Source organism: Nocardioides sp. P5_E3 (genome assembly GCF_054049275.1).
Genome location: NZ_JBFUMR010000018.1, coordinates 1 through 55,184, shown reverse-complemented (window position 1 = coordinate 55,184; position 55,184 = coordinate 1). Strand labels below are relative to the sequence as shown.

The following is a 55,184-nucleotide window of genomic DNA, read 5'->3' as shown; positions in this document are numbered from 1 at the left end:
ACGCCGTCGACGCGCGGCATCCGCACGTCCATCAGCACGACGTCGGCGCTCGTGACCGCGAGCCGCTCGAGCGCCTCACCGCCGTCGCCGGCCTCCCCGACGACCTCCATGTCGTCCTGGCTGTCGACGAGCATCCGGAAGCCGGCGCGCACCATCTGCTGGTCGTCGACGAGGAAGACCCGGATCGGTCCGGCGTGGTCCCCGGCTGCGTCCGTCTCGCTCACAGCGGCAGCCTCGCAGACACCGCGAACCCGCCACCCGGCGCGGGTCCGGCCTCCAGGGTCCCGCCGTGGACGGCCGCGCGCTCCTGCATCCCGACCAGTCCGAGCCCGCGACCTTCGGTGCGGGCGGCCGCGCCCCGCCCGTCGTCGCGCACGTCGATGGCGACGCCCCGGTGGACGGCGACGCGCAGGTCCACCGTGGCGTCCGGCCCGGCGTGCTTGCGCACGTTGGTGAGGGCCTCCTGCACGATCCGGTAGGCCGCCAGCCCGACGCCGTCGGGCACGGCCGGTGCGGGATCCGGGAGGTCGGCCGCGACCCGCATGCCGGCGGCACGGGCCTCGTCGACGAGGTGGCGTACGTCGTCCAGGCCGGGCTGCGGGGCCACCCCGGTGTCGCCCTCGCGGAGCAGCCCCAGCAGTCGCCGCATCTCGGTCAGCGCCTCGCGGCCGGTGGCGGAGATCGTCTCGAGGGTGCCCACGGCGACGTCGGGGTCCTTGGCGGCGGCGTACCTCGCGCCGTCGGCCTGGACGACGATCACCGACAACCCGTGGGCGACCACGTCGTGCATCTCGCGGGCGATCCGCGAGCGCTCGTCACGCGCGGCCAGCTCCACCTCCCGCTCGGCCATCCGCTCGGCCTGCTCGGCGCGGGCGACCAGCGAGGCGACGTACCTCTCGCGGGACTGGGCCGCCCAGCCGAGCGCCCACGCGGCGGTGACGACCGCGCCGATCGTGACGGTGTAGGGCGCGAGGTTGCTCGCGGAGAGGTCGCCGGCACCGAAGCCGAAGAGCCAGCGGGTGGCGGCGACCAGCGCACCGGCGTACCCGATGAGCAGTGCCGTCACGCCCTGCCAGCGCGGCGACCAGCGGGCGACGGAGTAGACCGCGACCGGGAAGGCGAGCTGCCCGATGGTGGGTTGGTCGAAGGCCGCCGCCTGGAGGGCGGACGCCGCCGCTACCGCGAGGAAGACCGGCCACGGGTGGTGCCGACGCCACAGCAGGGGCAGCACCTCGGCGACGGTGAAGAGGGTCGCGACCGGCTGGTCGGCCAGGGCGTGGCCCAGGCCGCCCACGACGAGGACGAACGCGACGATGAGCCGGTCGAGCCAGCGTCGCCCGCGCGGCCCCAGGCGCCACGGGTGCTGGTCCCGTTGATCGCGCATGGTGCAGACGTTAGACGCCGCACCGCGCCGGCGGCGTCAGACCACGGGAGGACGCTGCGTCGCGCCGATCGGGCCCGAGTAGGGTGCGATCCATGACCCAGTGGGAATACCAGGTGGCGCCGATTCCGCTCCACAACGAGGCCCTGATGCTCAACAACTTCGGCCAGGACGGCTGGGAGCTGGTGGCCATCCACACCAACGCGCAGGGCGGCCTCGTGGCGTTCCTCAAGCGCTCGAAGGCGGCCTGACATGGGTGCCGAGGCTCGCCTCGCCGAGCTGGGCATCACCGTCCCCGACGTCGTCCCGCCGGTCGCGGCCTACCAGCCGGCCGCGCGCACCGGCAACCTCGTCTTCACCGCCGGCCAGCTGCCCGCCCGCGACGGCGAGATGCTCGCGATCGGCAAGCTCGGCGCCGACGTCAGCGACGAGCAGGGCTACGAGTGCGCGCGCCAGTGCGCCCTCAACGCGCTCGCCGCGGTCAAGGCCGAGATCGGCTCGCTCGACGACGTGAAGCGCGTGGTCAAGGTGGTCGTGTTCGTCGCCTCGACGCCCGACTTCACCGGCCAGCCCAAGGTCGCCAACGGTGCGTCCGAGCTGCTCGGCGAGGTCTTCGGCGACGCCGGCAAGCACGCCCGCTCGGCCGTCGGCGTCTCCGTGCTCCCGCTCGACGTGCCCGTCGAGGTCGAGATCATCGTCGAGGTCTGAGTGGAGCGGTTGCCGCTTCCCGAGGCGCTCGTCGCCCAGGCGCGGTCGTACGCCGAGGGCGGCGCGACGCCCGCCGAGCCGCGCGACGCCGCGACCGTGGTGCTGCTGCGCCCCGGCGCCGCGGGCCCCGACCTCTACCTGCTGCGCCGCCAGACGTCGATGGCCTTCGCCGGCGGCATGTGCGTCTTCCCGGGCGGCGGGGTCGATCCGCGCGACTTCGACGACGAGCTGGTCGACCGCGGGCTCTGGGCCGGCCCGTCGCCTGCCGAGTGGGCCTCGCGGCTGGGCTGCGAGGAGCCGAAGGCCCGCGCGCTGGTGTGTGCCGCCGTGCGGGAGACCTTCGAGGAGTCCGGCGTGCTGCTGGCCGGCGCTGGTCCCGACTCCGTCGTGGCCGACACCACCGGTGACGACTGGGAGGCCGACCGGGTCGCGCTGGAGTCGCGCGAGGTCTCGCTGACCGCCTTCCTGGAGAAGCGCTCGCTCGTGCTCCGCACCGACCTCCTCGGCGTCTGGTCGGGCTGGCTCACCCCGGTCTTCGAGCCGCGGCGCTACCGCACCTGGTTCTTCGTGGCCCGGCTGCCCGAGGGGCAGGTGACCCGCGACGTGTCGAGCGAGTCGTCGTCGGTCATGTGGGCCGGCGCCATGGACGCGGTCGAGCAGGTCGAGCGGCAGGAGATGCTGATGATGCCCCCGACGTGGCTCACGTGCCTCGACGTCGCGCAGCACGCCGATCCCGACGCCGTGCTGGCCGAGGCGCGGACCCGCCGGGTCGAGATGTACACGCCCGAGGTGGTCCCCGCCGGCGAGGGGTTCATCCTCTCCACCCCGCCCTTCTACGCGGCCCTGATGGCCTCGCGATGACCGACCCGGCGACCGGTCAGGGCTGGACCGGCGGGAGCTTCGGCGACACCGGCACCTGCGTGCTCGCCCCCAACGCCGACGTGATGACCCTCGACGGCACCAACACGTGGGTGCTCCGCGACCCCGACTCGTCGCGTTCGGTCGTCGTCGACCCCGGCCCGTCGATCGGCGCGCACCTCGACGCGATCGACGCGGCCGCCGGTGATGTCGCCGTGGTGCTGCTGACCCACCACCACGCCGACCACAGCGAGGCAGCCCGGGAGTACGCCGAGCGGCACGGGTGCGGCGTACGCGCCCTTGACCCGGCCTACCGGCTCGGCTCCGAGGGCCTCGGCGAGGGCGACGTGGTGGCCGTCGGCGGGCTGGAGGTGCACGTGGTCGCGACCCCCGGCCACACGTCGGACTCGCTGTCCTTCGTCGTGCCGCAGGACCGGGCCGTCCTGACCGGCGACACGGTGCTGGGTCGCGGCACGACCGTCGTCGCGCACCCCGACGGCCAGCTCGGGGCCTACCTCTCCTCGCTCCAGCGGCTCCACGCGCTCTGCGGGGAGCAGGGGATCACCACGGTGTGGCCCGGCCACGGCCCGGTCATCGACGACGCGCTCGGCGCCCTCGACTTCTACCTCGCCCACCGCCAGCAGCGGCTCGAGCAGGTGCGCTCCGCCCTGCGCGACCTGCACGCGGTCGAGCGGGAGGGCGGGACGTTCCCGCACGAGACCCTGCCCCGCGCGATCGTCGAGGTCGTCTACGCCGACGTCGACCCGGTGCTGTGGGGCGCTGCCGAGCTGTCGGTGCGCGCCCAGCTGGCGTACCTCACTGAGGACTGAAAGCCTCTTGCGCGCTCGCTCCGCGCGCGCTGAAGTGGTCGCATGGCAAACCCTCACCAGGCTGTCGTGGTCCTCTCCCGCGCGATCGACCAGGCCGGCGACGTGCTCGCCTCGATCCACCCCGACGAGTGGGACAGGCCGACCCCGTGCGGCGACTGGTCCGTGCGCCAGCTCGCCGCGCACCTCGCGGTCGCTCCCGAGCACTTCCTCCAGCAGGCTCGCGGCGAGGAGGTCGACTGGGTCTCCGAGCCGGAGGTGGCCGACGGCCTCTGGGCCGGCCACTTCCGCAGCCACGGGGACGACCTCCTGCACCACTGGCACGACCAGCCCGACGACCAGGCGGCGCAGGCCGACTGGCAGAGCGCCGAGCTCGGTGTGCACACGTGGGACCTCGTGCAGGCCCTGGGTCGTTCGCAGCGCCTCGACGACGAGGTCGCCGAGCGCGGGCTGGCCTTCATGCAGCAGGGGCTGACCGCCGACAACCGCGGCGAGGCCTTCGGGCCAGAGGTCGACGTCCCCGACGACGCCCCGGCCTACGACCGGCTGGCGGCGTTCGCCGGTCGCGACCCGCGCGCCTGACCCGTCGTACGGACCGAACGACGCCGTCCGTCGACGGTCCCCGCCTGCCGCCGCTCCGGCCACGTGCGTTGGGTCCGTACGACGTCTACAGCAGGCGCCGCCAGAGCCACCGGATCGCGAGCAGCACACCGATGGCCGCTGCCACCCCGAGGCCGATCATCCACGAGACGTCGCGCTCGGCCGGCGCCGGGAAGTCGTGGGTCAGCTCCTGCGACGAGGTGCCGTCGAGGTCGGGGACGAGGTCGACGGCGAGGCTGAGGGTGGTGGCGGGCCCGGCCTCCACCACCCCGACCGAGCGGCGCCAGGTGCTGGTGTCGTCCACCTCCGGCGTCGTCACCACCAGCTCGCCACTGTCGGCGCCGTCGCCGCCGCGGGCCTCCTGCACGAAGAGGACCTGCAGTCGCTCGTCCATCCAGCCGAGCGGCCGCACGACGGCGGAGTCGAAGGTCCCGTCCGGGAACGGGTGCGTGAGCACCGCGCCGTCGGAGAGGCGCAGGGTGGAGGAGGCGTCGGACGGGCCCGAGCGCAGGGCGACGAAGCGGGCGTCGGGGGAGTAGAGGCCAGGGCCGACGCCGGTCGCCCTGGTGATGAGCTCCGGCTCACCCACGGCCAACCGGTAGAGCCCTCCGTTCGCACGACCGAGGACGACGTCCGCGGCGTTGCCGATCGCCAGGCTCGTGACGTTGCCCTCGACGCGCTTCCTCAGGTCCAGGTCCGCCCCGGGCACCGGCAGGCGTCCGACGTAGGCGCCGCCGTCGGCGTCGCCCAGCCAGCCCAGCCACTCCGAGTCGGGCGACCACGTGAGCTCACGAAGGGCGAGGTCGCCCGCCGGGTGCACCTCGTCGCTCCGCTGCTTCCCAGTCGTCAGCTCCAGCACGCCGATGGTGGCGCCACCGTCGCCGGTCTGCTGCCACGCGAGGTTCATCCCGTCCGGCGAGAGGGCCAACGCCTGGCCGTCCTCGCTCCAGCCCGGGAGGTCGAGCCGGTGCGCCACCCCGTCGGCCGCCGTGACCACCACGGGGACCCGCTGCGAGGGCGAGATGAAGGCCGCCGCCCCGCGCCCGACCGCGAGGTCGGTCGTGGGCTCGAGGTCGGCCGGGATGTCCTCGATCCGGCTCGGGATCGCGCCGCCCTCGATCACCTCGCTCGACGCCGTACGTGCCTCGCGGTCCGGCTGGAGGGCGAGCGCACCGGCGCCTGCCGCGACGGCGACGACGGCGACCGCGGCCATCCCGGCGGCGACTCGCGCACGGCGACGGGCGCGCCGCCCGCGGTCCCACGCGGACGGGTCGGGGGAGAAGGTCTGGGTGCGGGCGAGGGCGTCGAGCTCCTCGCGCAGGTCGGTGCTCATAGGTCTGCTCCCACCAGGTCGGCGAGCTCGGGGGCCAGGACGCGCAGGCGTTGGAGGGCCTGGCGCGACATGGACTTGACCGCGCCGCTGGAGATGCCCAGCTCGGCGGCCGTCCGGACCTCGGTGAGGTCCTCGAAGTAGCGCAGCACCAGCACGGTCCGCTGGCGCGGGGTGAGCCGGCGCAGGGCCTGCTCGAGGGTGAGCCGTACGGTCGGGTCGGTCGCCGGCACCGGGGCGTCGTACGACTGCAGCGGCGTCTCGGAGAGCTTGCGGCGCCGCCACCAGGAGATGTTCTGGTGGTACATCGTGCGGCGCACGTAGGCCTCGGGCGAGGTCTCGATGCGTTCCCAGTGCCTGGCCGCCTGCACGAGCGCGGCCTGCACCAGGTCCTCGGCGAGGTGGTGGTCGCCCGTGAGGAGGTACGCCGTCCGCGCGAGGGCAGGGCCACGCGCGTGGACGAACTCGTCGAACCCGGATCGATCGGTCATCTGCCACCCCCTTCACGACGTCAGACGCACGGATGCGCCGCGGCGGGGGTCAGCCGACCGGGATCATTTCAGCGGGCGCGGCGGGAGAGGCGCTCGAGGTCCATGATCACCACGGAGCGGGGCTCCAGGCGTAGCCAGCCGCGCGAGGCGAAGTCGGCGAGCGCCTTGTTGACCGTCTCGCGGGAGGCGCCGACCAGCTGGGCGAGCTCCTCCTGGGTGAGGTCGTGGTGGACGTGGACGCCGTCGTCGGCGGTGCGGCCGAAGCGGTCGGCGAGGTCGAGCAGCGCCTTGGCGACGCGGCCGGGCACGTCGGAGAAGACGAGGTCGGCGACGACGTCGTTGGACTTGCGCAGCCGCGAGGCGAGCTGGGAGAGCAGACCGCGGGCGACCTGCGGGCGGCCGTCGAGCCAGCGGAGCAGGTCGTCGTGGGACAGCGAGCCGAAGGCGGCGTCGGTGACCGCGGTGACCGTCGCGGAGCGCGGGCCGGGGTCGAAGAGCGAGAGCTCGCCGAACATCTGGCCGGGGCCCATGATCGCGAGGAGGTTCTCGCGGCCGTCGGAGGACGACCGGCCGAGCTTCACCTTGCCCTCGGTGACGATGTAGAGCTTGTCGCCCGAGTCGCCCTCGTGGAAGAGGACGTCGCCACGACGGAGCTTGGTCTCGGCCATCGAACCGCCCAGCGCAGTCGCTGCCTCGTCGTCGAGCGAGCTGAACAGCGGTGCCTGCCGAAGCACGTCGTTGTCCACGTCAATCCTCCCGGTGGGGTGCGTCCCGACGGGTGCTGCTCGGGATCCGGGACGATCCTAGCCGTGGTCCGGCTCACAACGGACACTCCGTGGGGGTGAGCCGCCGTTTGCGCCGGCTTCGGTGGTGTCGGAGCCGGACCGTAGGCTGAGCGCGTGCCCGCCCCCGCCCGCAAGGTGACCCCGAAACCGAGCAAGCCCGCCAAGGCCGCCGCGGTCGAGGTCCCCAAGCCCGACACGTCGCTGGTGCGCCGGGCGCGCAAGATCGACCGGATCCTCGCGGACACCTACCCCGACGCCCGCGCCGAGCTCGACTTCACCAACGCGTTCGAGTGCCTGGTCGTCACCGTGATCTCCGCGCAGACCACCGACCGCCGGGTCAACGCCGCCAGCCCCGCGCTGTTCGCGGCCTACCCGACGCCCGAGGCGATGGCAGCGGCCCCGCGCGAGCACATGGAGCAGCTCCTCGGCCCGCTGGGCTTCTTCCGCCAGAAGACCGACGCGGTGCTCAAGCTCAGCCAGGCGCTCGTCGACACCTTCGGCGGCGAGGTGCCCTCGCGCCTCGAGGAGCTCGTCACCCTGCCCGGCGTCGGGCGCAAGACCGCCAACGTCGTGCTCGGCAACGCCTTCGACAAGCCCGGCATCACCGTCGACACCCACTTCGGCCGGCTCGCCCGGCGCTTCGGCTGGACCGAGGAGACCGACCCGGTCAAGGTCGAGCACGCCGTCGGCGCCCTCTTCCCCAAACGCGACTGGACGATGCTGTCGCACCACCTCATCTGGCACGGCCGCCGCCGCTGCCACGCCAAGAAGCCCGCGTGCGGGGCCTGCCCGGTCGCTCGGCTGTGCCCGTCGTTCGGCGCAGGCCCGACCGACCCGATCGAGGCGGAGAAGCTGGTCACGACGCAGGGACCTGCATGAGGAAGCTCCTCCTGGCGCTGGCGCTCGTCCTGTGCGTCGCCGCGGGCGCCTTCGCCTGGTCGTCGATGAGCGACGGCGGCCCCATCGCCGTACGCCCTCCCGACGTCGACGTCGACACCCCGGCGCTGCGCGAGACCAAGGCGCGCATCGGCATGGAGGACTGCACGCCCGGCACCGGTGAGCCGGTCGAGGGCGGGCTGCCCGACATGACCCTGCCCTGCCTCGGCGGCGGCCCCGACGTCGCGCTCTCCTCGCTCCGCGGTCCGATGCTGATCAACCTGTGGCAGGCGCGCTGCGAGCCCTGCCGGCTGGAGATGCCGGCGCTGGAGAAGTTCCACCAGCAGTACGGCGACCGGGTCCGGCTCGTCGGCATCGACTTCAACGACGTCCACCCCGACGGCGCGCTCGCGCTGGCCGAGGAGACCGGGGCGACCTACCCCTCGATCGCCGACCCCGGCGGAGACCTGATGGTCGAGGACGCCTTCGCGATCGCCCGCCGCGGGCTGCCGGCCTTCGTCTTCGTCGACGAGACGGGCAAGGTCGTCGGCCAGGACTCCGGCGGCGTGGAGTCGGTCGACGAGGTCCGCGAGCTGGTCGCCGAGCACCTCGGGATGGACCTGTGATCACCCCACGACGTTCTTCTCCGCCGCTGCGCTCCCCCGAACAACGCCGCGGGGACCCCGAGTGAACACCCCACTGCCGGGCTGGCTGACGCCCGTGGTCGAGGCCGCCGCCTCCATCACCGTCCACGAGCTGACCCGCTTCATGCCGCCCGAGGACAGCGACCCCCGACGCGGCGCCGTGCTCATGGTCTTCGCCGACCGCGACGCCGACCCGTCCGGCCCCGACGACCTCGCGCACCGCGGCGAGCTCCTGCTCACCGAGCGCAACCACTACATGCGATCCCACCCCGGCCAGGTGTCGTTCCCGGGCGGCTCGCTCGACGACGGGGAGACCCCGGTCGAGGCGGCGCTGCGCGAGGCCCACGAGGAGATCGGGCTCGTTCCGGCCGAGGTCGAGGTCTTCGGCGAGCTGCCCGAGCTGTGGCTGCCGCCCAGCAACTTCGCGGTGACGCCGATCCTGGGCTACTGGCGCGACCGGGGCGAGGTGCGCATCGAGAGCCCCGAGGAGGTCCACGAGATCCACCACGTCGCGATCGCCGACCTGCTCGACCCCGACAACCGCATCACCGTCCGCCACCCGAGCGGCTGGCTCGGTCCCGGCTTCCTCATCGGTCCCCGGCGCGACGTGATCCTGTGGGGCTTCACCGCCGGCATCATCGCCCGGTTGTTCAGCTATCTCGGATGGGCACAGGACTGGGACAGGGCGCGGGTGCGTGACCTGCCCGACCACATGCTGCAGGGTGTCCCCAGAGGCACCGACCTCGCCCCCAACACCCCCCAGAACACCCGGCTCGAGGAGTAGCTCGCGATGAACGTCCTCGACTGGTGCCTCCTGGCGCTCGTGGGGATCTATGCCCTCTCGGGCTACTGGCAGGGATTCATCACCGGCGCCAGCGCCACCGCCGGCCTCCTGCTCGGCGGCCTGGCCGGCATCTGGGTCGCGCCCCTCGCGCTGGGTGACGCCGCCCCGTCGCTGTGGGTCTCGCTCGGCGCGCTCTTCATCGTGATCATCTCCGCCTCGCTCGGGCAGGCGCTGTTCCAGTACGTCGGCGCACGGCTGCGTGACCGCATCACCTGGCAGCCGATCCGGGCCGTCGACGCCATCGGCGGCTCGGTCCTCAGCGCCGTCGCCGTCCTGCTCGTCGCGTGGGCGCTCGGCGTCGCGGTCTCCGGCACCCGCATCGGCGCGGTCACGCCCCTGGTCCGAGACTCGACGATCCTGGCCAAGGTCGACCAGACGCTGCCCGCCGACTCCGACAAGGTGCTGCAGACGTTCAACAACGTCGTCGGCACGACGTTCTTCCCGCGCTACCTCGAGCCGTTCGCGCCCGAGCGGATCGTCGCGGTCCGGCCCGGCGACCCGCGCATGCTGACCGATCCCGACGTGATCGCCGCCGAGGCCAGCGTGGTCAAGGTCCGCGGCACCAACGGCTGCGGCGGCGGCGTCGAGGGCACCGGCTTCTTCTACGCGCCCGGCCGCCTGATGACCAACGCCCACGTCGTCGCGGGCGTCACCCGGCCCGAGGTGGAGGTCGGCGGCACCTCGGTCACGGCGTCGGTCGTGCTCTACGACCCCGCCCTCGACATCGCCGTCCTGTCGCTGCCCGACACCGGATCGCTCCCGCTCGCCTTCGACACCGAGGTCCAGCCCCGCGACCCGGTCGCCGTGCTGGGCTACCCCGAGGACGGTCCCTACGACGTCGAGTCCGGCCGCGTCCGCTCCGAGCAGCGGCTTCGCTCACCCGACATCTACGGCGAGGGCACCGTCATCCGCCAGGTCTTCTCCCTGCGCGGACTGATCCGGCCGGGGAACTCCGGCGGCCCGATCGTGACGTCGGCCGGCGACGTGGCCGGCATGGTCTTCGCCGCGTCGGTCAGCGACCCCGACACCGGCTACGCGCTCACCGCGGACCAGGTGACCGAGTCGGCGGCCGACGGCGTCACCGCGACGTCCCCGGTCGACACCGGCACCTGCGTGCGCTGAGCGTCGTACGCCGCGGCACGGGCGTGGGTCAGGGACGACCCTTGAGCGCCTGCGGGATCTGCCGGCCCTGCTCGATCGCGCGCTCGGGAGCCTTGACCTTCTTGACCTGCCTGAGGCCGATGTACGCGAGCAGTGCGGCGATCAGGACGTAGACGAAGAAGACGACGAGGAACGCCCAGTGCAGGTCGAGGCCCTCGCCGTTCCAGTTGAGGAAGTAGGCGAACGCGACCGACAGCATGATGATCGCGAGCAGGGCAATGAACGCCGCGCCAGCGAAGAGGCCGATCCCGACACCACCGTGCTTGACGCTGACCTTGAGCTCGCTCTTGGCGAGCTGGATCTCCTTGGAGACGAGCGAGGAGATGTCGCGCTGCGCGTCCATGACGAGCTTGCCGAGCGTCGGATCGGTGTCCTTGACCGGTTCGTTTGCCATGTGGTGCTGTCCTTCGGTGTACGCCGGGGGCTGAGTGCTGCGACCCTACCAACGAGCCTGTCTACACTGGGGTCTCAGGTGAGCCGGGAAGTCTGGTCGGCCCGTGGCGAGTCTGTCCGCGGTGATGCTGCTTCGACCACCCCCGGAAGGACCACACCTCACGATGGCCACGCCTCCCGACCGCCCCCGCCTCGACGACCTCTGGAGGTCCGGGCCCGTCTACAGCGCCAGCGACAGGCCGCTGGCCCGGTTGGTCGCGCGGCCGGTGCGCGAGTTCCTGCGCGTCGAGGCGGCCGGCTCGATCCTCCTGCTGCTCGCGGCCGCTGCCGCCCTGATCTGGGCCAACAGCCCCTGGGCGTCGTCGTACGACGCGCTCTGGCACACCCACCTGACGCTCGACGTCGGTCCGCTGCACCTCGACGAGTCGCTCCAGCACTGGGTCAACGACGCCCTGATGGCGATCTTCTTCTTCGTCGTCGGCCTGGAGATCAAGTACGAGCTGGTCAACGGTGACCTGCGCGACCCGCGGACCGCGGCCCTGCCGATCGTCGCGGCGGTCGGCGGGATGGTGGTGCCGGCCGGCATCTACCTCGCGCTCAACCCGCCGGGCAGCGACGGCAGCGCCGGCTGGGGCATCCCGATGGCGACCGACATCGCCTTCGCGGTCGGGGTGCTGGGCGTGCTGGGGCGGCGGATCCCGTCGGCGGCGCGGCTGTTCCTGCTGACGCTCGCGATCGTCGACGACATCGGCGCGATCCTGGTGATCGCGGTGTTCTACACCAGCGACCTCTCGCTGACCTGGCTCGCGATCGCCGTCGGTCTCCTCGGCCTGATGGTCGTGGCCCGCATGCTGCGGATCTGGAGCCTCGTGGTCTACGCGGTCCTCGGCGTGGGTGTGTGGTTCGCCCTGCTCGAGTCCGGCGTGCACGCCACGCTCGCCGGCGTCGCGATCGGCCTGCTCGCCCCGGCGACCCCGCTGCTCAAGGAGGAGGTCGCGCGCGACTTCGCCGCGCGTGCCCTGGAGGACCGCAACCTCGACGCCGACGAGCTCGCTCGGTTGCGGTTCCTGCTCCAGGAGTCGGTGTCCGTGGTCGAACGGCTCATCAGCGCGCTGCACCCGGTGTCGGCGTACGTCGTGCTTCCGATCTTCGCGCTCGCCAACGCGGGCGTCGAGCTGGGCGCGATCGGCAAGGTCTTCACCGAACCGGTGGGCGTCGGCATCATCCTGGGGCTGGTCCTCGGCAAGCCGATCGGCATCTACGCCACGTCCTTCCTGGCCGTACGCCTCGGCATCGCGAAGCTGCCCGAGGGCACCTCCTGGCCGATGGTGCTCGGCCTCGGTGCGGTCGCCGGCATCGGCTTCACGGTCTCGATCTTCATCGCCGGGCTGTCGTTCCCCGGCGCCGACCTGCTGACGGAGGAGGCGAAGATCGCGATCCTGCTGGCCTCGCTCATCGCCGCGGTCGTCGGGGTCGCGTTGCTGCTCGCCGCGACGCGCGGCCGGGCGGCAGCCGACGTACCTGAGGACGCCCTGGACGGCTGAGGAGCCGGTACCCGTGCGCCACGTCCTCAGACATGGCCCGCTGCGCTGTACCTAGGGACGTCCTGGTAGGCCGGAAGGCCGAAACACCTACCAGAACGTCCCTAGATATCCGGGCGAAGGGGGAGGAGGGAGGACGTCAGTCCTCGGCGGGGGCGGAGGACTCCTTGGACTTGATCAGGTCCATCACGGTCGAGTCGGCGAGGGTGGTCACGTCGCCCACCTCGCGGTCCTCGGCGACGTCCTTGAGCAGGCGGCGCATGATCTTGCCGGAGCGGGTCTTGGGCAGCTCGGGCACGACCATGATCTGGCGCGGCTTGGCGATCGCCCCGATCTCCTTGGCGACGTGCTTGCGCAGCTCCTCGACGATGTCCTCGCCGCCGTCTCCGGCGGAGTCGCGCAGGATGACGAAGGCGCACACGGCCTGGCCGGTGGTCTCGTCCGCCGCCCCGACGACCGCCGCCTCGGCGACCTTCGGGTGCGACACGAGCGCCGATTCGATCTCGGTCGTCGACAGGCGGTGGCCCGACACGTTCATCACGTCGTCGACCCGGCCGAGGAGCCACACGTCGCCGTCCTCGTCGAGCTTGGCGCCGTCGCCGGCGAAGTAGAGCCCCGGCCAGCGCGACCAGTAGGTCTCCTTGAACCGCTCGTCGTCGCCCCAGAGCGTGCGGAGCATGGCCGGCCACGGCTCCTTGAGCACGAGGTAGCCGCCGTTGCCGTTGCCCACGGACGTGGCGTCGTCGTCGACCACGTCGGCCGAGATGCCGGGCAGCGCCTTCATCGCCGAGCCGGGCTTGCCGGCGGTGACGCCGGGCAGGGGGCTGATCATGATCTGGCCGGTCTCGGTCTGCCACCAGGTGTCGACGACGGGGCAGCGCTCGCCGCCGATGACCTCGCGGTACCAGACGTAGGCCTCCGGGTTGATCGGCTCACCGACGGACCCGAGCAGGCGCAGCGACGACATGTCGTAGCCGTCGGGGATCTCGCGGCCCTGCTTCATGAAGGTCCGGATCGCGGTCGGGGCGGTGTAGAAGATCGTCACCTTGTAGTCCTGCACGATCTGCCACCAGCGGCCCTTCTCGGGCGTGCCCTCGTACATCACCTGCGTCGCGCCGTTGGCGAGCGGTCCGTAGACCATGTAGGAGTGGCCGGTGACCCAGCCGACGTCGGCGGTGCACCAGTAGACGTCGGTCTCGGGCTTGAGGTCGAAGACCTCCCAGTGCGTGAACGACGTCCCGGTGAGGTAGCCGCCGGTGGTGTGCAGGATGCCCTTCGGCTTGCCGGTGGTGCCGGACGTGTACATGACGTAGAGCGGGTGCTCGGAGTCGTGCATCTCCGGCTCGTGGTCGGCCGACGCGTTGTCGACGGCCTCGTGCCACCACACGTCGCGCGAGTCGTCCCACGCGACGTCCTGGCCCGTCCGGCGTACGACGAGCACGCTGCGCACCAGGTCGCCGGTCTTCTCGACGGCCTCGTCGACGGCCGGCTTGAGCGCGCTCGCGGCTCCGCGGCGGTAGCCGCCGTCGGAGGTGATCACGACGTGGGCGTCGCAGTCGGTGATGCGCGAGGCGAGGGCGTCGGCGGAGAAGCCGCCGAACACGACGGTGTGCGGCGCGCCGAGGCGGGCGCAGGCGAGCATCGCGACGACGACCTCGGGGATCATCGGCATGTAGATCGCGACGCGGTCGCCCTTCTGCACGCCGAGCTCGGTCAGCGCGTTGGCGGCCCTGGACACCTCGTCCTTGAGCTGTGCGTAGGTGATGTCGCGGGTGTCGTCCTCCGGCTCGCCGACCCAGTGGAGCGCCACCTTGTCGCCGTTGCCGGCATCGACGTGGCGGTCGACGCAGTTGACGGAGGCGTTGATGGTGCCGCCGACGAACCACTTGGCGAAGGGCGGGTCGGTCCAGTCGAGGACCTGGTCCCACTTCCGGCCCCAGTCCAGCCGTTCGGCGGCGTCGGCCCAGAACGCCTCGCGGTCGGCGTCGGCGCGGGCGTACGCCTCCTCCTTGACGTTGGCGTCGGCGGCCATCTCGGCCGGGGGCTCGAAGCGCCGGTCCTCGTGCATCAGGTTCGACAGGGTCTGCTCGGACAAGGCTCTCTCCTCGGGCGGGGCAGGTGCTGGGCGGGTGCTGATCAGGGGGCGGGGAACGAAGGAGGTGACCCCCTCGCCGAACCTACTCCGGCTCGGCGAGGGGGTCACCGGTGCTGCTGGCCTCAGTGCTGGACGGCCTGTTCGGCGCCGGCGCCGGTGAGGGCGCGGACCTCGAGCTCGGTGTAGCGGTCCTCGGCGTCCGGCTCACGCTTGGAGATCGTGCCGATGTAGCCGAGCAGGAAGCCCAGCGGGATCGAGACGATGCCCGGGTTGTTGAGCGGGAAGACCGACCAGTCGGAGTCCGGGAACAGCGAGGTCGGGAGACCCGACACGACCGGCGAGAAGAACACCAGACCGACGGCCGACACGAGGCCGCCGTAGATGCTCCACACGGCGCCGCGGGTGTTGAAGCGTCGCCAGAACATGTTGAAGATGATCGCCGGCAGGTTGGCCGACGCCGCGACCGCGAACGCGAGCGCCACGAGGAACGCGATGTTGAGCCGCTGGGCCGGGATCGACAGCGCGATGGCGATCGCGCCGATGACGAACGCAGCGATCCGGGCGACCCGCACCTCGTCCTTCTCGGTGATGGGCTGGTCCTTCTTGATGACGCCCTTGTAGAGGTCGTGCGCCACCGAGGACGAGCTGGCCAGCGTGAGGCCGGCGACCACGGCGAGGATGGTCGCGAAGGCCACCGCCGCGATGAGCGCCAGCAGGACCGCGCCGCCCGTGGAGCCCTCGCCGCCGCCGACGGCTTCGGCAAGCAGCGGTGACGCGAGGTTCTGGTTGCCCCCCAGGAGCGGGTCCACCTGGTCGCGGTCGAGCAGGGCCGCGGCACCGAAGCCGAGGACGAGCGTCATCAGGTAGAAGGCGCCGATCAGGCCGATGGCCCACAGCACCGACTTCCGCGCGTCCTTCGCGGTCGGCACGGTGTAGAAGCGGATCAGGATGTGCGGCAGGCCGGCGGTGCCGAGCACCAGGGCGAGGCCGAGGGACAGGAAGTCGATCTTCGACGTCAGGCTCGCGCCGTACTGGAGACCGGGCTGCAGGAACGCCTCGCCCTTCCCGGAGTTCTCGGCGGCCGCGCCGAGGAGGGAGGAGAGGTTGAAGTTGAACTCGACCAGCACCAGCACCACGATCAGTGCGGAGCCGATCATCAGCAGCACGGCCTTGACGATCTGGACGTACGTCGTGCCCTTCATGCCGCCGACCACGACGTAGAAGATCATCAGCGCACCGACGCCGATGATGGTGATGTTCTGGACCGTCTGGCTGTCCACGCCGAGGAGCAGCGCGACGAGGGTGCCCGCGCCGACCATCTGGGCGAGCAGGTAGAAGATCGACACCACGACCGTCGAGACCGACGCCGCCGTGCGGACGGGGCGCTGGCTCATCCGGAACGCCAGCTGGTCGGCCATCGTGTAGCGACCCGCGTTGCGGAGCATCTCCGCCACGAGCAGCAGCGCGACGAGCCACGCGACGAGGAAGCCGATGGAGTAGAGGAAGCCGTCGTAGCCGTAGACCGCGATGGCGCCGGAGATGCCGAGGAACGACGCCGCCGACATGTAGTCGCCGCCGATGGCGAGACCGTTCTGGAAGCCGGAGAACGACCGTCCGCCGGAGTAGAAGTCGGCGGCCGTCTTGGTCTGGCGGCTCGCCCAGAAGGTGATGCCGATCGTCAGCGCGACGACCGACAGGAACAGGAACGTGGTCAGGACCTGGGTGTCCATCAGGCGTCGTCTCCCTTGCGGTACTCCGCGTCGAGCTGGCGGGCCAGCGGGTCGAGCTTGGCGTTGGAGAAGCGGGCGTACATCCAGGCGAGGCCGAACGTCGTCACGAACTGGAGGAGGCCGAAGATCAGCGCCACGTTGATGTGGCCCCAGACCTGAGTCGACATGAAGTCGCCCGCCCAGCTGGAGCAGACGACGTACAGCAGGTACCAGGCCAGGAACGCGACCGTCGCCGGGAACACGAAGCCGCGGTAGCGGCGCCGCAGCTCGGTGAACTCGGGTGTCGCATGCAGCCGGTCGTAGATGGGGTCGTGGCGCGCGGCTTGCTGTTGGTCGGTCACGGATCGGGTCCTTCCGAGCGCGGGGGGCGGCCACGGGTGTGACCGCCGTCACCGTGGCACCGGTCGCTCGGCCCGCGGGAGGGGTGCGCGTCGAGGCGTCGGTCGATGGGCGTCGTCCGTCGCCCAGCGGTCGGTGTCGTACGACGAGCGGTCGGCGCGTCGGTCGGGTCAGGCGCTGAGCTCGGCCCAGGCGACCTTGCCGCCGGCCGTGGAGTCACAGCCCGTGCGGCGCGAGAGGACCGAGACGATGGCCATGCCGCGGCCGTCCTGGTCGCCCGGCTGGGCGCGGTGGTAGCGGGGCCAGGCCCGGGATCCGTCCTCCACCGACACCCGCACGACGTCGCCGGTCCGCACCAGCGAGGTCCGGAACGGCGAGCTGGCGTGGGTGACGGCGTTGGTCGCGAGCTCGGACGTGATGAGGACGGCATCGCTGACGAGGTGGTCGAGCCCCCACCCGGCGAGCGCGTCACGCACGAAGCCGCGGACCGAGCCGACCGCCGCGGGGACGGGCAGGTACACGCTGGAACGGACGGCGTCCCCGTCCGCTGTGGTCCCGCCGGAGCCGGGGAGCAGCCCGGCCAGGCTGACGTGGTCGTGGAGCCCGCACATCAGGGCGACGTCGCCGAGCTCGGCCTCGGCGAGGACCGACCCGGGATAGGCGCACAGCAACCGGACCGGATGCCGGGCGATCACGCCGTTCCACAGCGACTCCAGCTCGAGGGCGGCCGCCACCTCGCCGCGCTCCCAGAGCATGGCGACCATCTCCCCGAACGCGCTCACCCCGGGTCCGCCGGTCGGCACCACGGAGGCGACGAAGGTGGCGAACAGGTCGGGGTCGGGGCGCCCGTCCACCAGGAAGCGAGCCATCGACTCGTCGGCGTCGAGCGTGGTCAGGGCGCCGTCCCGGCGCGCCCGATCGACGTCGACCGCGCGCGTGACGAGAAGGGCTTCCACCGCGTGGCGGTGCGCGGGGCGGCTGATGGTGACGACGGGGACGCCGTCGTCCAGCGACGTCGCCACGAAGTCGGCCACGCGTGCTACGAGCGAGGTCGCGTCCGCATAGGCCGCGACCTCGTGCTCTCGGTCGGTCATCGAGCAGAACCTCTCCCCAACACCGAGCCGAGCCCTCGGTCCCACGTCTGTACTTGTTCCCTCTGGGATTGTGCACCCTTCGACCGCGGGCGGGAAGGGACCAAAGGTCCTGTGCCCGACGTGCGTCGACCCGGGGGTGTGAGGTCGTGAGGAGAAGTTGACGACTCCGCCACCGGAGCAGCAGGCTGGGTGACACACCGGGAGCCGACGCTCGTCGGCATGAGCACCCCCACGCCCCGTCGCACGCGTCGCTGGATCGAGGACTGGCGCCCGGAGGACGCCGACTTCTGGGAGGGAGGCGGCCGCGCGGTCGCCCGCCGCAACCTGGTGTGGTCGATCTTCGCCGAGCACGTCGGCTTCTCGGTCTGGCTGATCTGGAGCGTCTCGTCGGCGTTCCTGCTCGCACAGGGCTTCGCGTTCACGCCTCAGCAGCTGTTCCTGCTCGTCGCGCTCCCCAACCTCGTCGGCTCGCTGCTGCGGCTGCCCTACACGTTCGCGGTGCCGAAGTTCGGCGGGCGCAACTGGACGATCGTCAGCGGCGCGATGCTGCTGGTGCCGACGCTGCTGTTCGCGTACGCCGTGCAGGACCCGACGACGCCCTACTGGGCGTTCTGCCTGATCGCCGCGACCGCGGGCGTCGGCGGCGGCAACTTCGCCTCGTCGATGGCCAACATCAACTTCTTCTACCCCTCCGATCGGAAGGGCGCGGCGCTCGGGCTCAACGCGGCCGGCGGCAACCTCGGGGTCTCGCTGATCCAGCTGCTGCTCCCCGTCATGGTCGGCGGTGCCGGCATCTTCGGTCTCGTGCAGGCGTCCGGTGGCGGCATCCACCTCGAGCGGGCGGCGTACGCCTATGCGGGCCTGGCACTGCTCGCGACGGCCGCCGCGTGGCTCTGGATGGACAACCTCGCCACCGTGACGTCGTCGCCGCGGGAGCAGATGCAGGTCGTGAAGCAGCGTCGGACGTGGCAGCTGTCGCTGCTCTACATCGGCACGTTCGGCTCGTTCATCGGCTACTCGGCTGCGATGCCGCTGCTGATCAGGCTCAACTTCTGGGTGCCGGAGCCCGCCCCGCTCGGCACCGGCATCTACTTCGCGTTCTACGCCTTCCTCGGCGCCGGTGTCGGCTCGCTCACCCGACCGCTCGGCGGGTGGCTGGCCGACCGGTGGGGCGGTGCACGGGTGACCCTGGCGTCGTTCGTCGCGATGGTCGTCTTCACCCTCGGCGTGCTGTGGACGGTCAACCAGCTCACCCCCAACCCGGGCGCCGACCCGGCCGTGGCGAGCGCCAACGCCGCCTGGTTCCCGCTGTTCCTCGGCTTCTTCCTCTGCATCTTCGCCGCCACCGGCGTCGGCAACGGCTCGGTCTACAAGATGATCCCCGCCCTGTGGAAGGCCTCGGCGGAGCGCCAGACCGCGCCGGGCACGCCGGATCGGGAGGCCGCCCTGACCTCGGCCACCCGGCAGTCGTCCTCCGCGCTCGGCGTAATCGGTGCAGTCGGTGCCGTGGGCGGCTTCCTCGTCCCGCTCGCCTTCGCCGCCCCCTGGGTCGGCGACCCGCTGACCGCGACGCGTGCCGCCTTCACGGTCTTCACCGCCTACTACCTCGGCTGCGCCGCACTCACCTGGGCGCTCTACCTGCGCCGACCGGTGCGGGCCCACGGGCTCGCGGCCGCGGAGATCTGATGACCCAGACACAGACCCACTGCCCCTACTGCTCCCTGCAGTGCGGGATGAAGCTGGCCGGCCGTCGCACGCCCGAGGTGTCGGCGTGGGAGGGGTTCCCCGTCAACCGCGGGGCGCTGTGCCGCAAGGGGTGGGCCGCGGCCGGGCTGTACGGCGGTCGCGAGCGGCTCACGTCGCCGCTGGTGCGCGACCGGGAGACCGGCGAGTGGTCGGCCGTCTCGTGGGACGACGCCCTGGACCGGGTCGCCGCCGGGATCCGCGCCGCCCAGGCGGCGGGCGGGCCGGACAAGGTCGCCGTCTTCGGCGGCGGCGGGCTCACCAACGAGAAGGCCTACTCCCTCGGCAAGTTCGCGCGGGTCGCGCTCGGCACCTCGCAGATCGACTACAACGGGCGCTGGTGCATGAGCTCGGCCGCCTCATCGGGGATCCGCGCGTTCGGCCTCGACCGCGGGCTGCCGTTCCCGCTCGCCGACGTCGAGGAGACCGACGTGCTGGTGCTCGTCGGCTCCAACCTCGTCGAGACGATGCCGCCGGCCGCCCGCCACCTCGACCGGCTGCGCGAGCGGGGCGGCAAGGTCGTCGTCATCGACCCGCGGCGTACGCCGACCGCGGACCGCGCCGACCTCCACCTCCAGCCGGTGCCGGGCACCGACCTCGCGCTCGCGCTGGGGGTGCTGCACCTGCTCGTCGCCGCCGGCGCGGTCGACCCGTCCTACCTCGCCGAGCGCACCACCGGGTGGGAGGACGTGCGCGATTCGGTCGCCTCCTGGTGGCCCGAGCGCGTCGAACGGGTCACCGGGATCGACGCCCACGAGGTGCGGGCGCTGGCGGCCATGCTGGTGCGCCCTCGCGTCATGGTGCTCACCGCGCGCGGGGCGGAGCAGCACTCGACCGGCTCGGACACCGTGCTCGCTTGGATCAACGTCGCCCTCGCGTTGGGCATGGTCGGCCGGCGCGGTGCGGGCTACGGCTGCCTGACCGGCCAGGGCAACGGCCAGGGCGGGCGTGAGCACGGGCAGAAGGCCGACCAGCTGCCCGGCTACCGCCGCATCGACGACCCGGCGGCCCGCGCGCACGTCGCCGGGGTGTGGGGCGTCGACCCCGACGCGCTGCCCGGCCCCGGGCGGTCGGCGTACGAGCTCCTCGACGCCCTCGGCACGCCCGACGGGCCGTCTGCGCTGCTGGTCCTCGGGTCGAACATCGTCGTCAGCGCGCCGCGAGCGACCCACGTGACCTCGCGGCTGGAGGCGCTGGACCTGCTCGTGGTGTGCGACGTCGTGATGTCGGAGACGGCGGCGCTGGCCGACGTCGTGCTTCCGGTGACGCAGTGGGCCGAGGAGACCGGGACGATGACCAACCTCGAGGGTCGGGTGGTCCTGCGGCAGCGCGCGATCACGCCGCCGTCGGGCGTGCGCTCGGACCTGGAGGTGCTCGCCGGGCTGGCCGAGCGGCTCAGCTCGCAGGCGTCGTTCCCGACCGACCCGGAGGAGGTCTTCGCCGAGCTCGGCCGTGCGTCGGCGGGCGGCCCGGCCGACTACTCGGCGATCACCTACGACCGGATCCGGGACGAGCAGGGCGTCTTCTGGGGCGGCGAGCGGCTCTTCGCCGAGTCCTTCGCGCACGCCGACGGCCTGGCCCGGATGTACGCCGTCGAGCACCGCGGAGCGGCCGAGCAGCCGTGCGCGGACTACCCGATCCACCTCACCACCGGCCGCGTGCTCGCGCAGTACCAGTCCGGCGCCCAGACCCGCCGCGTCCGCTCGCTGCCGGATGACGGGCCGTTCGTCGAGATGCACCCACTGCTCGCCGGACGCCTCGGCGTCGGGCAGGGCGACGCGGTGCGCGTCGCGACCCGGCGCGGCGAGATGACCGCCCCCGCGAAGGTGGTGCCGACGATCCGGCCCGACACCGTCTTCGTGCCGTTCCACTGGGTGGGGGCCAACCGGCTCACCAACGACGCCCTCGACCCGGCGTCCCGGATGCCGGAGTTCAAGGTGTGCGCCGCCCGCGTCTCGCCGGTCGCCGCCCATGCCTGAGCGGCCCCAGCGGATCGTCGTCGTCGGCGGTGGGATGGCCGCCGTCCGGCTGAGCGAGCACCTCGCCGAGGACGAGCGGTTCGCCGTCACGGTCCTCGCCGACGAGGCCAGCCCGCCGTACAACCGCATCCTGCTGTCGTCGGTGCTCGAGGGGACCCACGCGGCCGACGCGCTGACCCTGCGGTCCGCGGAGTGGTACGCCGACCACGGGATCGACCTGCGCCTCGGAGCCCGCGTGCTCGAGGTCGACCGGGAGGCCCGCGACGTCGTGCTCGTCGACGGGCAGCGGGTCGGCTTCGACCGGCTCGTCCTGGCCTGCGGCTCGATCCCCACCCTGCCGCCGATCCGCGGGCTGGTCCGCCGCGACGGCACCCTCGATCCGCGCGTCCACGCGTTCCGCACCCTCGACGACTGCCGCCGGCTGGACGAGGCCACCCGCACGCTGGTCGCCCCGCTGGTCGAGAGGCCGCCCGCGCCCAGGGCAGTCGTCGTCGGCGGCGGGCTGCTCGGCCTGCAGGTCGCGCGGGCACTGGCGGTGCGCGGGCTGCTCACCGAGGTCGTCGAGGGCGCCGACCACCTCCTCGCGAGCCAGGTCGGCTCCGGTGCGGGGGCCGTCCTCGCCCGGGACCTGCGACGGCTCGGGACCGAGGTCTACACCGGCGCCCGCGCCGTCCGGCTCACCGGCGACGGGCTGCAGCTCGACAACGGCCACGTCCTGCCCAGCGACCTCGTCGTCCTCACCGCCGGCGGCCGGCCGTCGACGGCGCTCGCCCGCCGCGCCGGCCTTATGGTCCGCCGCGGGGTGGTCGTCGACCACACCCTCACCAGCGTCACCGACGACCGGGTGCACGCCATCGGCGACTGCGCCGAGCACCGTCGTCGTACGACCGGCTTCGTCCCGCCCGCGTGGGAGCAGGCCGAGGTGCTCGCCCGGGTGCTGCGCGGCGAGGAGGCGACGTACGACGGCAGCCGGAGCGTCGCGCGCCTGCGCGCCACCGGCCTCGACGTCGCCGTGCTCGGCGACCCCGAGCGCGCGGAGGGCGAGGTCGTGGAGGTGACCAACCCGATCGCCGGCTCGCACCGCCGCCTCGTCGTGCACGGTGGGCGGATCGTCGCCGCGGCGCTCGTCGGCGACCTGTCCCGCGTCGGGCTCATCACCCAGCTCTACGACCGCGGGACCCTGCTCGGCCCCGACGAGCCCGGCCAGCTGCTCCTGCCCGAGGCGACGGACTCCCCGGCGCCGCTGCCCGACGAGGCGGAGGTCTGCGCGTGCGCCGGCGTGACGGCGGGCGAGGTCCGGGCCTGCGGGTCCGTCGGTGAGTGCGTCGACCGGACCCGGGCCACGACCGGCTGCGGCGGGTGCGCGGACGTCGTACGCCGCCTCGTCGAGGACAGCCCGACGCCGGTCGCGGTCGGCTGACAACTTCCCCGCACGTCGCTGCGTCCCACGGGGGTACCGGAGGAGGGTGCAGGTGAGCAGACGGGTCCTGGCTGGCGCGGCCGCGCTCGTCGTCGGCTTCCTCGGCGGCATGCAGCTGCACCAGGTCGTGGCGTCGGGCGACGAGCCGCGGCCGATGGTCCGCGCGATCGACCCGAGCGCGCACCGCGACGACGAGGTGGACGTCGAGGACTGTCCCCAGGCCGCGACGGCACCGCCCTACCCGGTCAACGAGAACGGCATGTCCTACGGCTCCGGCGCCGCCATCGACGCGGACGACCCGGGGCCGGACCTGATCGCCGCCTACGGCACCAACGGGAGGTGCGGTTTCGTCCGCGCCTCCGACCGGCAGCAGGACCTGCCGCCCAGCCCGGAGGAGGCACTGGCGTACATGGCCGACCTCGACCCGGACGGCCGGGACATCCCGCTCTACGCCCAGGACGGCGTCACCGTCATCGGCCGCTTCCACATCGGCCCGGGCAGGGGCTTGACCTCAGGTGCACCCGAGGCCCCACGATCGACCTCATGACCGATGCGATCGCCGTCCAGGAGCTCCGGATCACCCTGACCGTCGACGACTTCGACGCTGCCGTGCGCCTCTACCGCGACGCGCTCGGCCTGCCCGAGGTGGCCGACTGGAGCAGTGACCAGGGGCGGGTGCTGCTGCTCGACGCCGGGCGCGCGACCCTCGAGCTCTTCGACGAGGCGCAGGCCGCGATGGTCGACGACCTCGAGGTGGGGGAGCGGGTCTCGGGCAAGGTCCGCCTGGCCCTCCGGGTGCCGGCCGCCGACGCCGCTGCCTCGACCCTCGTGGCCGCCGGTGCCACGGCCGTCGCCCCCGCCGTGGACACCCCCTGGGGCGACCGCAACGCCCGCGTCGCCGCCCCCGACGGCATGCAGCTGACGCTGTTCACGCTGTCGGAGGAGTCCTGATCATCCAGAGGCCCGGGTCGGGCACGGGCTCGAAGCCGTGGCCCGCGTAGACCTCGTGGGCGTCCCTCGTCTTGAGCAGCGTGCGGCCGACGCCGAGCTCGTCGACACGCTGGGCGACCACGGCCACCAGCCGCTTACCCAGCCCGCGACCGCGGTGGTCGCGGTCGACGTACACGTCACAGAGCCAGGCGAAGGTGGCGTGGTCGGTGACGACCCGGGCGTACGCCACCTGCCGGCCGTCGTCGGTGAAGGCGCCGACGTTCAGCGAGTGCTCCGCTGCCGTGGCGACGGCCTCGCGGCTGCGCCCCAGGGACCAGTACGCGTCGGTGCTGAGCCAGTCGTGGACGAGGTCGAGGTCCATGGCGGCCAGGTCGGTGCGGATCGCGTAGTCGGTCACGCCCGCATCTTCGTCGATCGGGCTGGACCGGGCTTGAGCGGCGGTCGGCGCGGGCCGATCATGGTGAGATGGGCGACGTCGAGTTCGAGATCGAGCGCACGGTTGCGGCGCCGATCGACGACGTCTTCGCCCGCCTCGCCGACATCGAGGGACACAACGCGTGGGTGCCCGGGCGGGGCAGCATCCTGCGCGGGACGCGGCAGACGTCGCCCGGTCCGGTGACCGCCGGCACGACCTACGAGGACCGCACCCGGATGGGGACGATGCCGGGCGAGATCGCCGAGCTCGACGCCCCGAACCGGATCGTCTACCACTGGTGGGACCGCGGCTCGTCCGGGAAGACCAGGATGGAGGGCTGGCCCGGCTACACCCTCGAGGCCGTCGGCGAGCGGGAGACGCGCGTGCGCCACGACGTGCGGCTGCGGGCCAACGGCATCCGCGCGCTCGGAACGCCGGTGCTGCGGATCATCGCCCACCGTGAGCGGACGGCGACCATGGACGCGCTCGTACGCTCCTTCGCCTAGCGCCTCGTCGGGTGCGGTCGCCGCAGGGAGTCGGGCAGCAGCCCGGCGCCCGCACCGCGCTCGCCCTGGACGTCGTCGGGGTTGGAGAAGGCACAGGACCGCAGGCTCAGGCAGCCGCAGCCGATGCAGCCGTCGAGGCCGCTCTTGAGGCGCTGCAACGCCGCGATCTGCTCGTCGAGCCGACGGCCCCAGTGCCGGGAGATGCGCTGCCAGTCGGCCTTCGTGGGGGTGCGGTTGCCGGGCAGCCGGCCCAGCTCCTCGCGGATCTCCTCGATGGTGAGGCCGACGTTGGACGCCGCGCGGATGAAGGCCAGTCGCCGCAGCACGTTCCGCTCGAACCGTCGCTGGCCGCCGCCGGACCGGTGTGCCTCGATGAGCCCCTCGGCCTCGTAGTAGCGGATCGCCGACGCGGCGAAGCCGCTGCGCCGCGAGATCTCTCCCATCGGGAGCAGGTCCCGACCATCCATCTGTCACACACCCCTTGAACTCAAGTTCACTTCAACTTGAACCATGGTGTCATGACGACGAAGACGACGGTACGGGTGGCACTGGTCACCGGGGGATCGACTGGGCTGGGCCTGGCACTGAGCGCCGAGCTGGCGCGGCAGGGCTGGCAGGTGATCACGGACGGGCGCAGCGAGGAGAAGTTCAAGGGCGCAGCGCTGCCCGAGGCGGTGACGGTGGTCGTCGGCGACCTCACCGACGCGGACCACCGCGACCGCCTCCGGGCGGAGGTGGAGCGTCACGGCCGGCTCGACCTCCTGGTCCACAACGCGAGCACCCTCGGCCCGTTGCCGATGCGCGCGCTGGCCGAGGTCGACATCCCCGACCTGATGCAGGTCTGGCGGACCAACATCGGCGGCCCGTTGGTCCTCACGTCGGCCCTCCTTCCGTGGTTGCGCGAGGCGAACGGCGTGCTGTTGTCGATCAGCTCGGACGCGGCGGTCCAGCACTACGAGACGTGGGGGCTCTACGGCGCCAGCAAGGCGGCGCTCGACCACGTGACCCTGACCTACGGCGTGGAGACCGGGCTGCGGGCGTACGCCGTCGACCCCGGCGACATGCGGACGGCGATGCACCAGGACGCCTTCCCGGGCGAGGACATCTCGGACCGGCCGCTGCCGGAGACCGTCGTGCCGCACGTCCTGGCGCTGGTGGACGCGCGGCCGGAGTCGGGTCGGTACGTCGCTGCCGACCTCGGAGGTGTCCTCGGATGACCCTCCTGCACGAGACACCGCACACCCGCTTCACCGCGTCGTCCTTCGCGCCGCAGCCGGCAGAGGACCGCGGCCTCGCGCGTGACGAGGTGCGACTCCTGGTGGCCACACCGGACGGCCTGTCGCACGGACGCTTCCGCGACCTGCCCGACCACCTGCGCGCTGGCGACGTGCTGGTCGTCAACACGTCGGCCACGGTCGCCGCCGAGGTCGACGCCGACCTCGACGGGCGCCCGGTGGTGGTCCACGTTGCGCACCGCCTCGACGACGGTGACGCCGTCGTCGAGCTGCGGACCGCGCCCGACGCGGCCCGGGCGCTGCTGACGGCGAGCACCGGCGAGGTGGTGCGGATCGGCGACGTACGCCTGGTCCTCCGCGAGCCGTGGCCCGGCGGGGCCTCGTCCCCGACGGGCACCGGCAACCGGCTGTGGCGCGCGTCGGTGCGCGGCGACCTCGACCGCCAGCTCGACTGGAACGGCCGCCCCATCGCCTACGGCTACCTCGACCGTCGCTACCCGCTCGATGACTACCAGACCGTCTTCGGGACGCGGCCCGGGAGCGCGGAGATGGCCTCGGCTGCGCGCCCGTTCACCCACGAGCTCGTCACCCGGCTGGTCACCGCGGGCGTCCAGCTCGCGCCCGTCACGCTGCACACCGGGGTGTCGTCGCAGGAGGCTGGGGAGGCGCCCGGGCCGGAGTGGTTCGAGGTGACTCCCACGACCGCGAGGGTGCTCAACCAGGCGCGAGCCAACGGCGGGCGCGTCGTCGCCGTCGGGACCACGGCGACCCGTGCGGTCGAGTCCACCGTGCGCGGGTCGAGCGTCGTCGCGGGCCGCGGGTGGACGGACCGGGTCGTCACGCCCGCCACCCCGCCCCGGGTCGTGGACGGCCTCGTCACGGGCTGGCACGACCCGATGGCGTCGCACCTCCTGCTCGTCGAGGCGGTCGCCGGCGCGCGCCTCACGCAGGCGGCGTACGACGCTGCAGTCGCGGAGGGCTACCTCTGGCACGAGTTCGGCGACTCGGCACTGCTGCTGCGCAGGTGAGTCCCCGCGGCCTCCGAAATTCAGGCGAAACTGTGGGTCCCGCACCGGTGCATCGTCCTAGATTGGACAGATGATTCTCGGGTCGCACCGCGCGTCTGCCGACCTCGGCACGCTCGAGCCGGGGACGCACCTGTGCGCGCTCGAGCCCGACGCGGCCATGCTCGACCGGGTCGCGGCGACCTTCGTCGGCCAGGGCCTCGCCGCTGGCGACCAGCTCCTCTACATCGCGTCCGAGGACCAGGTCGACGGGCTCGTCCGGAGCCTGTCGCGGCACCTCGACGCAGGGCAGGCCCTCGCCACCGGGCAGCTCCTGTCCAGCTCGTTCGAGGGGGCCTACGGCCCATCGGGTCCCGTCGACCTCGACGTCGTCGCCGACGGGTTCCGGCTCGCGGCGCACCAGGCGCAGAAGTGCGGGTTCCCCGGCCTCCGGGTGGCCGCGCGGATGGACGACCTGGCCGGGCTGCTCGGCTCCATGGACGAGGTGCTGGCCTGGGAGCGGAAGGCCACCGACCTGCAGCGCGACCTCCAGGTCAGCTCGGTCTGCCTCTACGACACCCACCGGCTCGAGGCGGGGCAGGGCGCCACGCTGGCTCGCGAGCACGACGGGATGGCGCCCGACATCGACGTCGCCCCGATCGCCACCTTCCTTGCGGTCGACGATCCCTGGGGCGTGCAGGTGCGGGGCGAGGTCGACGTGTCCAACCGGCACCTCCTGCACCGCCTGGTGCTCTCGCGGGCCGCCGTGATGCCTCGGCTCCGTCTGGACCTCGAGGGCGTGACGTTCGCCGACGCGGGCACGGTCGCCCGTCTCCATTCCATCGCCGCCGCGCTCCCTGAGGGAGGCCATCTCGTGCTGGCGCGCGTACCGTCCGTCGTACGCCGTGTCCTGGACGCCACCGGACTTGGGCACGAAAGATTGAGGCTCGAGCCATGACCCTGCCAGCCACGCACACGAGCCTCCTCTACGAGAGCGACCGTCACTACGCGTCGGAGGCCGGGAGCTTCGTGCGGGACGGCCTCGAGCAGGGGCACCGCGCCCTGGTCATGGCGCCGCCGTCGCGCTTGGAGCTGCTGCACACCGAGCTCGGTGGCGATGCGGCCGAGGTCACGTTCGTCGAGGACGACGTCGCCTACGCGCCGCAGTGGAAGGCCTACCGCGTCCTTCTCGACTTCGCGGCCGCTGCGCCGGAGGTCCGCTCCTGCGTGATCGCCGAGCAGACCCTCGCGAGACGCTCATCTGCCGAGCTCGTCGACTACCGCCGGCTCGAGGCCGCGATCAACGTGGTGTTCGCCGAGCAGGCGGTCGACCTCCTGTGCCCCTACGACGCGGGTCGGCTGCCGTCGGACCTCCTCGACATCGCACGGCACTCCCACAACGGCCTGCGGGTCGGGGGAAGCGTGTCCCCGAACCCCGCCTTCGCGGATCCGATGGGCGTCCTGGCCGGCCTGTCCTACGTGGCGCCGCCGCCCGTGGGCGCCACCACCCTCGAGTGCTCCCGCCACTCCGACGTCGCGGTGACCCGGCGGACGGTCCGCGCGCATCACGCCGAGATCGGGCTCGACCCTGACCTGGCCGCCGACGTCGAGCTCGCGGTCTCCGAGGTCCTGACCAACGCCCTCCTGCACGGCTCGCCGCCCACTCGCGTCCACCTCTACGAGGAGGCCGACATGTGGGTGTGCCACGTCCAGGACGGCGGCGGCCTGCCGGTCGACCTCCTCGCGGGCGTCCTACCACCCACCGAGCCGTCCGACCACGGCTACGGGCTGTGGCTCGCGCGCCAGCTCGTCGCGGCCGTCGACGTCGGCAGCGACCTCACCGGCACGCACGTGCGGCTGCACGTGCGCATGCCCGGCTGACCCGGCCTGAGTCGCCTTCAGCCAGTCGGAGCGCGTCGGGGCAGGCGCACCGCCACGACCGTGTGCCCCGGCTCCGAACGGACGTCGATGGCCCCGCCGTGCCGCTCGACGACGATCCGCCGGGAGATGTCGAGGCCGAGGCCCGTCCCCTTCCCGACCTCCTTGGTCGTGAAGAACGGCTCGAAGGCGTGGGCGGCGACCTCGTCGGTCATGCCCGCCCCGGTGTCGCAGACCTCGACCACGACGTGGTGCTCGTCCGCGTAGGTGCGCAGGGTGAGGGTGCCGGATCCGTCCATCGCGTCGACGGCGTTGTCCACGAGGTTGGTCCACACCTGGTTGAGCTCACCGGGGTTGGCCGTGACGGCCGGCACGGAGTCGTCGTAGTCGCGCACGACCGTGACACCGCCACGCAGCTTGTGACCGAGCATGACCAGGGTGCTCTCCAGGCCGTCGACGACGCGGACGTCCTGGACGGCGGCGCGGTCGAGCTGGGAGTAGGACTTCACGGCCGACACGAGGTCGGAGATGCGCCGGGTGGCGTCCTGCGCCTCCGCGATGAGCACGGCGGTCGTCACGGAGCTCGCCACCCACTCGAGGCCGGCCTGGAGGGCGGTGCCCGGCAGGGCGGATGCCGCGCGGTCGAGCCACGCCGGCGAGACGCCCGCCGCGGCCAACGCCGGGGCGATCACCCAGTCGCGGTCGACGGCGTGGTCGCCGAGCCAGTCGAGGAGCGACTCCTCGAGGTCGGCGAGGGCGACCCCTGTGGGCGCGGACGGGACGTCGATCGAGCGGCGCAGCTCGTCGAGGGCGACGAACTGGGACGCCGAGATCCCCTCGCCCGCGAGCTGCTGGAGGGAGGCGAACACGTCGTCGCTCGACTGCTGGAGCGCGCCGACGGAACGGACCGCCGCCGAGGCTGGGTTGTTGATCTCGTGGGCGAGACCGGCCGCAAGGGTGCCCAGCGCGACGAGCGCCTCGCGCTGGCGGGCGTTGTGCTCGATGCGTCGGGCCGTGCCGATCAGGCCGCGCAGCAGGTGGACGGCGAAGGGGAACCAGTCCTCGCCGATACGGGCCAGCTCGGGCGCCGTCAGCCGGAAGACGCGCGACGCCTCGAGCACGCGCGCCGACCCCATGTAGATGCCGTGCTCGTCCCACGCGCGGAAGCCCCCGGCCCACTGCCCGGCGGTCTCCATGGTCGCCATCACCGCCTCGTCGTGGCCGATGCGGCGCACGAGGTCGATGCGACCGGACAGGAGCACCCACCAGTCGTCGGCCGGGCGGCCCTCGTCGAAGAGGTGCGCCCCCGGCTCGTACGTCTCCTCGGTGCCCGCCGCTGCCAGCTCCGCCACCTGCGCGTCGGTGAAGCCCGCGAGGATCGAGACCGCACGCAGCTCGTCGGCCAGCGTCATGTCGTCGCCAGGTAGCGGTGGACGAGGTAGACCGACATCGCTCCCTCGCCGACGGCCGACGCGACCCGCTTCATCGAGTCACGGCGTACGTCACCGGCGGCGAACACGCCGGGCACGCTGGTCTCCAGCGCGAAGGGGCCGCGCTCCAGCGGCCAGCCGTCGTCGGCCGGGAGATCGGGGCCGGTCAGCACGAAGCCCCGGTCGTCGCGGGAGACGACCTCGCCCAGCCAGTCGGTGCGCGGAGCCGCCCCGATGAAGACGAACACCCAGCCGGTCTCGACCTCCTCGACGCGCCCTGCGGCGCGGTCGCACAGCGTGATCGCCTCGAGGTGCCCGTCGCCGCGGGCACTGACGACCTCGGTCTGCAGCCGCACCTCGATCGTGGGCGCGGCCAGGATCCGGCCGATGAGGTACTGCGACATGGATGCCTCGAGGGAGTCGCCGCGCACCACCAGCACGACGCGCGCCGCGTAGCGGGCGAAGTTGAGCGCCGCCTGCCCGGCGGAGTTGGCCGCACCCACGACGTAGACGTCCTCGCCGGCCGTCTGCACCGCCTCGCTCGCGCTGGCGCCGTAGTAGAGCCCGCGCCCGACGACCTCGTCCAGCCCGGGAGCGCCCAGCCGCCGGTAGGACACGCCACTGGCGACCAGCACCGCGCGGGCCTCGATGTCCGCCGAACCGTCCAGGAGCACCGCGCGCACCGGGCCGCGCGTCTCGAACCCGAGGACGTCGCGCGCCAGCACCATCTCGGCGCCGAAGCGCCTCGCCTGGGCGACCGCCCGGTGGGTGAGGTCCGCCCCGGACAGCCCCTTGGGGAAGCCGAGGTAGTTCTCGATGGACGCGCTCTGCCCGGCCTGGCCGCCGGGTGCGTCGCGCTCGACGACCACGGTCGCGAGCCCCTCGCTGGCGGCGTACACCGCTGCGGCGAGGCCGGCGGGTCCGGCGCCGACGATGCAGAGGTCGTAGAGGGGCCGCTCCGCACGCGTGCGCAGCCCGAGCGCACCGGCGAGCTCGACCATCGTGGGGGAGCGCAGCGCCACACCGTCGGGCAGCGCGACGACGGGGAGGTCGTCGGCACCCGCCTGCGCGAGCTCGAGCAGCCGGGTCGCCTCGTCCGCGGACCCCGCGTCACCGACCTCGAGCCAGCGGTAGGGCACGTGGTTGTGGGTGAGGAAGGTCTTCACGTCCACGGTCCGCTCGGACCACCGGTGCCCGACGACACGCACCTCGGAGTCGCGGTCGGGGTGGTCGTTGGCCCAGTCGCGGAGCAGCTCGTCGAGCACGGGGTAGAGCCGGTCCTCGGGCGGGTCCCACGGCTTCATCAGGTAGTAGTCGAGCGCGATGTCGTTGATCGCGCGGATCGCGACGTCGGTGTCGGCGTACGCCGTCAGGAGCAGCAGCTTGGAGTCGGGGGACTGCTGCCGCACCTCCCGCAGCACCTCGATGCCCGTCATCCCCGGCATCCGCTGGTCGGACACGACCGCGGCGACCGGACGGTCCTTCAACAGCTGGTCGGCGAGGATCTCGAGCGCCTCCTGCCCCGACGTGGCCCGCAGGACCCGGTAGTCCTGGCCGTAGCGCTGGCGGAGGTCGCGCACGACGGCGGCGACCACGGCCGCGTCGTCGTCGACCGCGAGGATGGCGGGCTTCGCCATCGGCACCTCCCCGTTCGTTGCCGTCCCCGGACGCTACTGCCGTCCGCGCGGCGCACACAGGTGGTCAAGACCAGCTCACGTCGTCGCCGAGTCCCACCTTCGGCGCAAGTCCCGGTAGGCTAGGTGGTGTTGAAGGGACGGCTCCACGTCGCCCAGGCCGCGCACCACGCGCGACCCGTATCTTGTTTCCCTGGTTTTCGGTTCGCTGGACATCAGCACGGATGGATGTCTTCAGCAGCTCGGCGGCAGGTCGCCGCCGACAGAGAACAAAGGAACAGATCATGGCTCAGGGCACCGTCAAGTGGTTCAACGCTGACAAGGGCTTCGGCTTCATCGCGCAGGACGGCGGCGGCGAGGACGTCTTCGTGCACTTCTCCGCGATCCAGTCCGGCGGCTTCAAGTCCCTCGACGAGAACCAGAAGGTCGAGTTCGACGTGACGCAGGGCCCCAAGGGCCCGCAGGCCGAGAACGTCAAGGTCGTCTGACGCACCCCGAGGAGCCCCGACCGCCCTGCGGTCGGGGCTCCTCGCGCGTCCGGCCCCGGCTCGTCCCTGGGGGTGGACGACGTCGCCCCCGATCTGGGGCAGGCTCTGCAGCGTGAGCTCGTCGACGGAGCGGCGCGAAGCCGCTCGCACCCTGTCCCTCGTCTGGGTCGTCCTCGTCCTCGGCGTCCTGGCCACCGGCTGGCTGCTGACCGGACCGCTGGCCTCGGTGGTCGACCCCTGGGACGACGGCGTCGTGCGCTGGCTCGAGGACCACCGCACGCCCGGCCTCGACACGGCAGCCGCCGCAGGCAGCGCGATCGCGGACACGATCGTGGGTGTCTCCCTCGCCGCGGTGGTGGGTCTGGCCGGCTCGTGGTGGCAACGCTCGTGGCGTCCACTCGTCTACTTCACGGTGCTCGTCGGGGGCTACCTCGCCCTCTACGTCATCGTCACGCATCTCGTCCCGCGCGACCGCCCGCCGGTGGAGATCCTCGACCCCGGGCTGGTGCCGGACCACAGCTACCCGTCCGGGCACATGGCGACCTCCATCCTCGTCTACGGCGGCATCGTGCTGTGGGTGTCCGCGGTCGCGCCCCGCTGGCGCCGGTGGACCTGGCCGCTGCTCCTTGCCCCTCTGGTCGTCGCCCCGTCGCGGCTCTACCAGGGTGCCCACCACCCGACCGACGTGATGGTCAGCCTGGTCGCCGCGACCGTCTGGCTCCTGGTGGTGGCGCGCGTGCTCCTCCCGGGGGAGGCGCGCGAGGAGCGTCAGGACCGCGCTGTCATGGTGGAGACATGACCTCTCCGATCGTCGTCGTGACCGGTGCCAACGGACTCGTGGGCAGCCACGTCGTGTCCGCGTTGGGTGAGCGCGGGGCGACCGTCCGCGCCGTCGTACGCCGAGTGGGCACCGCGCCGCAGCACCCCGCCGTCGAGGAGCACGTCGGCGACTTCGCCGACCCGGTCTTCGCGGCGACCGTGGTGGCCGGCGCCGACGCCCTCGTCACCACCGTCCACCCGCTCGGCAGCGGACGCGACGACCAGCGCCGGGTCGGGCTCGACGGCACCCTGGCCATCGCCGAGGCTGCGGTCGACGCCGGCGTGCCCCTGCTCGTGCACGTCTCGACCGCCGGCGTCTACGACCGCAGCCCGGAGGTTGGCGACGTCGACGAGTCCGCGGCTCTCGTGCCCGACGGCTCGTCGGCCTACGGCGTGGTGAAGCGCGACGTCGACGCCGCGCTGGCGCGGACGGAGGGCACGACCCGGGTGCTGCTGCGACCGCCGGCCATCCTCGGCCCGGGCGCCACCTCGGTGTGGAACACCGTCCGCCCCGCGCAGATGAGGGACGACGAGGGCGAGCGGCACGCCAACCCCGACCAGACCTTCGCGTGGGTGCACGTCGACGACCTGGCGAGCATCGCCGCCGACCTCGCCACCGGCGCCATCGCGACGGCCGCCGACCCGGAAGCGGGTCCGGTCGCGGGCGGCTGCACGCCGGTCAACGTCGCCAGCGGGCCGGCCACGCAGCGCGACTACCTGGGCGCCGTCACCGAGGCGCTCGGTGTCGAGCCGACCTGGGACGAGGGGCCGGCGTGGAGCGGGCAGATCCTCGCCGAGCGTGCACAACGCTGGGGCTGGACGCCGGGCGTCGACCTCGCCACGGCGCTCGAGGAGCTGAAGGCCGGCCTGCGGGGCTGAACGCCGCGGCGTAGCCCGCCGCCCGCCTGCTCGTTGGTGTCTGTGACCCCCGTCGCAGGAGAGATGCCATGCCCACGCTGCTGCACCGACCCACCGCCCGACTCCTCGCCGCCGCCGTCGCCGGCCTGCTCACGGCCGCGACCGCACCGCTCGTCGGCACGCCGGCAGCTGCGGCAGGCGCGGTCACCACGACCGACGGCTGCCTGCAGAGCGTCCCGGACCCGGACACCACGGCGCCGGTCGACATCTGCTTCACGCTCTTCCGGCCGGCGGGCGCCACGAAGGACCGTCCGGTGCCGATGGTGCTGCACAGCCACGGCTGGGGCGGGAGTCGTACGACGGATCCCGGAGCGTTCGCCTACCTGACGGACGCCGGGTTCGGCGTGCTGAGCTTCGACCAGCGCGGCTTCGGCGAGAGCGGCGGCAAGGCGCACATCGAGAACCCCGACGTGGAGGGCAAGGACGTCCAGGCGGTCGTCGACCTCGTCGCCGCCCAGCCGTGGGTGCAGAAGCAGCGGCCGGGCGACCCGGTGCTCGGCGCGATCGGCGGGTCCTACGGCGGCGGCTACCAGTTCGTCGGGGCGCTCAGCGAGGTCCGCGACCGCGGGGCGACCCGCTTCGACGCGCTGGTCCCCGAGATCACCTGGTTCAGCCTGACCGAGAGCCTGTTCCCGCAGGGCGTGCCGCGCACGGAGTGGGCGGCGGCGCTGACCGCGGCCGCGCTGCCGACCGATGCCCTCCCGCCGAAGGTGGTGCAGGGCTTCGTCGAGGCAGCCGCGACCGGCAACGTGCCGACGTACCTCCACGACTTCCTCGACCGCAACGGCCCCGAGTGGCACCTGCGGCAGGGCCGGCGGCTCGACGTGCCGGTGCTGTTCGGCCAGGGCGCGACCGACAACCTCTTCCCCCTCGACCAGGGGCTGAAGAACTTCGGCCGGGTCCTCACCGAGAAGGCGCGCTCGCGGAGCATCTTCGTCGGCTACAACGGCGGGCACACCCTGCCGGCCGTGCTGCCGGCCGGGACCAACCTCGACATCCCGCTGGCGACCGCCGACGCGTGCTCCACGACCTTGGGCAGCCCGGACTTCGCCGACCTCGGCCTCCGGTTCCTGCAGCAGAACCTCCAGGGCAGGCGCACCGGGCTCACCGGCTTCGGCCGCTACCACCTGACCACCGCGGCCGGCGACCGCTGCGTCAGCGTCCCCGCGGTCGCGCCCACCACCTCCGTCGAGCTCGGCGAGGTCGTCACCACGGTCGGCGCCGGTGCCCCGCTCGCCTACCCGATCGCGCAGGGCCCGCTCACGATCGCCGGGTCGCCCACCCTCGACGCCCGGCTCACCGCCCTCGGCGTCGACAACCGCGCCTTCCTCGGGCTGTCCGTCGGGACCAGCCCCCTCGACGCACGGGTCGTGCAGAACAACATGCTGCCGATCCGTGAGAACGGCATCGCGATCGACAAGCCCCGGCGGGGTGTCGAGCTCCCGTCGGTCGCCGTCGACGTGCCCGCCGGGCAGACCCTCTTCCTGACCGTCGCGCCCGTCTCCGACATGTCGGTCGGCTTCGGCAGCCGGGTGGTCGGCGCGATGCGGATGAAGGACGTGGTCGTCCACCTGCCGGTCACGAGCCGCTGAGGGTTCCTCAGAAGTCCGTGGTCCCGCGCAGCCGCCGCGGCCGGCCGTCGGGGTCGTAGGCGTAGCGGTAGGCCGGCCGGGCCCACAGCGTCGTGCGACGTGGGACCGGGGGTGGCTCGTGCACCTGGACCCGGCTCCCGGGAGCGCCGACGCGCGAGGCCCACAGGTCGACCGGGTCGTCGAGGTCGGCGAGCCGCGGGTCGTCGTCGGGCAGGCCGAGGTGCTCGGCCCACAGGGAGGTGCGCAGCTCGCGCGGCAGCTCGCCGTCCGGGTCGACCACCGCGCAGGTGAGCTCGGAGTCGTGCGTCCACGAGCGGAGGTTGAGGTTGTCCGAGCCGATCGTCATCCACTCGTCGTCGACGATGCAGACCTTGGCGTGCACGTAGATCGGCGTGCCCTCTGCGTTGTGGAGGTCGAACATCGTGAAGCGGTCGCCGCCGGCCTCCTTGAGCCGCTCCCACGCGACGCGCTGGCCGTGATTTATCGGTGGGCCGCCGACGCGGGTGTCCTCCTCCGGGTGGCGCGGCACGACCGCGATCACCTGCAGCCCCGGCTCGCGGCGCAGCGCGTCGGCGAGCGTGGTGGCCACGAGGTCGGACCAGAAGTACTGGTCCTCGACGTAGACCAGCCTGCTCGCCCTGCTGAAGGCGCGTGAGTAGGCGCGCGCGATCGACCGCTCGCCGTCGGGTGCGAACGGGTAGCGGGGTCGCTTGAAGGGGTAGGTCCGCAGGATCTGGACCTGGTGCCGACCGGCCTCCGGCGGCGGGTCCCAGCGCTCGGGAAGCCGCTCGGGGCGGCGCGGCATCCGCGCGACGCGGTGCGCGACGGCGCGGTAGGGGTTGCGGTGGTCGAGCGGGGTCGCGTCGTCCCACCGCTCGGTGAAGGTGTCGAGCACGTGCGCCACCGCCGGTCCGCGGATCTCGGCCATCGCGTCGTGCCAGGGTGGGGAGTCGCCGTACCTGTCGTCGAGCGGCGGTGCCTGCGGGTCACCCGCGTGGTCGGCGTCGTCGCGCCGGCCGTGGCACAGGTCGATGCCGCCGACGAACGCCACGTCCTCCTCGGGGCGGCCCTTGCGGCGCACGACGAGGAGCTTCTGGTGGTGCGAGCCGCCCTTGCGCACGCGCTCGTCGAGCAGCGCCTCGCCGCCGCACTCGTTGATGATCCGGCCGAGGTGGCTGTTCTCCTCCCCGTTGAGCCGGCCCGGGTGCGAGCGCCACATCAGCGCCCGCACCTCGACGTCGCGCGCGGCCGCGCCACGGAGCAGCTCGGCAACGGTCGGTCCGTCCTCGGTGAGCCGCTCGTCGGAGTCGCCGCGCCAGTCGGTGAAGTAGATGCGGTCGCCGGCCGTGGTCGCCCCGACCAGCTCGACGAGGCGGGCGAAGTAGGTGGCGCCGTGCACACGGGGGACCACCAGGTTGCCGGAGGTCCAGGGACGCTCCGTCTCCGGCAGGAACCACTCGCTCATCCCCTCAGGTTCCCAGCCCGTGGCGTTCCAGTCACCGTCTCGGTCACCGTGCGAGGCTCGGGGCGTGCCCGACCGTGCCCTCTCGACCGACACCCTCGGTGCCTGGCTGGTCAAGGCCACCGGCGCGACGCCCTCGACCCGGGAGCACCTGCGCGCCGGCTTCGCGGGCGTGGAGACCTGGTGCGTGCGGCCGACCTACCGCACCGACCTCGTCGCCCCTGGGCAGCCGGTGCTGCTCTGGGTGAGCGGCTCCGAGCCCGGCCTCCCCGCCGGCATCCACGCCCACGGCCGGACCACCGGCCCGGCCCGCGACGGCGTGATGCCGGTCGTCCTGGTCCCGCTCGACCAGCCGCTCCTGCGCTCGGAGCTCGTCGGCCACCCGGACCTCGCCGCGCTGGAGGTGCTGCGGATGCCGGCCGGCAGCAATCCGTCGTACGTCACCCCCGGGCAGCTCGAGGTGCTCGTCGGCATGTGCGAGGAGCTCGCCCGGCCTTTGTGAGGTCGCAGGCGTCGCGATCTCCGCCGGCCACGTGGTCGAGCCCGACGCAGGCGCGACCCGCCTGACCTTGACCGTCACCATCGCCGGGCCGATTGGCCGGGTCGGGTGGCTCATGACGAAGGAGCTGACGAAGCGCTATGTCGAGACAGAGGCCGCCTCGGTCAAGCGGGCGGCGGAGGAGGAGGGCCCAGGCTAGGTCGATGTTGGGGGAACTGAATTGACGTCAATTCAGTCCGCCCGGGGGTCCCGCGCGCGGACCGGTCCGCGTGAGGTCGTGCCGCCCAGTTTTCACAGCCGAAACATTCCGCGCAGCCCCCGACAACATCGCCTTCCTACCGTCCTCGGCATGACCAAGCGCCAGCGGATCGTCGTCGTCGGGCACGGCATGGTGGGCCACCGGTTCGCCCAGGCCGCCGTCGAGCGCGGCCTCACCGAGACCCACGACGTCCTCGTCCTCGGCGAGGAGCCGCGCGCGGCCTACGACCGGGTCGCCCTCACGAGCTGGTTCGGCTCCGGCTCCGACGCCCTGTCGCTGCTGCCGGGCGGGGAGTACGACGACCCGCGCGTGCGGCTGGCGCTCGACAGCGTCGTGACCGAGATCGACCGCGTGGCGCGGACGGTCACCGTCGTGTCGCCGCCGTCGGCTGCGGACGACCTCCTGGCGAACCCGGGCGCCGTGACCGTCCACGAGTACGACGTGCTGGTGCTCGCCACGGGTGCGGCGCCGTTCGTCCCGCCGGTCGAGGGCCGCGGCAAGGACGGCTGCTTCGTCTACCGCACCATCGAGGACCTCGAGGCGATCCGGGCAGCCAGTGCCACGGCGACCAGCGGTGTGGTGATCGGCGGCGGGCTGCTCGGCCTGGAGGCGGCCAACGCGCTCGTCCAGCTCGGCCTCGACACCCACGTCGTCGAGATGGCACCGCGGCTGATGCCGGTGCAGCTGGACGGCGCCGCGGGCGCCACGCTCGTGCGGCACATCGAGCGCCTCGGCGTCTCCGTGCACACCGGGGTGGTGACCGAGGCCATCCTCGGACAGCACAGCGAGGGCGGGTCGTCCGTCACCGGGCTCCGGCTGCGGCAGGCCGGCACGGAGGAGGGCGCGCCCACCGAGGTCGTCGACGCCCAGGTCGTGGTCTTCTCCGCCGGCATCCGGCCGCGCGACGCCCTGGCCCGCGAGTGCGACCTCGACGTGGCCCCGCGCGGCGGCGTGCTGGTCGACGAGCAGTGCCGCACCGCCGACCCGCACGTCTTCGCGATCGGCGAGTGCGCGGCGCCCGGCGGCACGATGTACGGCCTGGTCGCCCCGGGCTACGCGATGGCGGAGGTGGTCGTCGACGCGCTCCTCGACGGCCCCGGCGCCTTCACCGGCGCCGACATGTCGACCAAGCTCAAGCTCCTCGGCATCGACGTGGCGAGCTTCGGTGACGCGTTCGCGACGACCGACGGCGCGCTCGAGCTGACCTACGCCGACGCGGTCGCCGGCGTCTACAAGAAGCTCGTCGTGAGCGACGACGGTCGGCGGCTGCTCGGCGGGATCCTCGTGGGCGACGCGTCGGCGTACGGCGTGCTGCGGCCGATGGTCAGCAGCGGGCTCGCGCTGCCCGACAACCCCGAGCAGCTGATCCTGCCCGCCAGCAGCGGCGTGCAGCTCGGCATGCCGGACGAGGCGCAGGTCTGCTCGTGCAACGACGTGACGAAGGCCGACATCCTCCACGCGGTCACCGAGCAGGACTGCGAGACCGTGGCGGACGTCAAGCAGTGCACGCGGGCGGGCTCGACCTGCGGCTCGTGCGTGGCGACGGTGAAGAACGTCATCGAGGACCACTTCGCGAGCGTCGGCAAGGTCGTCGACAAGGGCCTGTGCGAGCACTTCCGGCTCACCCGGCAGGAGCTCTTCGACGTCGTCGCGGTGCACGGCTACCGGCGCTTCGACGACATCGTCGCCGCCCACGGCACCGGCCGCGGCTGCGACGTCTGCAAGCCCGCGATCGCCAGCATCCTGGCCAGCCAGACCAGCACCCACATCCTCGAGCCGGCGACCGCCGAGCTGCAGGACACCAACGACGCCTATCTCGCGAACATCCAGCGCAACGGCACCTACTCCGTCGTCCCGCGCATCCCCGGCGGCGAGATCACCCCCGACAAGCTCATCGTGATCGGCGAGGTGGCGCGCGACTACGGGCTCTACACGAAGATCACCGGCGGACAGCGCATCGACCTCTTCGGCGCCCGGATGGAGCAGCTGCCCGAGATCTGGCGGCGGCTGGTCGAGGCGGGCTTCGAGTCGGGGCACGCCTACGGCAAGTCGCTGCGCACGGTGAAGTCGTGCGTCGGGTCGACCTGGTGCCGCTTCGGCGTGCAGGACTCGGTGGGGCTCGCGATCGCGCTGGAGCTGCGCTACCGCGGCCTCCGCAGCCCCCACAAGCTCAAGGGCGGCGTCAGCGGCTGCGCCCGGGAGTGCGCCGAGGCGCGCGGCAAGGACTTCGGCGTGATCGCGACGGAGAAGGGGTGGAACCTCTACGTCGGCGGCAACGGAGGTGCGACGCCGGCCCACGCCAAGCTGCTCGCGGGCGACCTGTCGACCGAGACGCTGGTCTCCTACCTCGACCGCTTCCTCATGTACTACGTCCGCACTGCCGACCGGCTCCAGCGCACCTCGACCTGGATCGACCAGCTCGACGGCGGCCTCGACCGGGTGCGGTCCGTCGTCGTCGACGACTCGCTCGGCCTCGGCGCGGAGCTGGAGGCGGAGATGGCGCGCCACGTCGGCGGCTACGAGGACGAGTGGCGCGCCACCCTCGAGGACCCGAGCAAGCTCGCCCGGTTCGTGACGTTCGTCAACGCGCCGGACACCCCCGACCCGTCCATCGCCTTCACGACCGAGCGCGACCAGATCCAGCCGATCGCCCCGGCCCTCATCCCCGTGGGAGCACCCGCATGAGCGCCGTCGCCGTCTCACTGACCCCGGTGTGCGCGGTCGACGCGATCCCGCTCGAGGGCGGTGTCGCCGCCCTGGTCGACGGCTCGGCCGTGGCGGTCTTCCGCTCCTTCGACGGGGAGGTGTTCGCGCTCTCCAACGTCGACCCCTTCAGCGGGGCGTCGGTGCTCTCCCGCGGCATCGTCGGCACCCGCGGCGACGCAGCGGTGGTGAGCTCGCCGATGTACAAGCAGGCCTTCGACCTCCGCACCGGCGCCTGCCTCGACGACGCGGCGGTGCGGGTGACGGCGTACGACATCGCGGTGGTCGACGGCGTCGCGCACGTCGGGCCTGCCCGGGAGGTCGTGTGAGCCTTCCTCTCTCGGGGTTCCGGATCGGGGTCACGGCTGCCCGCAAGGCCGAGGAGCAGGTGACCCTGCTGCAGCGCCGCGGCGCCACGGTCGAGTGGGCGGCGGCGCTGTCGCTCGAGCCCAACCACGTCGACCTCGGCGAGCTGCTGGCCGCGACCAAGGAGGTCATCCTCGGTCCGGTCGACCTGTTCCTCGCGACCACCGGCATCGGCATGAAGACCTGGCTCTCGGCGGCCACCGACGCCGGGTTGTACGACGACCTGGTCGCTGCGCTCGGCTCGGCGGAGATCCTGGCCCGCGGCCCGAAGAGCGTCGGCGTGCTGCGGGCCAACGGCCTGCGCGAGCTGTGGGCGCCGGAGTCGGAGTGCTTCGAGGACGTGCTCGCCCACCTCCGCGGCCGCGACCTGACCGGCAAGCGGATCGTCGTGCAGGAGCACGGCCAGTCGCTGTCGATGGCGGCCCACGCTCTCCGTCGGCAGGGGGCGTCGGTGGTGACGGTGCCGATCTACCGGGTGGCGTCGGCGGACGACCCGTCGCCGATGTTCCACCTGATCGACCTGATCGCCGACCGCGAGCTCGACGCGGTCACCTTCACCTCGGCGCCCGCGGTCGCCGCGCTGATGGAGGCCGCGTTCTCGGTCGGCCGCCGCGACGACGTGATCAGCGCCTTCCAGTCCGACGTCGTCGCGTCCTGCGTCGGCCCGGTCACCGCGGCCGCGTTCGAGATGTGGGGCGTCCCGACGATCGTCCCCGACCGCTCCCGCCTGGCCGGGATGGTCAAGCAGCTGGAGACCGAGCTCCCGACGCGGCGGGACGGGATCGACGTACGTCTTGCGGACGGGCGGACCCTCATCGTCCACACCGACTCGCTGCTGCTGGACGGGGTGCCGGTCGAGCTGTCACCCGCGCCGCTGTCGGTGCTCCTGTCGCTCCTCGTGAACCCCGGCCACGTGGTGTCGCGCCGGGCCCTGCTGGCCGCGCTGCCGTCCGGCCAGGCCGGGTCCGAGCATGCCGTCGAGATGGCGGTCGCCCGACTGCGCGCGGCGATCGGGACGAAGGCCGTGCTCACGGTGGTCAAGCGGGGTTACCGGCTCGCGGTGGGGTGACCGTGCGGGTGGTCCCCCCGGTAGTGAGCCGACGCCGATCGTGCGTGTTCCGTCCTACTGCTGGGATGCCATCTGGTCGGCCGTGAGGCCGAGCTGAGCCATCATGGATCCGGTGTCGAAGTACGTCTTCTGACTCTGGACCTTGCCGTTCTTGAACTCCATGACGTCACAGAGCTGCAGGGTCATCGACCGCCCGGTGGCGGGGATGTCGCCCATGCTCGTCGCCAGGGTCCCCGTGTGGGTGCCCCGTCCGGTGAACTCGACGACCACGTAGTCGCCCGACGCGATCACCCGGTCCACCGTCACCTTGCCGTCCGGGAAGCCGTCGGCCCACATCGTGTTGTACGCGTGTGAACCCTCGATGCCCTCGAACGTGTCTCCCGAGCCGACGATGGTGATCGTCGCGTCCGGGGCCGTCGCCTCGGCCATCTCGTCGAAGTTCCGCTCGTTCCATGCTTCGTGCAACCTGCGTGCGAGGTCTGCGTTGTCTGCCATCTGAGCCTCCGCTCCGGCGCCAGCTCACTCGACCTCACGCTAGACCCGACACCACGCGATTCTCCCGGTGTCTAGACCGATCCGTGGTTACTGTCGATGGGAATGAGGTGAGCGTGATGTTCAGGTCCCGGTACATGCCGTGCGACGAGTGCGGCGCGTCGGTCGACCGGACGGTGCTCCGGGAGCACGAGTGTTCGTCCGAGCGCCGGACCGACTTCGAGATGTTCGGGTTGCGGGGCGAGGTCGCGCAGCTGGAGTCGGGCGTCCGCCACTACCTCGCCACGACTGCCGGGCGGTTCGAGACCTGGCTCGCCGCACGGCACGTGCGCGGGTGGTCCTGACCGGGTCTTGCGGCGCCCTCGCGCGCGGCTGACGATGGTCGGGAGTCCGCACACGGGAGGTGCGTGGTGGCCGGTGACCGGGTCGTGGCAGCCAGTGCGGAGGACGTGCTCGCCCTGAAGGGCAGATCGGTCGGCCCCTCCGACTGGCTGGTCGTCGAGCAGGACCGCGTGGACGCGTTCGCCCGCTCGGTCGACGACTGGCACTGGGCGCACAACGACGTCGAGGTCGCGTCGCGCGGACCGTTCGGCGGACCCATCGGGCACGCACACATGACGTTGGGCCTGGTCCCGCACCTCTTTGCGTCCCTCGTCGTCTTCGCAGAGGGCGAGGACGCGATGTTCTACGGCTACAACCGGGTGCGGTTCCCCACCGCCCTGCCCGTCGGCTCCGCCATCCGGATGTACGCCGACCTCGTCGACGTGGTCGACATCGGCGGTGGTGAGCAGCTGACCGCGGACCTCACCGTCGAGATCGACGGCGTCGAGCGTCCGGCGTGCGTGGCCCAGGCGCTCTTCCGGCACTACCCGGTGCGGGCTCCGGACTGAGGACACCCGCCGCGGCCTAGGCTGGGACCGTGAGCGACGTGCTGGACGACGGGCCGTTCTTCCACGGCACCAAGGCCGACCTGCAGCCGGGGGACCTGCTGACCGCGGGCTTCCGGTCGAACTACCGGCCCGAGGTGGTGATGAACCACATCTACTTCACCGCCCTGCACGACGGCGCGGGCCTCGCCGCCGAGCTCGCGGCAGGCCACGGCGAACCGCGCGTGTACGAGGTCGAGCCGACCGGCGCCTTCGAGGACGACCCCAACGTCACCGACAAGAAGTTCCCCGGCAACCCGACGCGGTCCTACCGCAGCACCGAGCCGATCCGCGTCGTCGGCGAGGTGGAGGACTGGCCGCGGCTGGCGCCGGAGGCCCTGCAGGCATGGCGCGACCGGCTGCGGGTGATCCTCGAGGAGGAGCGCGGCGAGATCATCAACTGACCTAGGGTGCCCAGATGGTCGTACGACTCCACGCGCTGGCCGTCCTCGCCTCGGATCCCGAGGCCCTCGCCTCGTTCTGGGGCGACCTGCTCGGCTGGGAGCGGGTGGGGCTCGAGCTGCTGCCGGACGCCGACGCGCCGATGCGGCTGTCGTTCGAGGCTGCGGACCTGCCGCGGGCCCGGCTGAACCAGGTCCACCTCCACCTGACCAGCTACACCGCGTCGCAGGAGGCGAACGTCGCTCGCGTGCTCGAGCTGGGCGGGGCGCACCTCGACGTCGGGCAGCTGCCCGAGGAGGACCACGTCGTGCTCGCCGACCCGGAGGGCAACGAGTTCTGCGTCATCGAGGAGACCAACAACTGGCTCGCCGGCATGGGGTTCCTCGGCGAGCTGGCGGCGGACGGCACGCGGGAGGTCGGCGTCTTCTGGGCCGCGGCGCTCGACTGGCCGCTGGTCCACGACGAGGACGGGGAGACCGCGATCCAGCCGCCGGAGGGCGGGATGAAGATCGCCTGGGGAGGCCCGCCGCTCAACGAACGCGCCGACCGGAACCGGATGCACCTCGTCCTGGTCGCCGACGACCTCGACGCCGAGGTCGAGCGGCTGGTGTCCCTCGGCGCCTCCGTCGTGGCGCGGGGCGACGACGTCGAGATGGCCGACCCGGACGGGAACGAGTTCCGCCTCCGCCAGGGCTGAGCACCATGCAGGCAGTTCGCGCTGCGCGCCGGTTGGCTGAGCGTGAGGTGGGAGACCTGACGCCTGAACTGCCTTCATGGTGCTTGTGTGGCGCCCTCCTCGACCGGCGGAGGAGAGCTCAGCGCTGGAGCTCGACGGCCTCGGGAGTGTGGAGGCGGACCATGAAGCGGCCGGCGTGGGCTGGCACGGAGTCCCGGGTCAGGCGGGAGACCACGACCATCGTGAGGAAGGACGCCGGAACCGACCAGGCAGCGGGTTGACCCAGCATGGCCGAGGCCCAGCCGGAGGAGGGGGACGTCGCGAGCGTCCAGGCCACGGCGAAGCCCGACCCGAGCCCGCCGACCAGCAGCCCGGCGACCGCGCCGACGGGCGTCAGCCCGCGCCACCAGATCCCGAGCATCAGCAGCGGCGCAAAGGTCGATGCGGTCACCGCGAACGCCAGGCCGACGGTGCGCGCGACGGCGACGTCCTGTGCGGGCAGCGACAGCAGGAGGGGTACGACGACCGCGATCGCGGCCGCGACCCGGAAGGCTGCCACGCCGCCGAGCCGGTACGGGCCCCACCGCCGGCCGGTCACGTCCTGCGACAGCACTCCGGCCACCGCGATCGTGAGGCCCGAGCTGGTGGAGAGGAAGGCGGCGAAGGCGCCGGCGGTGACGAGGCCGGTCAGCACCGCGCCCACCGCGCCGCCCACCATCAGCGACGGCAGCTCGAGCACGAGCACGTCCGACCTGCCGTCGATGAGCGACGGGGCGTAGATGCGGCCGAGGGCGGCGTACACCGGCGGCAGGATGTAGAAGATGCCCAGCAGCCCGAGCACCGCGAGCGTCGTACGACGAGCCGCGCGGCCGTCGGGGTTGGTGTAGAACCGTACGACCACGTGCGGCAGGCCCATGGTGCCGAGGAACGTCGCGACGATGAGGGAGTACGTCGTGTAGAGCCCGATGCCGCCGCCGGGCGAGGCCAGCGGGATCGACCACGAGCGCGGGGCGGCTGCGGAGGGGTCGGCCGCGCCGTCGGCCATCCACACCGCCAGGAGGACGAAGGCGGGCACCAGCAGGGCCGTCAGCTTGAGCCAGTACTGGAAGGCCTGGACGAAGGTGATCGACCGCATCCCGCCCGGGCTCACCGAGGCGAGCACCACGATCGCGACGACCAGCGAGCCCGCCCACGGCGGCGCGCCGATGGTGGAGCGCAGCGTCACGCCCGCGCCCTGGAACTGCGGCAGCAGGTAGAGCCAGCCGATCGCGACGACCAGGACCGAGCAGAGCTTGCGCACGCCCCGCGACCCCAGCCGCGCCTCGGCGAAGTCGGGCAGCGTGTAGGCGCCCGAGCGACGCAGGGGAGCGGCGACGAGCACCAGCAGGACGAGGTAGCCCGCGGTCCAGCCGATCGGGTACCAGAGCATCTCGGCGCCGAAGGTCAGCAGCAGCCCGGCGACGCCGAGGAACGACGCGGCGGAGAGGTACTCCCCGCCGATCGCGCTCGCGTTGAGCCGCGGCCGCACCGTGCGTGAGGCGACGAAGAAGTCGCTCGTCGTGCGCGAGATCCGCAGCCCCCACGTGCCGATCACCAGGGTCGCGATCGAGACGAGAACGACGGCGACGACGCCCGGCACGACGTCGGTGCTCACCCGGGGTCCCCGCGGCGTTGGTCGGAGGAGCGAAGCGGGGGAGAGGAACGTCGTGGGGTGTTCATGACGGCTCCCGGTCAGGGCCGTCGGGGGCGTCGGACCCCACCGACCCGACCAGGTCGGCGAAGTCGCGCTCGTGGTCCTCGGCGCGCCGGATGTAGAACCAGCCGAGCACCACCAGCCACGGGTAGGCGAGCACCCCGAGCAGCAGCCAGGCCAGCGGCATCTGCCCCACCCGCACGTCGCCGAGCGACGGGAAGAGGTGGAAGAGCAGCGGCAGCATCCCGATCGTGAGCGCCAGCGCGGCCAGCACCCGCAACGCGAGGAAGAGCTGCTCGCGCAGCAGCGAGCGCATGAAGACCTCGCCCAGCGCGGTCTCCGCGTCGATCTCCCTCGTGCCCACCGGGCGTACGACGTCCGCGCGACGCCGCGGCGGTCCGGTCACCCGGACCCGAGGAGGCGGCTGGTCGCTCACGGCCACTCGCTCATGTCAGGCCTCACGTCTCGCGGCGGGTGAGCACCGACCGCAGCTCGCGCGTGTGGCGGCGGCTCACCGGCAGCTCGGTGCCGGCGATGACGACGCTGACCCGACCGCCCTCGCTGCGTACCTCCTCGACGTGGGGGAGCGCGACGAGCACCGAGCGGTGGATCCGGACGAAGCCGGCCGACGCCCACTGCTCGGCGAGCGACGACAGCGGGGTGCGCACGAGGTGGGAGCCGTCGGCGGTGTGCAGGCGCGCGTAGTCGCCCTGAGCCTCGACGTGGGTGATCTCGGAGCGGCTGATGAAGCGGGTGACCCCACCGCGCTCGACGGGGATCTGCACGTCACCCGACGGCGCGGGGCCGCCGGCCTCCACCACGCGGCGTACGGCCTCGGCGAGGCGCTCCTCGCGCACCGGCTTGAGGACGTAGTCGACGGCGCGCAGCTCGAAGGCCGCGACCGCGTGCTCCTCGTGGGCGGTCACGAAGACGACCGGCGGCGGCGACTTGAAGCGCGAGAGCACCTGCGCCAGGTCGAGCCCGGTGAGGCCGGGCATCTGGATGTCGAGGAAGACCGCGTCGACCTCCTCGGCCTGCAGCACCCGCAGCGCCTCGGTCGCGGAGTCGCTGCCGCGCACCTCGCCGATGCGCGGGTCGCGGCCGAGCAGGAAGGTGAGCTCGTCCAGCGCGGGACGCTCGTCGTCGATCACGAGGACCTTCAATCCAGTCATACCTGCACTCCGGGGGCGAACTTCGGCACCCGGACGATCACCTTGGTGCCCGCGCCCGGTGCGGTCTCGACGACCAGACCGTAGTCGTCGCCGTAGGCGTTGCGCAGCCGCGCGTCCACGTTGCCCAGGCCGACGGAGTCCATCGACACGTCGCCGGCCAGCGCCTGCCGTACGCGCTCCGGGTCCTCGCCGGTGCCGTCGTCCTCGACCTCGAGGACGCACTCCTGGTCGTGGTCGCGCGCGACGATCGAGAGTCGGCCGACGCCGTCGACCTTGTCGGCGCTGGCCTCGAGGCCGTGGCGTACGGCGTTCTCCACGAGCGGCTGGATGCACAGGAACGGCACCGCGACGGGCAGCACCTCCGGCGCCACCTGCAGCGTGACCTGCAGCCGGTCGCCGAAGCGCGCCTGCTCGAGCAGGAGGTAGCGCTCGACCGAGCGGAGCTCCTCGGCGAGCGTCGTGTACTCGCCGTGGCGGCGGAAGGAGTAGCGGGTGAAGTCGGCGAACTCGAGCAGCAGCTCGCGCGCCCGGTCGGGGTCGGTGCGCACGAAGCTGGCGATGGCGCCGAGCGAGTTGTAGATGAAGTGCGGGCTGATCTGCGCCCGCAGCGCCCGCACCTCGGCCTCCATCAGCCTGGTGCGCGACAGGTCGAGCTCGGCGAGCTCGAGCTGGCCGCTGACCCACGACGCCACCTCGTCGGCCGCGCGGACCAGGCCGCCGGTGGTGTGCGGGGCGCCCACCACGAGGGCGCCCACGAGGGTGTCCTCGACGACGAGCGGGCTGACGATGGCCTGCCGGACCTGGCAGCCGCCGTCGTCGCAGACCAGCGTGCGCTGGTCCACGATCATCGTGCGGCCGGTCTCCGCGACCTGGCCGATCGTGCCGGCGAGCTGTGAGCGGTGGTGGCTGCCGAGGCCGTCCCAGGCCAGCAGCCCACTGGTGTCACCCAGTCCGGCGGCAGGCGTGCCGAGCAGTGCGCGCAGGTGGCGTACGGACCGTTCCGAGCTCGCCGTGGTCAGGCCCTCGCGCAGGGCCGGGCTGGCGAGGGAGGCGTTGTGCAGCGCGCGGAAGGCGGCGCGGTCGGCCTCGCCGCCCAGCGACGTACGCCGCCACCGCCATCTCGCCACGCCGAGACACTAACCGGCGCGAGTCGAGGCTGGGCGAGGCGCAGCGTACGACCGCTCCAGCACTCGACCTGGGCGGGTCAGCGCTCGCAGCGCTGCTCGCGCTCGGCGACGCAGCGGTCGCGGCCCTGCCCACCGTCGGCGGTGTCGCGGCCCGGGCCGCCGAGGAGGGTGTCGTTGTCCGCGCGACCGATGAGCCGGTCCTTGCCCTTGCCGCCGCGGATGTCGTCGCGGCCCTCGCCGCCGTCGAGCTTGTCGTTGCCGGTGCCGCCCCGGATGGTGTCGTCGCCGCCCCGGCCGAAGACCTTGTCGTGGCCCCGGCCGCCGATGAGCAGGTCGTCGCCGCCGGAGGAGCGCAGGAAGTCACGACCGTCGCCGCCGTTCATCGACACCTCGCCGGCGCAGCGGAACTCGTAGGTCTCGAAGAGGTAGTCGTAGTTCCACTGCAGCGCGTCGTTGCCGGCCCCGCCGCTGAGGGTGGCGTCGCAGCCGCTCCAGGTGAGGTCGTTGTCGCCGGAGTCGCCGGTGAGCGCGACGGTGGGCGCCATCAGCCACGCGTCCTCGACGCCGGTGGCGGTCGCCTCGACGCCCTGCACGGTGAGGAGCCGGCGGGTCAGGTCGATGGCGAGCTCGCCGGTCTTGCTCGCGACCACCAGCTCGTCGCGACCGGCGCCCGTGTCGATGCGGCTGCCCGCGGCGATCGCGGCGTCCGGTACGGCGACCTCGTCGTCGCCGCCGCCCGTGGTGACGTCCAGCGTCGGCGTGCCCCCCTCGGGGCGGATCTCGAGGGAGTCCTTGCCCTCGGTGCCGCGGTAGGTGACCGACGCAGTGCCCGCCGTGATGTCGGCCGACTCGATGCCGGTGAAGGCTGCGGTGCCGGCCGGGCCGGTGAAGGTGCCGGCGGCCATGTCGAGGACGACGTCGGTGCTGCCGGACTGCAGGCCGATCCCGTCGAAGCCCCCACCGCCGTCGAGCACGAAGTCGCCGCCGACCGCGGGCGAGCCGACGTGGACCTGGTCGCGGCCCTCGCCCAGGCGTACGACGTCGTGGTTGGTGCTGCCCGGCGAGCCGGTGAACACGTAGTCGCCGCTGCCGCCGGTGTCGAGGACGTCGCGCTCGGTGTCGGTCTGCGGGTCGGCCTTCTCGCCGGCGTAGACCGTGTCGCTGGCGATCCCGCCGATGAAGGTGTCGCTGCCCGCGCCGAGGGTGGTCGTGACGTAGGTGCCGCCCGGGGTGGCCGTCGTGTCGACCACGTCGTCACCGCTCCCGGCGTCGATCACGAGGACGTTGGAGCTGACACGCGTCGGCGCCACGCAGATGAGGTCGTCGCCGCCGAGGGAGTCCACCACCCCGGCGCGCGCCGTGACGATCACGTCGCGCCCCTCGGTGCCGGTGAGCCTGGCCTCGGTGCCGACGAGGGTGGCGGCCTCGCCGCGGCAGGTCTCGACGGCCGCGGTGGCCGGAGCCRCCCAGGACGCCGGTGCGAGCAGGGCCAGGCCGAGGAGGCCGGCAACGGGCAGGGCGGTCGTACGCATGGTGTCTCCCCCGAGATCGGTGTGAGTGTCCGCGGTGGGACGCCCCGGAGACCCGGGAAGTTGTCGTGCGTCAGCGGAAGTCGATGAGCAGCATGTCGGTGTCGGTGCCGTCGCTCACGACCGGGCCGTCGGGCTCCTGGTCGTCGGAGGACCGTCCGGTGTCGTCGCGGTCGACGACGACGGCGCGGTAGCAGCGCGTCACGTAGGGGATCTGCATCCCGTCCATGCCACGGCCGTAGTCGTCGTAGAAGGCGAGCACGGCGGCCAGGTGGCGCTCCCGCTGGGCCTCGTCCATCATCGCGAAGCTCGAGCGCGAGCGCGCCATGTCGAGGATGGTCTCGCGGTTGACCTCCTGCCAGTGCTTGAAGCTCGCCTCCTCCATGAAGCCGAAGAGGTCGCTGTGCACGAGCTGCTCGGCCGAGCTGGTGTCGAGGTCCTGGCGGCCGAGGAGGTCACCCATCCGTCGCACCCACGGGATGCGCTCGTCGCGGCTGTTCCACACGAGGGCGACGTGGCCGCCGGGCTTGAGCACGCGGGCGATCTCGGGCAGCGCCGCCTCGTGGTCGAACCAGTGGAAGGCCTGCGCCACGACCACCACGTCGACCGAGCGGTCGTTGGCCGGGATCTCCTCCGCCGTGGCGACCTTCGCGCTCACCTCGGGCACCCGCTGGCGCAGCACCTCGAGCATCGCCTCGTCGGGCTCGGTCGCGAAGACTGCGTGGCCCTGGTCGACCAGCTCGCGGGTCAGCTTGCCGGTGCCGGCGGCCAGCTCGAGGACGACCTTCGCCTCGCCGCCGGCCAGCCAGGCGACCGCCTCGGCGGGGTAGGTGGGCCGACCCCGGTCGTACGCCTCCGCGACGGACCCGAAGGACCGCGCGCGGTCGGTGGTGGCTGGGGTGGTCGAGGGTTCGTCGCTCATCGCGCTCACCGTATCCCGCGATCGGGCGCGACCGCCGCCGCGACTACCGTCCTCCCCATGACGGACCCGCTCGCCTGGCTCACCGACCTCGAGGGGGTCCGCTCGGCCTACGCCGGCACCCGCGACGGGATCGACGTGATGCTGCGCGACCGTGGCCTGAGGCGTACGTCGCCGGAGATGACCGCGGAGTCCCTGCTGCGCGGCGCCCACGCGAGCGCCGTCCTCGAGGGGTCTGCGTCCTCGCTGGAGCAGGTGCGGGCGGGCGAGGGCGACGAGATCGCGAGCGACGCCGTCCGGCTGTCCGCCTCGATGTTGGCGCTCGCGCCGCTGCTGAAGACCGCGCCGCTGCAGGCCATCGCGCGCCTGCACGCCGTCGTCGGGGCCGCGGCGCTCGCGCCCGACGAGCTCGGGCGTCCGCGGGACGCGGCGTCCGCCGACCGGCTGCGCGGCGTCGCGGAGCTCCTGCTGTCCGGCAGCGAGGCGCCCGCCCTGCTGGTGGCCGCCGTGGCGCACGCCGACGTCGCGACCGCTGCGCCCTTCGCCTCGCACAACGGCATCGTGGCCCGGGCGCTCGAGCGGCTCGTGCTGGTCTCGCGCGGCGTGGACACCAAGTCGCTCGTCGTGCCGGAGGCCGGGCACCTGGCCCACAGGGCGGCGTACGAGTCGAACCTGCGCGCCTACAGCAGCGGTGGGCCGAGCGGGGTCCAGGCCTGGGCGCTCTACGGCGCCGAGGCCTTCAGCGCGGGGGCCGAGGCCTCGCCGCTGCGGGGATAGCCGCCACCAGCACGTGCGAGCGGCACCCGCTCACGTGGATCGGGTGCCGCCGCTGACACGTGATGCCTGGCTACCAAGCGTGCATTGTCTAATTGCTGCCTCGGGCAGATCCCGATCGGCCAGCACCCCATCGGATGGGTGGATCGCCGCGTGGGTACCTGGTTCACGTGCTGCTGTGTAGTTCTGCCTCAGTTCTATCCCGGTCCACAGCCACCTTCAAGGGTTGACTTTGGCGGCGGCGGGTGGGTCCCGCTCAGGTGCCGGTGGTCCGCTTGCGGCGGCTCGACCAGATGAATCCACCCGCCGCGACGGCGCCCCCGACCGCCAGGGCGGCGAGGGTCGGCCGGGCCGGCGGCACGGGCAGCCGCCGGCGGAGGGCGACCGGACGGACGAACAGCAGGACCGGCCACTCCCGGGCGGTCGCGATGCGACGCAGCTCGCGGTCGGGGTTCACCGCGGAGGGGTGGCCGACGACCTCGAGCATGTGCACGTCGGTGACCGAGTCGCTGTAGGCGTAGCACTCGTCGAGGTCGTAGCCGAGGGTCGCGGCGAGGTGCTCGATCGCGCGCGCCTTCTCCTCGGCGTAGGCGTAGTAGTCGATGTTGCCGGTGTAGCGGCCGTCGGCGATCTCCATCCGCGTGGCGATGACCCGGTCGGCGCCGAGCATCTCGCCGATCGGCTCGACCACCTCGGCGCCCGACGCCGAGACGATGACGATGTCGCGACCGGCCGCGCGGTGCTGCTCGATCAGGGTCACGGCTTCGTCGTAGACGAGCGGCTCGACGATCGTGGTCAGGGTCTCGTGGACGATGTCGCGCACCGTGGCGACGTCCCAGCCGGCGCAGAGCTGCGACATGAACTCGCGCATCTTGTCCATCTGGTCGTGGTCGGCACCGCCGGTGAAGAAGACGAACTGGGCGTACGCCGAGCGCAGCATCGCGCGTCGTGAGATGAGCCCACCCGCCTGGAACTCGCGGCTGAACGCCAAGGTGCTCGACTTGGCGATGATCGTCTTGTCGAGGTCGAAGAAGGCCGCTTGGGGGCGGGGCATGCGGCCATCGTAGGGGCCTCGACCGACGGAGTCCGGTGCGCTGGCGCGCTGCTTCGGGCCGCCAGGTGTCCACAGGCGGCGACGGGACGTCGTTGTCCACAAGCACTGTCGGGGTGGGCTGACGGGCGTCGGTGCCGCCGCCGACGCTCGGGGCATGCCCGTCCTCCTGATCACCCGGTCCCCGTCCGTCCACGACTCTGTCGTCCCCCTCTGTGCGGCGGCGGGGGTCGGGGCCGAGGTCTGTGCCGAGCCGTCCCTCTCCCTGGCAGCGTGGCGCGAGGCCGACCTGGTGCTCGTCGGTGACGACCTCGCCGGCACGCTCGTCGGCCTCGCGCCCCCGAGACGGACGGGTGTCCACGTCGTCGGGGTGGGTGTCGGCGACGCCGCCTTCCGCCACGCCGTCGAGCTGGGCGCGACGTCGGTGGTCGACCTGCCCACGGGCGAGGGCTGGCTCTCCGACGAGCTCTCCGACGTCGGCGAGCGGGCCTCGCCCGGCCGCCTGGTCGGGGTGGTCGGCGGGGCCGGTGGCGCGGGAGCGACGACGCTGGCGTGCGCGCTCGCCCAGTGGCACGCGGCGCGTGCGTCGACCCTCCTCGTCGACGGCGACCCGCTCGGCCCCGGGCTCGACCGGCTGCTCGGCATGGAGGACCTCCCCGGCGTGCGGTGGGAGGCCCTCGCCGAGACCGCCGGCCGGCTCGGAGCGCGGGCCCTGCGCGAGGGAGTGCCCCGGCGCGACCACCTCGGCGTCCTCACGTGGTCCGGCCTGCGACGCCGCCTCGACGTGGCGACCGCGCGGCGGGTCCTGCCGGCCGCGGTGCTCGGGCACGACCTCGTCGTCGTCGACCTCGCCCGGCAGGGCGGCCCGCTGCTGGCCGAGCTGGTCGACCGCTGCGACGACCTGCTCGTCGTGACGCCGGCGACCGTGCCCGGCCTGGCCGCCGCCGCCCGCCTCGTCGCCGACCTCGGGCGTGACGGCCGCGCGGGGCTGGTGCTCCRCCCGGGCGGACTCAGCGACGCCGACGCCGAGCGGGTGACCGGGCTGCCCGTCGTGGCCGCCGTCGCCGACCAGCGTGGTGTGGCCGCGTCGGTCGACCGCGGCCTCGGCCCCCTGGCCGGGAGGGGTCCGCTCGCCCGGGCCGCCCGCGCCCTGCTGGCGGACGCGGCATGAGCGCCACCCCGCGACCTTCCTCGCCTCCCCCGCTCCGCTCCGCCGAGCAACGCCGCGGGGACCCCGGGATGAGCACCCCGGTGCCGACCGCCGTGCTCGACGACGTACGCCGCCGCCTGGCGGTGTCGGCGGGCGACCTGACGCCGCACCGGGTCGCCGAGGCCCTGCGGGCGTCCGGGTCCCCGGTCGGTGACGCGACGGTCCTGGCCGTGCACGACCTGCTCCGGCGCGACGTCCTCGGTGCCGGACCGCTGGAGGACCTGCTCCGGCTGCCCGACGTCACCGACGTGCTGGTCAACAACCCTGACGAGGTCTGGATCGACCGTGGCGCCGGGCTCGAGCGCGCGGCGGTGTCGTTCCCCGACGACGCCGCCGTGCGTCGCCTCGCGCAGCGGCTGGCCGCCACGGCCGGGCGGCGGCTGGACGACGCGACCCCTCACGCCGACGTACGCCTCCCGGACGGCACGCGATTCCACGCCGTGCTGGCGCCGGTGGCCCGGTCGGGCACGGTGCTGTCGCTCCGGGTCCCTCGGGGCCGGGTGTGGACCCTGCCCGAGCTCGTGACGGCGGGCGCGGTGCCACCCGACGGCGCGTTCCTGCTGGAGGAGATCGTCGACTCGCGCTGCGCCTTCCTCGTCACCGGCGGCACCGGCACCGGCAAGACGTCGGTGCTCTCCGCGCTCCTGTCGCTGGTCGACCCCGGCGAGCGCATCGTCCTGGTCGAGGACGCCAGCGAGCTGCGACCCGACCACCCCCACGTCGTCGCCCTGGAGGGCCGCCCGGCCAACATCGAGGGCGCCGGCGAGATCTCGCTGCAGGTGCTGGTGCGTCAGGCGCTGCGGATGCGGCCCGACCGGCTGGTGGTCGGGGAGGTGCGCGGGGCCGAGGTCGTCGACCTCCTGGCAGCGCTCAACACTGGCCACGGCGGAGGGTGCGGCACGCTCCACGCCAACTCCGCCGCCGACGTCCCGGCCCGGGTCGAGGCGCTGTCCCTGGCCGCCGGCCTGCCGCGCTCGGCGGCGCACAGCCAGCTCGCCTCCGCGCTCGACGTGGTCATCCACCTCGGCCGGGGGCGCGACGGGCGCCGCAGGGTGCTGGAGCTCGGCGTGCCCGAGCGGGACGGGTCCGGTCACGTCGCGCTCCGCACCGCCGCGACCTTCGAGGCCGACCGCGTGGTGCGGGGGC

Annotated in this window: 59 protein-coding genes (1 of these 59 running past the window's edge); 36 read left to right on the top strand and 23 right to left on the bottom strand. The window is 72.9% G+C overall.

The window, feature by feature from the left end:
• Positions 1-224, bottom strand: partial view of a response regulator gene (locus ACXJKB_RS13050; protein ID WP_457188977.1) — the 5' portion only. Its footprint begins 469 nt before the window's first position; only the first 224 of its 693 coding nucleotides appear in the window; it begins with the start codon at positions 222-224; the stop codon falls past the left edge of the window.
• Entirely contained in the window at positions 221-1,384 is a 1,164-nt protein-coding gene (locus tag ACXJKB_RS13045; RefSeq protein WP_457188975.1) for a sensor histidine kinase, read from the bottom strand. The genes ACXJKB_RS13050 and ACXJKB_RS13045 overlap by 4 nt, the downstream gene beginning before the upstream one ends.
• 92 nt (positions 1,385-1,476) lie before the next feature.
• On the opposite strand from ACXJKB_RS13045, the gene ACXJKB_RS13040 reads away from it, so the two are divergent.
• Genes ACXJKB_RS13040 through ACXJKB_RS13020 form a run of 5 tightly spaced genes read left to right on the top strand, consistent with a single transcriptional unit; the run spans position 1,477 to position 4,356 of the window.
• The gene (locus tag ACXJKB_RS13040; protein WP_457188974.1) at positions 1,477-1,632 is read left to right on the top strand and encodes a hypothetical protein; all 156 of its coding nucleotides are present in this window, start codon (positions 1,477-1,479) and stop codon (positions 1,630-1,632) included.
• Between the two features lies 1 nt (position 1,633).
• Positions 1,634-2,089 carry a RidA family protein gene (locus tag ACXJKB_RS13035; protein ID WP_457188972.1) on the top strand — a complete coding sequence of 152 codons (456 nt, stop codon included), beginning with the start codon at positions 1,634-1,636 and terminating at the stop codon, positions 2,087-2,089.
• Positions 2,090-2,950: an NUDIX hydrolase gene (locus ACXJKB_RS13030; RefSeq protein WP_457188970.1), complete on the top strand. Its 861-nt coding sequence runs from the start codon at positions 2,090-2,092 to the stop codon at positions 2,948-2,950.
• Entirely contained in the window at positions 2,947-3,777 is an 831-nt protein-coding gene (locus tag ACXJKB_RS13025) for an MBL fold metallo-hydrolase (RefSeq protein WP_457188968.1), read from the top strand. Before ACXJKB_RS13030 ends, ACXJKB_RS13025 begins: the two co-directional genes overlap by 4 nt.
• Positions 3,778-3,819: 42 nt before the next feature.
• A complete protein-coding gene (locus tag ACXJKB_RS13020; RefSeq protein WP_457188966.1) occupies positions 3,820-4,356 on the top strand; it encodes a TIGR03086 family metal-binding protein in 537 nt (178 codons plus the stop codon).
• A gap of 85 nt (positions 4,357-4,441) precedes the next feature.
• On the opposite strand, the gene ACXJKB_RS13015 is transcribed toward ACXJKB_RS13020, so the two are convergent.
• The 3 genes from ACXJKB_RS13015 to ACXJKB_RS13005 form a co-directional block, all read right to left on the bottom strand.
• Positions 4,442-5,707 carry a hypothetical protein gene (locus ACXJKB_RS13015; protein WP_457188964.1) on the bottom strand — a complete coding sequence of 422 codons (1,266 nt, stop codon included), beginning with the start codon at positions 5,705-5,707 and terminating at the stop codon, positions 4,442-4,444.
• A complete protein-coding gene (locus ACXJKB_RS13010) occupies positions 5,704-6,195 on the bottom strand; it encodes a SigE family RNA polymerase sigma factor (protein WP_457188962.1) in 492 nt (163 codons plus the stop codon). Before ACXJKB_RS13010 ends, ACXJKB_RS13015 begins: the two co-directional genes overlap by 4 nt.
• Before the next feature lie 68 nt (positions 6,196-6,263).
• Entirely contained in the window at positions 6,264-6,941 is a 678-nt protein-coding gene (locus ACXJKB_RS13005; protein WP_378546742.1) for a Crp/Fnr family transcriptional regulator, read from the bottom strand.
• A 174-nt stretch (positions 6,942-7,115) separates the two neighbouring features.
• Here ACXJKB_RS13005 and nth point away from each other — a divergent pair, with 174 nt between their 5' ends.
• From nth to ACXJKB_RS12985, 4 genes are all read left to right on the top strand, one after another.
• Positions 7,116-7,859, top strand: a complete 744-nt coding sequence (nth, locus tag ACXJKB_RS13000) for an endonuclease III (protein WP_457189042.1) — start codon at positions 7,116-7,118, stop codon at positions 7,857-7,859.
• A complete protein-coding gene (locus tag ACXJKB_RS12995) occupies positions 7,856-8,482 on the top strand; it encodes a TlpA family protein disulfide reductase (RefSeq protein ID WP_457188960.1) in 627 nt (208 codons plus the stop codon). Before nth ends, ACXJKB_RS12995 begins: the two co-directional genes overlap by 4 nt.
• 61 nt (positions 8,483-8,543) lie before the next feature.
• Positions 8,544-9,284 carry an NUDIX hydrolase gene (locus ACXJKB_RS12990; protein WP_457188958.1) on the top strand — a complete coding sequence of 247 codons (741 nt, stop codon included), beginning with the start codon at positions 8,544-8,546 and terminating at the stop codon, positions 9,282-9,284.
• Positions 9,285-9,290: 6 nt separating this feature from the next.
• Entirely contained in the window at positions 9,291-10,466 is a 1,176-nt protein-coding gene (locus ACXJKB_RS12985; RefSeq protein ID WP_457188956.1) for a MarP family serine protease, read from the top strand.
• A 28-nt stretch (positions 10,467-10,494) separates the two neighbouring features.
• Here ACXJKB_RS12985 and ACXJKB_RS12980 read toward each other — a convergent pair whose 3' ends face one another.
• Positions 10,495-10,899: a phage holin family protein gene (locus ACXJKB_RS12980; RefSeq protein WP_300048777.1), complete on the bottom strand. Its 405-nt coding sequence runs from the start codon at positions 10,897-10,899 to the stop codon at positions 10,495-10,497.
• 163 nt (positions 10,900-11,062) lie between these two features.
• On the opposite strand from ACXJKB_RS12980, the gene nhaA reads away from it, so the two are divergent.
• Positions 11,063-12,442 (top strand): Na+/H+ antiporter NhaA, encoded by a 1,380-nt coding sequence (nhaA, locus tag ACXJKB_RS12975; RefSeq protein WP_457188954.1) that lies wholly within the window; start codon positions 11,063-11,065, stop codon positions 12,440-12,442.
• A gap of 136 nt (positions 12,443-12,578) precedes the next feature.
• Here nhaA and acs read toward each other — a convergent pair whose 3' ends face one another.
• From acs to ACXJKB_RS12955, 4 genes are all read right to left on the bottom strand, one after another.
• On the bottom strand, positions 12,579-14,507 hold the full coding sequence (gene acs / locus ACXJKB_RS12970) for an acetate--CoA ligase (RefSeq protein ID WP_457189040.1): 1,929 nt from the start codon (positions 14,505-14,507) through the stop codon (positions 12,579-12,581).
• A gap of 149 nt (positions 14,508-14,656) precedes the next feature.
• On the bottom strand, positions 14,657-16,264 hold the full coding sequence (locus tag ACXJKB_RS12965; protein WP_457188952.1) for a solute symporter family protein: 1,608 nt from the start codon (positions 16,262-16,264) through the stop codon (positions 14,657-14,659).
• Positions 16,264-16,605, bottom strand: a complete 342-nt coding sequence (locus tag ACXJKB_RS12960) for a DUF485 domain-containing protein (RefSeq protein WP_457188950.1) — start codon at positions 16,603-16,605, stop codon at positions 16,264-16,266. The genes ACXJKB_RS12965 and ACXJKB_RS12960 overlap by 1 nt, the downstream gene beginning before the upstream one ends.
• 168 nt (positions 16,606-16,773) lie before the next feature.
• On the bottom strand, positions 16,774-17,697 hold the full coding sequence (locus ACXJKB_RS12955; RefSeq protein WP_457188948.1) for an MEDS domain-containing protein: 924 nt from the start codon (positions 17,695-17,697) through the stop codon (positions 16,774-16,776).
• Between the two features lie 219 nt (positions 17,698-17,916).
• On the opposite strand from ACXJKB_RS12955, the gene ACXJKB_RS12950 reads away from it, so the two are divergent.
• Genes ACXJKB_RS12950 through ACXJKB_RS12930 form a run of 5 tightly spaced genes read left to right on the top strand, consistent with a single transcriptional unit; the run spans position 17,917 to position 23,790 of the window.
• On the top strand, positions 17,917-19,383 hold the full coding sequence (locus tag ACXJKB_RS12950) for an MFS transporter (protein WP_457188946.1): 1,467 nt from the start codon (positions 17,917-17,919) through the stop codon (positions 19,381-19,383).
• Positions 19,383-21,419, top strand: a complete 2,037-nt coding sequence (locus ACXJKB_RS12945) for a molybdopterin oxidoreductase family protein (RefSeq protein ID WP_457188945.1) — start codon at positions 19,383-19,385, stop codon at positions 21,417-21,419. Before ACXJKB_RS12950 ends, ACXJKB_RS12945 begins: the two co-directional genes overlap by 1 nt.
• Complete coding sequence (locus ACXJKB_RS12940) at positions 21,412-22,839, top strand: FAD-dependent oxidoreductase (protein WP_457188943.1); 1,428 nt, start codon at positions 21,412-21,414, stop codon at positions 22,837-22,839. The genes ACXJKB_RS12945 and ACXJKB_RS12940 overlap by 8 nt, the downstream gene beginning before the upstream one ends.
• A gap of 52 nt (positions 22,840-22,891) precedes the next feature.
• The gene (locus tag ACXJKB_RS12935; protein ID WP_457188941.1) at positions 22,892-23,386 is read left to right on the top strand and encodes a hypothetical protein; all 495 of its coding nucleotides are present in this window, start codon (positions 22,892-22,894) and stop codon (positions 23,384-23,386) included.
• On the top strand, positions 23,383-23,790 hold the full coding sequence (locus tag ACXJKB_RS12930) for a VOC family protein (RefSeq protein WP_457188939.1): 408 nt from the start codon (positions 23,383-23,385) through the stop codon (positions 23,788-23,790). Before ACXJKB_RS12935 ends, ACXJKB_RS12930 begins: the two co-directional genes overlap by 4 nt.
• Here the strand turns inward: ACXJKB_RS12930 and ACXJKB_RS12925 are convergent.
• The gene (locus tag ACXJKB_RS12925; RefSeq protein WP_457188937.1) at positions 23,768-24,187 is read right to left on the bottom strand and encodes a GNAT family N-acetyltransferase; all 420 of its coding nucleotides are present in this window, start codon (positions 24,185-24,187) and stop codon (positions 23,768-23,770) included. The genes ACXJKB_RS12930 and ACXJKB_RS12925 overlap by 23 nt on opposite strands.
• Before the next feature lie 68 nt (positions 24,188-24,255).
• Here ACXJKB_RS12925 and ACXJKB_RS12920 point away from each other — a divergent pair, with 68 nt between their 5' ends.
• Positions 24,256-24,711 carry an SRPBCC family protein gene (locus ACXJKB_RS12920; RefSeq protein ID WP_457188935.1) on the top strand — a complete coding sequence of 152 codons (456 nt, stop codon included), beginning with the start codon at positions 24,256-24,258 and terminating at the stop codon, positions 24,709-24,711.
• Here ACXJKB_RS12920 and soxR read toward each other — a convergent pair.
• Entirely contained in the window at positions 24,708-25,178 is a 471-nt protein-coding gene (gene soxR, locus ACXJKB_RS12915) for a redox-sensitive transcriptional activator SoxR (protein ID WP_457188933.1), read from the bottom strand. The two genes, ACXJKB_RS12920 and soxR, sit on opposite strands and share 4 nt — an antisense overlap.
• Positions 25,179-25,229: 51 nt before the next feature.
• Between soxR and ACXJKB_RS12910 the strand changes: the two genes are divergently transcribed.
• The 4 genes from ACXJKB_RS12910 to ACXJKB_RS12895 all read left to right on the top strand — a co-directional run bounded on the left by ACXJKB_RS12910 (position 25,230) and on the right by ACXJKB_RS12895 (position 28,831).
• Positions 25,230-25,928 (top strand): SDR family NAD(P)-dependent oxidoreductase, encoded by a 699-nt coding sequence (locus tag ACXJKB_RS12910; RefSeq protein ID WP_457188931.1) that lies wholly within the window; start codon positions 25,230-25,232, stop codon positions 25,926-25,928.
• Positions 25,925-26,974 carry an S-adenosylmethionine:tRNA ribosyltransferase-isomerase gene (locus ACXJKB_RS12905; protein WP_457188929.1) on the top strand — a complete coding sequence of 350 codons (1,050 nt, stop codon included), beginning with the start codon at positions 25,925-25,927 and terminating at the stop codon, positions 26,972-26,974. Before ACXJKB_RS12910 ends, ACXJKB_RS12905 begins: the two co-directional genes overlap by 4 nt.
• 70 nt (positions 26,975-27,044) lie before the next feature.
• Positions 27,045-27,908: an MEDS domain-containing protein gene (locus ACXJKB_RS12900; protein ID WP_457188927.1), complete on the top strand. Its 864-nt coding sequence runs from the start codon at positions 27,045-27,047 to the stop codon at positions 27,906-27,908.
• Entirely contained in the window at positions 27,905-28,831 is a 927-nt protein-coding gene (locus tag ACXJKB_RS12895) for an anti-sigma factor RsbA family regulatory protein (RefSeq protein WP_457188925.1), read from the top strand. Before ACXJKB_RS12900 ends, ACXJKB_RS12895 begins: the two co-directional genes overlap by 4 nt.
• 17 nt (positions 28,832-28,848) lie before the next feature.
• On the opposite strand, the gene ACXJKB_RS12890 is transcribed toward ACXJKB_RS12895, so the two are convergent.
• Positions 28,849-30,240 (bottom strand): sensor histidine kinase, encoded by a 1,392-nt coding sequence (locus ACXJKB_RS12890; protein WP_457188923.1) that lies wholly within the window; start codon positions 30,238-30,240, stop codon positions 28,849-28,851.
• Positions 30,237-31,895 carry an FAD-dependent oxidoreductase gene (locus ACXJKB_RS12885; RefSeq protein ID WP_457188921.1) on the bottom strand — a complete coding sequence of 553 codons (1,659 nt, stop codon included), beginning with the start codon at positions 31,893-31,895 and terminating at the stop codon, positions 30,237-30,239. The genes ACXJKB_RS12890 and ACXJKB_RS12885 overlap by 4 nt, the downstream gene beginning before the upstream one ends.
• A 281-nt stretch (positions 31,896-32,176) precedes the next feature.
• On the opposite strand from ACXJKB_RS12885, the gene ACXJKB_RS12880 reads away from it, so the two are divergent.
• The 4 genes from ACXJKB_RS12880 to ACXJKB_RS12865 all read left to right on the top strand — a co-directional run bounded on the left by ACXJKB_RS12880 (position 32,177) and on the right by ACXJKB_RS12865 (position 35,709).
• Positions 32,177-32,380, top strand: a complete 204-nt coding sequence (locus ACXJKB_RS12880) for a cold-shock protein (protein WP_191194187.1) — start codon at positions 32,177-32,179, stop codon at positions 32,378-32,380.
• Between the two features lie 112 nt (positions 32,381-32,492).
• Positions 32,493-33,179, top strand: coding sequence for a phosphatase PAP2 family protein (locus ACXJKB_RS12875; RefSeq protein ID WP_457188919.1), 687 nt, complete (start codon positions 32,493-32,495; stop codon positions 33,177-33,179).
• A complete protein-coding gene (locus tag ACXJKB_RS12870) occupies positions 33,176-34,078 on the top strand; it encodes an NAD-dependent epimerase/dehydratase family protein (RefSeq protein WP_457188917.1) in 903 nt (300 codons plus the stop codon). Before ACXJKB_RS12875 ends, ACXJKB_RS12870 begins: the two co-directional genes overlap by 4 nt.
• Positions 34,079-34,146: 68 nt before the next feature.
• On the top strand, positions 34,147-35,709 hold the full coding sequence (locus tag ACXJKB_RS12865) for an alpha/beta hydrolase (RefSeq protein WP_457188915.1): 1,563 nt from the start codon (positions 34,147-34,149) through the stop codon (positions 35,707-35,709).
• A gap of 7 nt (positions 35,710-35,716) precedes the next feature.
• Here ACXJKB_RS12865 and ACXJKB_RS12860 read toward each other — a convergent pair whose 3' ends face one another.
• On the bottom strand, positions 35,717-37,174 hold the full coding sequence (locus ACXJKB_RS12860) for a phospholipase D family protein (protein WP_457188913.1): 1,458 nt from the start codon (positions 37,172-37,174) through the stop codon (positions 35,717-35,719).
• A 64-nt stretch (positions 37,175-37,238) separates the two neighbouring features.
• On the opposite strand from ACXJKB_RS12860, the gene ACXJKB_RS12855 reads away from it, so the two are divergent.
• From ACXJKB_RS12855 to ACXJKB_RS12835, 5 genes are all read left to right on the top strand, one after another.
• Positions 37,239-37,673, top strand: coding sequence for a hypothetical protein (locus ACXJKB_RS12855; RefSeq protein WP_457188911.1), 435 nt, complete (start codon positions 37,239-37,241; stop codon positions 37,671-37,673).
• Positions 37,674-37,704: 31 nt separating this feature from the next.
• A complete protein-coding gene (locus ACXJKB_RS12850; protein ID WP_457188909.1) occupies positions 37,705-37,869 on the top strand; it encodes a hypothetical protein in 165 nt (54 codons plus the stop codon).
• Between the two features lie 150 nt (positions 37,870-38,019).
• Positions 38,020-40,614 (top strand): nitrite reductase large subunit NirB, encoded by a 2,595-nt coding sequence (gene nirB, locus ACXJKB_RS12845; protein WP_457188907.1) that lies wholly within the window; start codon positions 38,020-38,022, stop codon positions 40,612-40,614.
• Positions 40,611-40,961, top strand: coding sequence for a nitrite reductase small subunit NirD (gene nirD, locus ACXJKB_RS12840; RefSeq protein WP_457188905.1), 351 nt, complete (start codon positions 40,611-40,613; stop codon positions 40,959-40,961). The genes nirB and nirD overlap by 4 nt, the downstream gene beginning before the upstream one ends.
• Complete coding sequence (locus ACXJKB_RS12835) at positions 40,958-42,067, top strand: uroporphyrinogen-III synthase (protein ID WP_457188903.1); 1,110 nt, start codon at positions 40,958-40,960, stop codon at positions 42,065-42,067. Before nirD ends, ACXJKB_RS12835 begins: the two co-directional genes overlap by 4 nt.
• Positions 42,068-42,121: 54 nt before the next feature.
• Here the strand turns inward: ACXJKB_RS12835 and ACXJKB_RS12830 are convergent, their stop codons facing one another.
• A complete protein-coding gene (locus ACXJKB_RS12830; protein WP_191194197.1) occupies positions 42,122-42,562 on the bottom strand; it encodes an ester cyclase in 441 nt (146 codons plus the stop codon).
• Between the two features lie 116 nt (positions 42,563-42,678).
• On the opposite strand from ACXJKB_RS12830, the gene ACXJKB_RS12825 reads away from it, so the two are divergent.
• The 4 genes from ACXJKB_RS12825 (at position 42,679) to ACXJKB_RS12810 (ending at position 44,584) form a co-directional block, all read left to right on the top strand.
• On the top strand, positions 42,679-42,903 hold the full coding sequence (locus tag ACXJKB_RS12825; RefSeq protein WP_457188901.1) for a hypothetical protein: 225 nt from the start codon (positions 42,679-42,681) through the stop codon (positions 42,901-42,903).
• A gap of 63 nt (positions 42,904-42,966) precedes the next feature.
• Complete coding sequence (locus ACXJKB_RS12820) at positions 42,967-43,449, top strand: MaoC family dehydratase (protein ID WP_457188899.1); 483 nt, start codon at positions 42,967-42,969, stop codon at positions 43,447-43,449.
• 29 nt (positions 43,450-43,478) lie between these two features.
• Complete coding sequence (gene arr / locus ACXJKB_RS12815) at positions 43,479-43,889, top strand: NAD(+)--rifampin ADP-ribosyltransferase (protein ID WP_300048840.1); 411 nt, start codon at positions 43,479-43,481, stop codon at positions 43,887-43,889.
• Positions 43,890-43,903: 14 nt separating this feature from the next.
• Positions 43,904-44,584, top strand: a complete 681-nt coding sequence (locus ACXJKB_RS12810; protein WP_457188897.1) for a VOC family protein — start codon at positions 43,904-43,906, stop codon at positions 44,582-44,584.
• 118 nt (positions 44,585-44,702) lie between these two features.
• On the opposite strand, the gene ACXJKB_RS12805 is transcribed toward ACXJKB_RS12810, so the two are convergent.
• From ACXJKB_RS12805 to ACXJKB_RS12780, 6 genes are all read right to left on the bottom strand, one after another.
• The gene (locus tag ACXJKB_RS12805; RefSeq protein ID WP_457188895.1) at positions 44,703-46,217 is read right to left on the bottom strand and encodes a sodium/solute symporter; all 1,515 of its coding nucleotides are present in this window, start codon (positions 46,215-46,217) and stop codon (positions 44,703-44,705) included.
• Positions 46,218-46,278: 61 nt separating this feature from the next.
• Positions 46,279-46,692: a hypothetical protein gene (locus ACXJKB_RS12800; protein ID WP_457188893.1), complete on the bottom strand. Its 414-nt coding sequence runs from the start codon at positions 46,690-46,692 to the stop codon at positions 46,279-46,281.
• Positions 46,693-46,714: 22 nt separating this feature from the next.
• Positions 46,715-47,428, bottom strand: coding sequence for a LytR/AlgR family response regulator transcription factor (locus ACXJKB_RS12795; protein ID WP_457188891.1), 714 nt, complete (start codon positions 47,426-47,428; stop codon positions 46,715-46,717).
• A complete protein-coding gene (locus tag ACXJKB_RS12790; protein ID WP_457188890.1) occupies positions 47,425-48,555 on the bottom strand; it encodes a sensor histidine kinase in 1,131 nt (376 codons plus the stop codon). Before ACXJKB_RS12790 ends, ACXJKB_RS12795 begins: the two co-directional genes overlap by 4 nt.
• 77 nt (positions 48,556-48,632) lie before the next feature.
• Positions 48,633-50,087 carry a calcium-binding protein gene (locus ACXJKB_RS12785; protein ID WP_457188888.1) on the bottom strand — a complete coding sequence of 485 codons (1,455 nt, stop codon included), beginning with the start codon at positions 50,085-50,087 and terminating at the stop codon, positions 48,633-48,635.
• A 70-nt stretch (positions 50,088-50,157) separates the two neighbouring features.
• Positions 50,158-51,006: a class I SAM-dependent methyltransferase gene (locus ACXJKB_RS12780; RefSeq protein WP_457188886.1), complete on the bottom strand. Its 849-nt coding sequence runs from the start codon at positions 51,004-51,006 to the stop codon at positions 50,158-50,160.
• 57 nt (positions 51,007-51,063) lie between these two features.
• On the opposite strand from ACXJKB_RS12780, the gene ACXJKB_RS12775 reads away from it, so the two are divergent.
• A complete protein-coding gene (locus ACXJKB_RS12775) occupies positions 51,064-51,780 on the top strand; it encodes an oxidoreductase (protein WP_457188884.1) in 717 nt (238 codons plus the stop codon).
• Positions 51,781-52,033: 253 nt separating this feature from the next.
• On the opposite strand, the gene ACXJKB_RS12770 is transcribed toward ACXJKB_RS12775, so the two are convergent.
• A complete protein-coding gene (locus ACXJKB_RS12770) occupies positions 52,034-52,831 on the bottom strand; it encodes an HAD family hydrolase (protein ID WP_457188882.1) in 798 nt (265 codons plus the stop codon).
• Positions 52,832-52,985: 154 nt separating this feature from the next.
• Here ACXJKB_RS12770 and ssd point away from each other — a divergent pair, with 154 nt between their 5' ends.
• The gene (gene ssd / locus ACXJKB_RS12765) at positions 52,986-53,999 is read left to right on the top strand and encodes a septum site-determining protein Ssd (RefSeq protein ID WP_457188880.1); all 1,014 of its coding nucleotides are present in this window, start codon (positions 52,986-52,988) and stop codon (positions 53,997-53,999) included.
• Between the two features lie 68 nt (positions 54,000-54,067).
• Positions 54,068-55,184 (top strand): TadA family conjugal transfer-associated ATPase (locus tag ACXJKB_RS12760; protein WP_457188878.1); only part of this gene is annotated, 1,117 nt, incomplete at its 3' end.

Coding starts and splice junctions, on each gene's coding strand:
- ACXJKB_RS13045 (WP_457188975.1), bottom strand. CDS start 1,384: ATGCGCGATCAACGGGACCAGCACCCGTGGCGCCTGGGGCCGCGCGGG.
- ACXJKB_RS13040 (WP_457188974.1), top strand. CDS start 1,477: ATGACCCAGTGGGAATACCAGGTGGCGCCGATTCCGCTCCACAACGAG.
- ACXJKB_RS13035 (WP_457188972.1), top strand. CDS start 1,634: ATGGGTGCCGAGGCTCGCCTCGCCGAGCTGGGCATCACCGTCCCCGAC.
- ACXJKB_RS13025 (WP_457188968.1), top strand. CDS start 2,947: ATGACCGACCCGGCGACCGGTCAGGGCTGGACCGGCGGGAGCTTCGGC.
- ACXJKB_RS13020 (WP_457188966.1), top strand. CDS start 3,820: ATGGCAAACCCTCACCAGGCTGTCGTGGTCCTCTCCCGCGCGATCGAC.
- ACXJKB_RS13015 (WP_457188964.1), bottom strand. CDS start 5,707: ATGAGCACCGACCTGCGCGAGGAGCTCGACGCCCTCGCCCGCACCCAG.
- ACXJKB_RS13010 (WP_457188962.1), bottom strand. CDS start 6,195: ATGACCGATCGATCCGGGTTCGACGAGTTCGTCCACGCGCGTGGCCCT.
- ACXJKB_RS12995 (WP_457188960.1), top strand. CDS start 7,856: ATGAGGAAGCTCCTCCTGGCGCTGGCGCTCGTCCTGTGCGTCGCCGCG.
- ACXJKB_RS12985 (WP_457188956.1), top strand. CDS start 9,291: ATGAACGTCCTCGACTGGTGCCTCCTGGCGCTCGTGGGGATCTATGCC.
- ACXJKB_RS12980 (WP_300048777.1), bottom strand. CDS start 10,899: ATGGCAAACGAACCGGTCAAGGACACCGATCCGACGCTCGGCAAGCTC.
- nhaA (WP_457188954.1), top strand. CDS start 11,063: ATGGCCACGCCTCCCGACCGCCCCCGCCTCGACGACCTCTGGAGGTCC.
- acs (WP_457189040.1), bottom strand. CDS start 14,507: ATGCACGAGGACCGGCGCTTCGAGCCCCCGGCCGAGATGGCCGCCGAC.
- ACXJKB_RS12965 (WP_457188952.1), bottom strand. CDS start 16,264: ATGGACACCCAGGTCCTGACCACGTTCCTGTTCCTGTCGGTCGTCGCG.
- ACXJKB_RS12955 (WP_457188948.1), bottom strand. CDS start 17,697: ATGACCGACCGAGAGCACGAGGTCGCGGCCTATGCGGACGCGACCTCG.
- ACXJKB_RS12950 (WP_457188946.1), top strand. CDS start 17,917: ATGAGCACCCCCACGCCCCGTCGCACGCGTCGCTGGATCGAGGACTGG.
- ACXJKB_RS12945 (WP_457188945.1), top strand. CDS start 19,383: ATGACCCAGACACAGACCCACTGCCCCTACTGCTCCCTGCAGTGCGGG.
- ACXJKB_RS12940 (WP_457188943.1), top strand. CDS start 21,412: ATGCCTGAGCGGCCCCAGCGGATCGTCGTCGTCGGCGGTGGGATGGCC.
- ACXJKB_RS12930 (WP_457188939.1), top strand. CDS start 23,383: ATGACCGATGCGATCGCCGTCCAGGAGCTCCGGATCACCCTGACCGTC.
- ACXJKB_RS12920 (WP_457188935.1), top strand. CDS start 24,256: ATGGGCGACGTCGAGTTCGAGATCGAGCGCACGGTTGCGGCGCCGATC.
- soxR (WP_457188933.1), bottom strand. CDS start 25,178: ATGGATGGTCGGGACCTGCTCCCGATGGGAGAGATCTCGCGGCGCAGC.
- ACXJKB_RS12910 (WP_457188931.1), top strand. CDS start 25,230: ATGACGACGAAGACGACGGTACGGGTGGCACTGGTCACCGGGGGATCG.
- ACXJKB_RS12905 (WP_457188929.1), top strand. CDS start 25,925: ATGACCCTCCTGCACGAGACACCGCACACCCGCTTCACCGCGTCGTCC.
- ACXJKB_RS12900 (WP_457188927.1), top strand. CDS start 27,045: ATGATTCTCGGGTCGCACCGCGCGTCTGCCGACCTCGGCACGCTCGAG.
- ACXJKB_RS12895 (WP_457188925.1), top strand. CDS start 27,905: ATGACCCTGCCAGCCACGCACACGAGCCTCCTCTACGAGAGCGACCGT.
- ACXJKB_RS12890 (WP_457188923.1), bottom strand. CDS start 30,240: ATGACGCTGGCCGACGAGCTGCGTGCGGTCTCGATCCTCGCGGGCTTC.
- ACXJKB_RS12885 (WP_457188921.1), bottom strand. CDS start 31,895: ATGGCGAAGCCCGCCATCCTCGCGGTCGACGACGACGCGGCCGTGGTC.
- ACXJKB_RS12880 (WP_191194187.1), top strand. CDS start 32,177: ATGGCTCAGGGCACCGTCAAGTGGTTCAACGCTGACAAGGGCTTCGGC.
- ACXJKB_RS12870 (WP_457188917.1), top strand. CDS start 33,176: ATGACCTCTCCGATCGTCGTCGTGACCGGTGCCAACGGACTCGTGGGC.
- ACXJKB_RS12865 (WP_457188915.1), top strand. CDS start 34,147: ATGCCCACGCTGCTGCACCGACCCACCGCCCGACTCCTCGCCGCCGCC.
- ACXJKB_RS12860 (WP_457188913.1), bottom strand. CDS start 37,174: ATGAGCGAGTGGTTCCTGCCGGAGACGGAGCGTCCCTGGACCTCCGGC.
- nirB (WP_457188907.1), top strand. CDS start 38,020: ATGACCAAGCGCCAGCGGATCGTCGTCGTCGGGCACGGCATGGTGGGC.
- nirD (WP_457188905.1), top strand. CDS start 40,611: ATGAGCGCCGTCGCCGTCTCACTGACCCCGGTGTGCGCGGTCGACGCG.
- ACXJKB_RS12830 (WP_191194197.1), bottom strand. CDS start 42,562: ATGGCAGACAACGCAGACCTCGCACGCAGGTTGCACGAAGCATGGAAC.
- ACXJKB_RS12825 (WP_457188901.1), top strand. CDS start 42,679: ATGTTCAGGTCCCGGTACATGCCGTGCGACGAGTGCGGCGCGTCGGTC.
- ACXJKB_RS12810 (WP_457188897.1), top strand. CDS start 43,904: ATGGTCGTACGACTCCACGCGCTGGCCGTCCTCGCCTCGGATCCCGAG.
- ACXJKB_RS12795 (WP_457188891.1), bottom strand. CDS start 47,428: ATGACTGGATTGAAGGTCCTCGTGATCGACGACGAGCGTCCCGCGCTG.
- ACXJKB_RS12780 (WP_457188886.1), bottom strand. CDS start 51,006: ATGAGCGACGAACCCTCGACCACCCCAGCCACCACCGACCGCGCGCGG.
- ACXJKB_RS12775 (WP_457188884.1), top strand. CDS start 51,064: ATGACGGACCCGCTCGCCTGGCTCACCGACCTCGAGGGGGTCCGCTCG.
- ACXJKB_RS12770 (WP_457188882.1), bottom strand. CDS start 52,831: ATGCCCCGCCCCCAAGCGGCCTTCTTCGACCTCGACAAGACGATCATC.